Consider the following 55,315-nt stretch of genomic DNA (forward strand, 5'->3'; position numbering starts at 1 on the left):
GGCCAGTGCCGGTGTGCCGCGCCTTCGCCGGTGCGACCGATTTACTTCGGCAGGTTCGCCTCGATCGCGGCGATGACCTCGGGAGCGTCCGGCTCGGTCTTCGGGCCGAACCGGGCTGCCACGTCGCCGTTCGGGCCGATCACGAACTTCTCGAAGTTCCACCTGACATCGCCGGTGTGCCCCTCGGCGTCCGCCGTGCCCACGAGGTTCCCGTACAGCGCGTGCCGGCCGGCGCCGTTCACGTCGACCTTCTCGGTCATCGGGAACGTCACGCCGTACGTCGCCGAGCAGAACTCCGCGATCTCCTCGGACGTACCCGGCTCCTGGCCCATGAACTGGTTGCAGGGCACCCCGAGGACGCTGAAGCCCCGGTCCGCGTACTGCTCGTGCAGGCGCTCGAGACCCGCGTACTGCGGGGTGAGACCGCACTTGGAGGCGACGTTGACGATGAGGACGGCCTTGCCGAGGTACTGGTCCAGGTTCGCCGAGCCGCCCTGGAGGCTGTCGATTTCTACTGCGTCGTAAACAGACATGATCCGGAGCCTACGCGCCGGTACCGCGCGCTGCGCCACGCCCGTGGCCGGCCCTCTGTCGCACACGAGCGGCACCCTTTGCGCGGGCCCGTACGCCGCCTGCGTCGCCTACGCCGACAGTTCGGCTCGCCACTGGCGCGGCCATCCTCCCGAGGGCGGGGGAGAGCCGCCGATCCCGAGATCGGCTCGCGCGCTCTCGTAGAACCGGTCGCGTGCGGCGCTGGCTATCTGGTGCGCTCTGGTCCAGTCACCCGGCGCGCTGACGCCTTCCCGTACGAGAAGCTCTATGGTCCACACCGCTTCGTGCCACTTCCGGGCCGCCGCGATCGTGGGAGAGTCCCCGACCAGCAGCATCGATTCCCACTCGGCCGCGCGATGGGACTCGGCCTCGGCCAGTTCGTCGAACCCGCGGTCGGGTTCCAGCGGGTCGGTCACGTCCGAGTAGCCCAGGGCCGCGCCGATGCGCTGGGCGATCCGCAGCTGCACCTTGAGGACGTTTCCGTAGCGGCTGTACGTCTCGAACCGCTTCTCGTCCCATCGCTCCAGCTTCTGTATCTTCCACTTCCGCCGTTCGGTCAGGCTCTGGGCCGCGTAGGACCCCACGGAACCCACCACGACACCGATCAGCGCGGGCAATTGGTCTGCAAGCGACATGGTCCCCCCTCGTCACGCCAAGATAGTTGCCGTCCGGTTCAGGCGCCCGCAGGCCACCAGCTCGACGGTCGCGGCCACCGCGATCGTCTGGACCGCCATGAGGGCGATCAGCACGAACAGCTGGACCGCGCCCGCCAGGACGGGCGACGCCCCGCCCAGGAGCATGCCGACGAAGGCTCCGGGCAGCGTGACCAGGCCCACCGTGCGGGTCTGGTCGAGTCCGGGCAGCAGGGCGTCCGAAGCGGCGGGGCGGATCACCTCCAGGCGGGCGTCCCTCGCGAGCAGGCCGAGGGCCAGGCCCGCCTCGAACTCGCCCTTGCGGGAGTCGAGTTCGTCCAGCGCCCGGCGCCCGCCGAGGACCGTCGCCGTCAGCGCGCCGCCGATCAGGATGCCGGTCACGGGAATCATCGCGATGCCGCGCACCGGAAGCAGCCCGGCCAGGGTCAGGCCGGCGACCACCGGGACGACGGGGCCCGCGACCGGCACCGCCGCCCACCACCAGCTGCCGTTGGAGGTGATGCGGCGGCCCGCGGTGCGCGCGGCGACGGCGATCATGAGGAGCAGGAAGGCGAAGAGCGCCGCGATGTGGTGGATCACCCAGCCGATCGCCAGGGACACCACGCCCAGCTGGGCGGCCGCCCGCACCCCGGCCACCAGGATCTCCCGCGCCCTGCCGTACGAGCCGTCGGGGGAGAGGCGGAACACGGCGGCCGTCGTGGCCGCGGCGAGCAGCAGGACGAGCAGCGCCGCACCGAGCGTCGCGTTGACCGGCAGCAGGGCCTGAGCAGCGAGATCGCGCACGGGCCCACCCTAGGCGCCGCCGCGCCCCGCAGATCGGGATCGGCACGAACCGATGATCGGAACTCGTGCGTCCGGGGTCGTCGCGAGCGGGCCCGGTCTGTGAGGATGCGGGAGGAACCATGTGATGCCGGACGAGCATTTAACGCCGGAAGAAAGAAGGACTGACCTCATGGCGCAGCAGGTACAGGGCGTGATCGCGCGCGCGAAGGGCGAGCCGGTACGGATCGAGACGATCGTCGTGCCGGACCCGGGGCCCGGCGAAGCCGTGGTGAAGGTGCAGGCCTGCGGGGTCTGTCATACCGACCTGCACTACCGCGAGGGCGGCATCAACGACGACTTCCCCTTCCTCCTCGGCCATGAGGCGGCGGGCGTGGTGGAGTCGGTCGGCGAGGGTGTCACGGAGGTCGCGCCCGGCGACTTCGTGGTCCTCAACTGGCGTGCGGTGTGCGGCCAGTGCCGCGCCTGCCTGCGCGGGCGGCCCCAGTACTGCTTCGACACGCACAACGCCAAGCAGAAGATGACCCTCGCGGACGGCACCGAGCTCTCGCCCGCGCTCGGCATCGGTGCCTTCGCGGAGAAGACCCTGGTCGCCGCCGGGCAGTGCACCAAGGTCGACCCGGCCGCGTCGCCCGCCGCCGCGGGACTCCTCGGCTGCGGGGTCATGGCCGGGATCGGCGCCGCCATCAACACCGGCAACGTGGGCCGCGGTGACTCGGTCGCCGTCATCGGCTGCGGCGGCGTCGGCAACGCGGCGGTCGTGGGCGCGCGGCTCGCCGGAGCCGCGAAGATCATCGCCGTGGACATCGACGACAAGAAGCTCGAGACGGCCAAGAGCCTCGGCGCCACGCACACCGTCAACTCCCGCTCGGCCGACCCGGTCGAGGCGGTCCGCGAGCTGACCGACGGCAACGGCGCCGACGTCGTCATCGAGGCCGTCGGCCGCCCGGAGACGTACGAGCAGGCCTTCTACGCCCGCGACTTGGCGGGCACGGTCGTCCTGGTCGGCGTGCCGACACCGGACATGCGCATCGACCTGCCGCTCCTGGACGTCTTCGGGCGCGGCGGCGCGCTGAAGTCGAGTTGGTACGGGGACTGCCTGCCCTCGCGCGACTTCCCGATGCTCATCGACCTCTACCAGCAGGGGCGCCTGGACCTGGACGCGTTCGTCACGGAGACGATCGCGCTTGCCGACGTGGAGAAGGCCTTCGAGCGGATGCATCACGGGGATGTCCTGCGTTCGGTGGTGGTCTTCTGATGGCCGCGCGCATCGACCACCTGGTCACCTCGGGCACGTTCTCCCTCGACGGAGGCACCTGGGACGTCGACAACAACGTATGGATCGTGGGCGACGACAGCGAGGTCGTCGTCATCGACGCCGCGCACGACGCGGACACCATCGCGGCCGCGGTGGGGGAGCGGCGGGTCGTCGCCATCGTGTGCACGCACGCCCACGACGACCACATCGACGCGGCCCCGGCGCTCGCCGATCGCACGGGCGCGCCGATCCTGCTGCACCCCGCCGACGCGGAGCTGTGGAAGCAGACCCACCCCGACCGTGCCCCCGACGGTGAGCTGTCCGACGGGCAGGAAATCGGCGTGGCGGGCATCGAGTTGAAGGTGCTGCACACCCCGGGCCACTGCCCGGGGGCCGTCAGTCTCCACGCGCCTGCCCTGTCCACGGTCTTCACCGGCGACACGCTCTTCGCGGGCGGTCCCGGCGCGACGGGCCGGTCGTTCAGCGACTTCCCGACGATCGTCGACTCGATCAGGGACCGGCTCCTGACGCTGCCCCCCGAGACGGTGGTGCGGACCGGGCACGGCGACAGCACGACCGTGGGCGCGGAGGCGCCTCACCTGGAGGAGTGGATCGCACGCGGCCACTGACCGCCTCGCCTGACATGAGCGACATCAAGTGACGTACGCGACCGGGCCGCTGCCCGGTCCGCCCGAAGGCCCCGCGCGATTCGCCGCGCGGGGTCTTATCCGTACTGGCCCTGCTCCGCGATCTCCGATAAGTTAGGCAAGGCTTACCTAATGGAGGTTCAAGGATGGGTGTCCGTCACGCCAGCATGTCCGTGCCCACCGCCGCGGCACGCGCTCGCTCACTGCTCACCACCGCGTGGTCCTGCGCGGTGACCACGGAGATCGGCCGGGATGAGCTCGTCGGCGCGCACAGCGTCACGCCGGAGGGTATCCTCCTGCTGTCCCCGCCCCCCGACAGCGCCCTTGCCACCGCGATGATCTGCGCACCGCGCGGCGAACCCTCCACCCTGGTGGAGTTCGCCGACGTCGCCCCCGTGCCGGTCAGGGACCGCATCCGGGCCCGGCTGTGGCTCTCGGGATCGCTGGTACCCGACGGGGAGGGATTCATCTTCGCGCCGACCTGCGCCGTGCTGCACGACTCGGCGGGCGGCCGGATCGGCATCGACCTCGACGAACTCGCCCTGGCCGCCCCCGATCCGCTGGCCGAGGCCGAGGCGCGGCTGCTCACCCATCTCGCCGACGCGCACGAGGACGCCGTCGAGCAGCTGACCCGGCTCGTGTGCGCGGACAGCCTGCACGGTGTGGTGCGCGTACGCCCGCTCGCCATCGACCGCTACGCGCTCACGCTGCGCCTGGAGAAGGCCCGCAGCCAGGCGGACGTGCGCCTCGCCTTCGACGAGCCCGTCGAGGACATCGCCCAGGTCACCGAGCGCATGCACCTCCTGCTCACCAAAGCCCGGCACCTGCGCCGCCCCCTACTGCGCCCCACGCCCCCCGACGCCTGAATTGGCCGACTTCATGGACCGCAGCGCGAGCACGAGCACCCCGATGTCGTCGAGGAACACCGGATCGGGCAGCAGATCGGCCGGCAGGACGAGATAGGCGACCGCGGCCCAGAACACCCACTGGCGCTCGACCGGCAGCCCCGCCCTGCGCAGATCGCGGCGCGCACGGACGAGACGTACGAGCAGCGCGACGGCGACCGCGAGTGTCGCGACCGCGAGGATCGCGCCGGCCACAAGGAGGACCGTGACTTCCGTGCTCATCAGACCCTGACCTCCGTCCTGCGACGTCCTGTGCGGGCACTCGGCCCCAGGCTATGGGTACCCGCGGGACGCCGCGCGAACATCCCGTCCCGCCCTTCGGCGCGGGACGTTCTCCCCTCACATGACGGACTTTCTGCCCTCCCATGACGGACGATGGAGGCCGGCATCACCGCCAGCTCCTCCAACTCCTTCCCGGAAAGGCAGAGATGAGCCAGACGCTGATCACGGCAGGGCGGGTTCTGACCGGGCCAGGTGGCCGGCACGTCATGGACGGCGCCGTCCTGACCGAGGGCACGGACATCGTCGCCGTGGGCGTCAGGGCCGAGATCGAGCCCCTGGCACGCGGCGTGTCGCAGCGGTACGCACTGCCCGACGCCACGGTGCTTCCCGGCCTCATCGACGCCCACGTCCACCTGGTCTTCGACGCGAGCAAGGACCCCGTCGCGGTGCTGGACGCGCACAGCGACACCACCCTGATGGCGGCGATGCAGGAGCGCGCGCTGCAGTTCGTGCGCAGCGGCGTCACCACGGTGCGCGATCTGGGCGACCGGGGCCGCGTCACCCTGCGCCTGCGCGAGGAGATCGCCGCGTCCCGGGTGCCGGGCCCGCGGATCGTCGCCGCCACCACACCGCTGACCGTGAAAGGCGGCCACTGCTGGTTCCTGGGCGGTGAGGTCGAGGGCGAGGGCGAGATCCGGGCCCTGGTGCGGCGCAACGCCGAACTCGGCGCGGACGTCATCAAGGTCATGGCCACCGGCGGCGGCCTCACCCGGGGCGGCCCCGCCACCTGGCAGGCCCAGTTCGACGCCCCCGATCTCCGCGTGATCGTGCGTGAGGCGCACCGGGCGGGGCTGCCGGTCGCCGCCCACGGACACGGGACGGCGGGGATCGTGGCCGCCGTGATGGCGGGCGTCGACACCATCGAGCACTGCACCTGGATGACGCGCAAGGGGTTCGACCTGCGCGAGGACGTGTTGGACACCATCGTCGCCAAGGGCATCCGGATCTGCCCGACCATCAGCCCGAACTGGCGGATGCTGCCGATGTTCTTCGGCGAAGAACGGGCCAGGGCGATGTTCGACCAGGTCCGCACGATGGCGGAGCACGGCGCGCGGCTGATCGCCGGGACGGACGCGGGCGTCCAGCGCGCGGGCTGCGACGGGCTCGCCCAGAGCCTCGGTTTCTATCAGCACCTGGGCATCGAACCGCACCGCATTGTCGACATGGCGACCACGGAGGCCGCCGCTGCCCTGGGCATCGCCGACCACGTCGGACGTCTGGCCGACGGATACCGCGCCGACCTGATCGCGGTCCACGGCGATCCGCTCGCGGACGTCGCGGCCCTGGGGGATGTACGGCTGATCATGGCGAACGGCAAGATGGTGGACCATGAGTGAGAGAGCGTCACACACCACGCCCCCCGTCCAGGCGCTGATAGTGGTCGACATGCAGAGCGCCTTCGTCACGGGCGACGCCGCCGTCCCCGACGCGGCCCGCGTCCTCGACCGGACGACCGACCTGATGACCCGCGCCCGCGCCGCCGGTGCGCTGGTCGTCCAGCTCCAGAACGACGGTGGGCCGGGAGCCGACGACGAACCGGGCACGCCCGGCTGGGAGATCCACCTGCCGGTGGACGCCGACCGGGGCGAGGTCCTCATCCGCAAGACCGTCGACGACGGCTTCGAGGGGACCCCGCTGCGCGAACTCCTCGCCGAGTCGGGCGTGAGCGACCTCGCCATCTGCGGGGTGATGTCCGAGATGTGCGTGTCGGCGACCGCGCGTACGGCCCTCGACCTGGACTTCCGTGTGGTCCTGCCGCACGACGCGCACGCGACGCAGGACATCCCCGCCGCCGAGGGCATCAGCGACATGGTCCCGGCGGCGACGGTGTCCCGGGTGGCCGAATGGGCCCTCGGCGACGAGGTCGAGATCGTCGCGAGGGCCCGGGACGTGCACTTCACCAAGCCGTAGGCCCGGTGGCGGCCAGGGGTCAGCGGGCGGTGTACGCGCCGTCCACCAGGTGGTAGCTGCCGTGGATGAACGAGGCCCGCTCCGAGAGCAGGAAGACGATCAGCTCGGCGACCTCCTCGGAGTGACCCAGGCGGCCCGCCGGGTGCAGCGAGACGAGCGCGTCGTAGTCGTCCTTGTTCATCTTCTGCAGCAGCGGGGTGTCTATGAAGCCGGGGCCGACCGCGTTCACGCGGATGCCCTTCGCGGCGTACTCGGCGGCCGCGGTCTTGGTGAGGCCGACGACACCGTGCTTGGCGGCGACGTAGGCGGGGGAGCCGGCGAAGCCGACGGAGCCGAGGATCGAGGCGACGTTCACGATGGCGCCCGCGCCCGCGGCCTCAAGGACCGGGAGTTCGTAGCGCATCGAGTAGAAGACGCCGTCCAAGTTCGTGCGCACGACACGGTTGTAGACGTCGATGTCGTACTCGCCCGTCGGCTTGCTCTCCCCGCCGATGCCCGCGTTGTTGACCGCGAGGTGAAGCCCGCCGAACGTGTCGACGGCGAACCGCACGGCGGCCTCGACGGAGGCGGGCTCGGTGACGTCGACGGCGACCGCGGCGGCCTTGATGCCCTCCGCGAGGAGCTCGGCGGCGGCCTTCTCGGCGCCCTCGGCGTTGTAGTCGGCGATGACGACGTTCGCGCCGCCGGCGCCCAGGCGGCGGGCGGTGGCGAGGCCGATGCCGGAGGCGGCGCCCGTGACCAGGGCGGTCTTGCCCGCGAACTCGGTGGCGTAGTCGGGGACGGTGGTGGCGGGGGTGGTGCTCATGGTGCTTTTCACTTTCCTCATCCGATGTGCGGGGCGGCCAGTGCTGCCTCCCCGGTCAGGACGGCGTAGGCCTGCTCCACATGTGCGGCGAGGTCTGCGTCGTTCTCGTGCCCGCCGCGCGCCCAGCTGCGCAGGGCGGCGGTCAGGACCCCGGCGGCGGCGCCGACCACGACGGCCGGGCGCTGGTCCCTGCCGGGGTCGGTGCCGAGCCGGTCGGCGATGATGCGCACGGACTCGTCCTGGGCGTCGACCCGGACGCGCTCGTACGCGGCGAACAGCGCGGGCTCCGTGTCGACGAGGGCGAGCAGCTCCCGCCGCCGGCCCCGGCGGTGCAGGGCCGGAGCCTCCTCGGCGGTGAGCCAGTCCCGCACGGCCGCGTGATAGGCGGCCAGCGGGGGCTCATCGGCGGGACGGGCGCGCAGGGCGGCGTTGATGCGGTCGCCGTCGGCGCGGGTGAAGTCGAGCGCTGCGGCCTCCTTGCCGCCGAAGTGGCGGCTGAAGGTGCGGCGCGTGACATCGGCGCGCTCGGCGATGGCCTCCACGGTGACGGCCGCCAGGCCGTGCTCCAGGATCAGCTCGATGGCCGCGTCGGCGAGCGCTTCCCGGGTCTGCCGGGCCTTGCGCTGCCTGCGGTCCTCGCCGCCGCGCTCCGTGGCCGGGGCCCCGGGGGCCGCCGGGGCTCCTGAGCCGGATTCCGTCGCCTTGTTCATGTCTTCGACTGTACACCTCTGGTGTCCCAATGGGACATCTGTCCCGCCGGGACTCAAGCAGAGACCGGTGCGGGCCCCAGATCAAAGACGCCGTACCCGAATCCCTGCGCCGTGACGACGCCGCTCCCGGTCGTCACGCCCTCGGCCTCCAGGGCCTGCGGACCCGCCCCCTCCGCGAGGGCGGTGGGGAACGCCGCCGGGGTGCTGCGGGGATTGACCACCACGAGGAAGCGCCCGCCCCGCACGTACACGAACGGATAGCCCTCGTGCAGCACCTCCACCGAGCCGTCGGGGCCCAGTTCCGGGGTGGCCCTGCGCAGGGCGATCAGGCGGCGCACGAGGTGCAGCAGGGAGCCGGCGTCGGCCCGCTGGGCGGCGACGGCGGGGCGCCGCGGGTCGGGGTCCACCGGGAGGTAGAGACGGTCGGCCGGTGCGGTGGAGAAACCGGCGTTGGCGCTGTCGTCCCACTGCATGGGAGTGCGCGAGCCCGCCCGGTTGTAGCGGGGGCCGAGCACGCTGCCCTCGGTGTCCGGGAGCCCGGGGAGGTAGCGCATGCCGATCTCGTCGCCGTAGTAGATCGCCGGGAGCGTGGGCCAGGTGAGCTGGAAGGCGAAGGCCGCCGGGAGCTGCCCGGCGGTGCGCGGGCCGCAGTTGAGGCGGGAGAAGTCGTGGTTGGCGGTGGGCAGCGAGATGTGCCCGGCATCGCCGACGGCCTCGCGGGCCGCCCGCCACGCCTCGACGAACGGACGGGCCGAGCCCTTGCCGCCGGGGTCGAAGAAGCAGTCGAGCGGATCCCACCCCTCGTCGGCCGTGCCCTCGCCGTTGTTCCACAGGGAGCGCAGCGGGCCGCCGTTGGTGGGGCCGCCGAACTGCAGGAAGAAGTCGGCGTGGAACCCGGCGGGGACGGACACGGCCGGATCGCCCCACTCCGAGAGCAGCACCGCATCCGGATGGGCGGCGTCCAGCCAGCCGCGCAGCTCCGTCCACACGGCGGCGGTGGCGCCGCGGTCCGGGTCGTCCTTGACCAGGGAGTGCGCCATGTCGACGCGGAAACCGGCGAGGCCCAGACTCAGCCAGTGGTCCATGACCTCGCGCAGTGCGGCACGGTTGGCCCGCGGTCCCTCGGCGTCGACGGGCAGGCGCCACGGCTCGGCCGGATCCATCCGGGCGTAACCGAAGTTGAGGGCGGGCTGGAAGTCGAAGAAGTTCGGCAGATAGGCGCCGGGGCGGCTGCCCGGCGACCGCACGAATCCCTCGGGACGGCCCTGCGGCGCCCAGATGTAGCGGTGGTCGTCCGGGTCGTCGGCCGCGGCGGCGAACCACGGGTGCCGGTCGGAGGTGTGCCCGGCCACCAGGTCGAGCAGGACGCGGATGCCGCGCCTGCGCGCCTGTGCCACCAGCTCGGCCAGGTCGTCGTTCGTGCCGTAGCGGGGCGCGACGGAGAGGTAGTCGCTGACGTCGTATCCCGCGTCGCGGAACGGCGAGGCGAAGCACGGGTTGATCCAGACGGTGTTGACCCCCAGCCAGGCCAGGTGGTCCAGATGGGCGGTGATGCCGTTGAAGTCGCCGATGCCGTCGCCGTTCGAGTCGGCGAAGGACTGCGGGTAGATCTGGTAGAAGACGGCGTCGGAGAGCCAGGAGGGGGCGGGGGCGAAGGAAGTCATGGAAGGGGTGCGGCCTTTCCCTCGTGCGGATGCGGTGCCCGGGCAGTCAGGTCGTGCGCGTCCTAGAGCGGCAGCGCGCACACGGCCACGGGGGCGGCGAACGGCTCGCCCGTCAGGCTCAGCCGGCCATCGCCCGCCACCTTCAAGACGCTCACCGAGTTCGACTTCTGGTTCGCGGCGAACAGCAGAGACTCGGACGGCGAGAAGGCGATGTGCCGGGGGAAGTCCCCGCCGACGGGGACCGTGTCGAGCAGCCGCAGCCGGGCGCCGTCCGCCTCGACGGCGTACCGCGTGATGCTGTTGTGCCCGCGGTTGGCGAGGAAGGCGAAGCCGCCCTCGCGCGTGACGAGCAACTGCGCCGGATAGCTGGTGCCTTCACCGGTGCCGGTGGACTGCGGAGCACCGGGAGTCAGCCGCCCGCTCGCCGGATCGTACGCGCAGACCACCACCGTGTTGTCGAGCTCGTTGGCCAGATACGCGAAGCGGCCGGACGGGTGGAAGGTGAGATGGCGCGGCCCGGCGCCCGCTCGCAGGGCGGCGTACGAGACCTGGCTGAGCTTTCCCTTCTTCGTGTCCAGGCGGTAGCTGTAGACGGCGTCGGTGCCCAGGTCGACGGCGAGGACATGCCCGCCGTCGGGACTGGTGACGATCTGGTGGGCGTGCGGACCGTCCTGCCCGGGGCCGGGAGGCGGGCTGGAATGGGTGGCCAGGTCGCTCAACTCGCCCAGTGCGCCCGAGGTTTCGATGGGATGGACGGCCACGCTTCCGGAGCCGTAGTTGGCGCTGAGCAGCCAGCGTCCGCCCGGGTGCACGGACAGATGACAGGGCCCGGCGCCACCGGTGCCGCGCGCCCCCAGGACCTCGGGGCCGCCGGACGCGAGCGCGATCGCGGTCACGCCGCCCTGCTCCCGTTCGTTGACGGCGTAGAGGGTGTTGCCCGAGGGGTGGAGGCAGAGGTAGGAGGGGTCGGGTACGCCGGTCAGTGTGCCGGTGCCGGTGATGCGCCCGGTCGTCTCGTCGTACGAGGCCAGGCCCAGGCCCGTGCCGCCGCCGGGTTGCGTGGTGTACGTACCGAGGAACAACTGCCCTGTGCGGCGCGGCGGCCGGGCGGCGCTAGGGGCGGACAGGGTGGCGGCGGAGGCGGGGGCCGGTGCGGCGACGGCGGCGGCAGCGGTGGCGGCGACGGCTCCGATGAACCGTCTCCGGCCCCATGTGCCCGCCGCGGGCGACCCGTCTGACCCGCTGTTCATCCCTGCCGCCATGTCCGCTCCTCGGGTGTCGGTAGTGACGCGTGTGGACGTACGGCAGACAGCGTGGTCCCTGCCATCCGCCCGATCAAGGGGACCGTCGGCAGGTGGCAGGGCGTGCGGCCGGGTGTCACGGCCCCGGGGACGTGACGCCGGGTCGGTGTCACATACAGCGTATGAAATACGGAGAGTAACTATGGCCAACAAGTGGCGAATATGCGCCGCACAGTGACCAGTGCTGCCCCCCGGAGGTATGAACTGGCTCTGAGCGGGCAAGATGTAGGTGCCATTCGCGGTGCCGCCCCAGACCCCGGCGGCGTCGGGCGCCGGCCCACGGGCCGCGCCGCTCGCGTTGTCGTAACTCTTCGTATGCGGGGTGTAGTGAGTTTAGGGGGTGGATCATGGGCACGCCCGACCCGGGCTTTGGGCTGCATCACCGTGTGGTGGACGGATCGATCATTCTGACGTTCAGGGGCGAACTCGACGCCTGGGCGGACCAGGAACTCTCGCCGCGCATAGCGGAGTTAATGGCCCGGCCGGACGAGGACGTCGTGGTGGACCTGCGGCAGGTGACGTTTCTGGACGCCGGCGGACTGCGGCTGCTCGTGCGCATCAAGGGGCAGGCCGCGGCCAGACGGCGCCCTCTTCGCCTGGTGCGCAGCAGTCCGCGCGTATGGCGGGTGCTGCGCATCACTCGGCTCGACCGCAGCTTCACCGTCCTGGACGTCTTGCCCGCCGACCTGGAGGCGCCGGACGAGACCGACGACCACGAGGGAAACTATGAGGGAAACCTGAACAGACCAGCCTAGAAAGGGAGCAAGTGGCAAATCTGATTACATGATTCGCCGAAGCTGCACCCTCTCCGTCTCCCTCTCCGTGTCTCTTGCCGCGACCGTCCTGTTCCTCGCCCTGCCCGCCGCCCCCGCAGCCGCGGCGACCGCCCGCCCGGAACCGCCGTGCACCGCCGGTACGGCCCCCTACCAGCGCGAGCTGGAGCAGGAGCTGGGCAGACCGGTCGACGGGGTCCAGTCGCCGGAGGACTGCGCGGCGATCCGGCGGTTGCAGCGCAAGCTCGGGGTCTCACCCGCCGACGGGCTCGCCTCGCTGCGCACCTACCGGACGATGGTCGCCGACCAGGTGCGGCGCGACCCCGCCGCCCGCAAGGGCTGTCCGTCCCGGGCGTACCGAGTGGTCTGTGTGGATCTGACCCGGCAGATCCTCTGGGTCCAGGTGAACCGGCGCCTGGTCTTCGCGCCGGTGCCGGTGCGCACCGGGCGCGACGGCCTGGAGACGCGGCTCGGCTGGCACCGCATCTACTGGAAGCACCGGGACCACTTCTCGACGATCTACAACGTGCCGATGCCCTACGCCCAGTTCTTCAACGGCGGCCAGGCCCTGCACGGCACTCGGCACGACCTCTTCTCCTCCGGGTCCGGCGGCTGCGTGAACCTGACGGTGCCGGACGCGAAGCGGCTCTACGCGCTGCTGCAGAAGGACGACCGGGTCTACGTGTGGGGCACGAAACCCGGCACCGGCGGCTGATCGGCCGTCATCCGCCGGTGCGCGGGCATCACTTACGGCTCAGCCCTTGCCGCCCTTGCCCGCGTCACCCCGCTTGTTGCTGATCCGGACGGTGACGCCCTTGGCGGCGTTGTCCTCGGTCAGCCGGTAGGGGCCGGTGACCGCGGGGGAGGGCAGGCGATAGCCGTCCGGCACCGCGGTCTCCTTGAGGTAGTAGGAGCCCGGGGGCTGGTCGGGGAAGTCGCAGCGGCCCCGGCGGTCCGTGGCGCACCCCTGGCCCCTGCGGGTGTCCGGGTCGGCTCCCGCGGTCTGCAGGCCCGTCCTGCCGTTGGTTTCGCGCCACAGTTCGAACACGGCCCCCGCCAGCGGGCGGCCGCTGGTGCGGTCCGTCTTGATGACGTGCAGGGCGCCCACCGGGTCGACGACGGGCGTCTTCTCGTTCTCCGCGGTCACCTCGACGCCCTCGCGGGCGTTGGCCTCGGTCACCACGAGCGGACCGAAGGAGGCCGGTGAGGGCAGGTCGTACCCGTCCGGGGCCTTGGTCTCCACCCAGTAGTACGTGCCGAGCGGCACCGACCTGCGGCACTCGCCCCGGGCGTCCGTGGTGCACGGGGAGCCGATCCGGTCATCGGGGTCGTCGCCGGAGGTCTGCACCCCGGAGACCCCGTTGGTCTCGTGCCAGAGCTCGAAGACGGCGCCCGGAAGGACCTTGCCGTCCGCCGCGTCCTTCTTGGTGACCTCGACCGAGCCGGTCTCCGTCGGCGCGGCCCCGCACTCGGGCAGGTCGCCCACGAAGGGATAGTTGTGGAACTCCTGGCCGCCTCCGCCGCTCTCCGAGCTGGTGTGGGTGATCGAACCGGCGGAGAAGAAGCGGCCGTTGATGCCGGGCAGGCTGACCGTCGTGTCCGAGGAGTTCTGGCCGATCAGCATGCTGCCCTGGAACTGCCCGGTGCCCTTGAGCTCCAGGTCCGTCACGTCGGGAAAGTTCCACAGCAGGCGCTCGCGCAGTGCGTTGAGCGGATCCGTCGCGTCGTCGATGCCGCCGCTGTAGGTGTTGATGACCCGCCGCGTGCCGAGGACGTTGACCAGGACCGTCGCCCCGTCCGGGATGTTCGCGAACCGCACGCCCTCCTGTCCGCCGCTCGCGCCGGCCAGGTCGAAGTCGACGTTGAACACCTGGCGCGCCGATGTGCCGTCCCCGGTGAACAGGGTCTCGCCGCCCGCGTGCACGGCCGTGCCGGTCGGCGTCCGGGTGCCGTTCTCCCCGTGCGCGTAACACTGGCTCGCCGCGCTCAGCTGACCGCGCAGCGCGGTGTAGGGCGCCGCCGCGTCCGGGTCCCGGGGCGTGTCCCGGGCCAGGATCGTGCCGCTCGCCGCGCCCGCGTGGCGTACGACCCCCTGCTCCGCGAGGAGCCGCTGGCCGTCGGCGACCGTGACGTCGCCCCCGGTGGTGAGCCAGTCGGAACCGACCGGGGGCGCGACCCGGGAGCCGACGCCAGCCTCGCCGATGTTGTATACGGCGCTGACTCCGGCCCTCTCGTTCTGGTCGAAGTCGCCCAGGACGACGACACGTCCCTCGGCCTCCGCCGCGCTCCCGCGCACCAGGAAGTCACCGCCCGCGAAGATGTTGATCGCGTTGTCCCGGTAGCGGATCGTGCCGTTGGTGACGGGCGGGTACGGGCCCGAAGGGCAGGTACCCGGTACACAGGGGCCGAGCCCGCCGGGCAGGGGAGCAGCGGCCGCTGCCCGGCCGGCCGGTGGGTCCCCGGCCGACGCGAAGGCGTTCCCCGCGGGGAACACCGGGACGGACGCGGCGGCGAACGCGCAGGCCAAGGTGGTCAGCAGGCGTCCGGTGCGCTGCGGGCGGAACAGTGCGGGCATGTCGATTACCAGCTCCTCAGCCGATAGGAAAGGCTCCTCTTCGGCAGCTTGCGACACCCGCCCGCCGGGCCCGGCGCGGCAGGCCGCGCCCTCCCGGGAACCCGCCGAACTTCCACTCTCCCGGCGGGCCCGATTCGGCCATCGCGACGGAATCCGGTAACACAAAGCCACTGGATGGATACGGTGTGCGAGATGTTCTTCGTTTCCCGTGGACAGGCGAGGAGTTTGCGAGTGGACCGCAGTTCTGTGATCCGGATCCGTACCGTTCTGGCGGCGCTGGGTGTGGCAACCGCGATGGCGGCCGCTCCTACCGCGACGGCGGCGGGGCAGGCGGATCAGAAGTCGGCGGCGGCGCCGGCGGGGTCGTCATCACCCTCGGTGCGGCACGAGCCCTGCACCGGCGAGTTCCACAAGGACGCACGCCTCGGTCCGAAGTGGCTCCCCAAGAAGTGGCAGGAACCGGTCGGACCGCTGCTCAAGGGGTGGAAGCGCACGGGCGGCCTCTCGCCGTCGGCCTTCCTGAAGAAGTACTGGGAGGGCCCCGCCGAAACGGGCAGTTGGAAGTACCCGCCGAACGACGGCTTCGAGACGGTCAACGGCCGGGTCGACAAGCATCCCGAGGAACTGGAGAAGGGCGAGCTCCTCGACCGCTTCGGATCCGAGTACGGCTCGTTCCTGGCCCCGGCGGGCGACTCGTACGCCGAGCGGGCGCTGCCCCCGCAGAATCTCAACACCCGTGACGCCGCCGTCGCCTGCGACTACCGCGTCTACAAGGTGAGCAAGCCGTTCCACGTCTGGCAGGGCGGCATCGCCCCCTGGTTCGCGCAGCCCGGCGGCGGGCAGCAGGTCAAGCTCGACCCGGTCTTCCTGGATCCGGGCGAGGGGCAGCGCCTGAACGTGAAGTGGCTGCTGGAGCACGGCTACCTCGAGCCGGCGAACGGCTAGCGCCCCCGTGGACATCCGTGGACTGCCCGCCGCGCTGCGCGAAGCCGGTGTCGCCGACGGCTACTTCTGGATCGAGGGAGTCCACGAACCGGCCCCCACGCCCCCCGACTTCGTCTACCTGCGCAGGACCGGGGACGGCGCGGCGTGGGAGACCGGGACGTACGAACGCGGAGAGCATCACCCTCTCGCCCGGCACGCGGACGAGGCGGAGGCCTGCGCCCACCTGCTGCGCTTGGTGCGATGAGACGGTGCCGGGCCCGGCGGCCGTCCGTGCCCGGCCCGTCAGTCCCCGGCCCGTCAGTCGCCGGGCCGCAGCAGGCCGCGCTCGTAGGCCTTGGCCAGTCGCCGGGGCACCAGGTAGGCGGAGCCGTCGACGGTGACCGGCACGAGCTGCGGGGTGACGGCCTTCCACTGGGCCCGGCGGTGACGGGTGTTGCTGCGGGACATCTTCCGCTTGGGTACGGCCATGGGGATTCGGGTCCTTTCTCGGCGGTGCGACGCCGAGGCTATATGAAAATGGTTCCCATTTCGAATCGGACGGGTGCGGCTCCCCGGATCCGTGGTTGACAGCCCGAACGCGCCCGCGACAGCATCCCGTTGATGGAGATCACCGACGCGACACCGGCGGAGGTCCGCGTCTGGGAGGCTTTCGCGCTCGGCGAGGGCGTCGACTTCCGCGACACCCGCGACGACGACCCGCGGGACGGCGCGTCCTGGGGGCCCGAGCGGACGGTGCGGGCCGAGGTGCTGCGGGCCCTGCTGATCGACGGCCCCACACGGGACGGCGAGATCGCGGGCCTGAAGCTGTGGGGCGCACGGATCACCGGGCAGCTCAACCTCATGTACGGGACGGTCGAGCACCCCGTACGGCTGCGCTCCTGCTACTTCGAGGAGACGCCCAATCTGTACGGCGCCCAGGTCCGCGCCCTGGTCCTGAGCGACTCGGTCCTGCCGGGCCTCACGGCGGGCACCCTGCGCGTCGAGCTGGTCCTGCGCATCACCTGCAGCCGGATCACGGGCCCCGTACGGCTCGCGGGCGCGCAGATCACCGGCGCCTTCTTCGCCAACGGGGCGGAGCTCGGCGTCCCGCCCGCACCCGACGCGGAGCCCGCGCCGGACCCCGCACCGGCCGCCGAAGCGGTGCTCCAGCTGAACCACGCCGTCATCGGCACCGACGTATGGGCCGTCGGCCTGGTCGCCCACGGCCAGATCCGGCTGAACGGCGCCACCGTCGGGGGCCAGGTCAACCTCGACGACGCCGTGCTGGACGCCCCCGGCGAAGTCGCCCTGCACGCCGAGACGCTGTCGGTCGGCACCGACCTGCGGGCCATGCGGCTGCGCGCCCGCGGCACCCTCAACCTCAGCGGCGCCAGAATCCCGCGGCACGTCAATCTCGCCTACGCCCGGCTCTCCCACCCCGGCGGATCGGCCCTGCGCGCCAGCAGTTGCGTCATCGGCGAGCTGTGGCTGCGCGAAGCCGCTCCGATCGAGGGAGCGGTGAATCTGCGCCGCTCCCAGCTGGACCTGCTGCACGTCCCGCCGGATGTGTGGCCGGGCCAGGTCAAGCTCGACGGCCTCGCCTACCAGCGGCTCGCCCCGCACCTGCCCGCCGAGCAGCGCCTCCCGCTGCTGGAGCGCGAGACGGCCGGCTATCTCCCGCAGAGCTACGAGCAGTTGGCCGCGGCCTACCGCACGGTGGGCGACGAGGCCGCCGCCCGCACCGTGCAGCTGGCCAGGCTCCGCCGCCACCGGCGCACCCTGCCCGCGTACGCCAGGATGTGGGGCCACCTCCAGGACGTGACGGTCGGCTACGGATTCCGGCCGATGCGCGCGGCCGGATGGCTCCTGGTCCTGCTGCTCGCCGGCGCGCTGGCCTTCGCCCTGCACCATCCGCCCGCGCTGAAGTCCGACGAGGCCCCCGACTTCAACCCGGTCTTCTACACCCTCGACCTGCTCCTGCCGATCATCGGCTTCGGGCAGGAGGCGGCCTTCGCGCCGCAGGGCTGGTACCAGTGGCTCTCGTATCTCCTCGTCGCCACGGGCTGGGTCCTCGTCACCACGGTGGCTGCCGGCATCACGCGATCCCTCAGCAGGCAGTGACGAACATCGCCGACCTGGACACAGGCGGGGCGCTGATCGATATCCTCCAGCGGAAACGTTCAAACGAACAACCGGCGGGTACGTCGCGAGGGGGTCGGCAGCATGCGGGAGCCGAGGGACGTCAGGCGGCAGCGGATACTCGCGGTCGTGGAATCGCGCGGCGAGGCACGGCTGAGTGATCTCGCCGACGATCTCGAGGTCTCGGTGATCACCGTGCGGCGGGACGTCGAAGAGCTGGCCCAGGAGGGCAAGTTGCGGCGCGGGCACGGCATCGCGCGATCGGTCGGACCGGTGGAGCGCGGCGCCCCGCGGGCCGAGCCGGTGGCGCAGGGCGGTGCCGTGGCGCTGATGGTGCCCGAGCGGCACACCTACCTGTACGAGACGATGCACGGCGCACGCAGCGTCCTGTACGAGGCCGGGATGCGGGTCGCCCTGCATATCGCGCCGCAGGTGGAGGGCGCCGAACGGCCGCTGGTCGAGCGGGTGCTCGCCGAAAAGGTGCAGGGGCTTCTCATCGCCCCGCGCTGGCGCACCGCGGCCGAGGAGGAGGCGGACTACGCCTGGCTCGCCGCATCGGGCGTGCCCACGGTCCTGATGGAGCGCCGGCCGCGTCCGGGCAGCGCGCTGCACGCCATGGACTCGGTCTGCACCGACCACTGGTACGGCATCCACCTCGCCGTCGACCACCTCATCCGGCTCGGCCACCGGCGGATCGTCCTGGCCGCCCGTGACGACAGCCCGACGGCCCGTGCGCTGCGGGCCGCCTTCGCCGACATCGCCGCGTCCCGGCCCGAGATCGAGGACTGGACCGTGATGCTCAGCGCCGCGAACGCGGGAGTGGGCCGGGTGCGCGAGCCGCTCGACCTCGCGGCGCGGTTGCGCGAGCACGGGGCGACGGGGGCCGTGCTGCACGGCGACGTCGACGCGCTGATGCTGGTGCAGCAGCTGATGGATCACGGGATGCGGGTGCCGCAGGACTGCTCGGTGGTCGCGTACGACGACGTGGTGGCCGCCCTCGGCAGCACTCCGCTGACCGCCGTCTCGCCGCCGAAGTACGAGGTGGGACGGACGGCGGCCGGGCTTCTGCTGCGCAGGCTGGAGGAGTTGGGCCAGACCGGCGCCGTGACGACCCAGCGGGCGGAGCTCCTGCCGGAGCTCAAGGTCCGGGGATCCACCACCCATGTCGGGATCGTTTGACCGCTTTAGTTTCTTTTGATCGATCTATTGACCGTCATCGTTCATGCGATCAGGATTCCCGTGTCCCGAACAAGAGCCGCGGGAGGCGCCCACCCATGCCTGGTCGACCTAGCCGCCGGTCCCTGCTCGCCGTGACAGCCGCAACTCCCATGACAGGTGCGCTCAGCGCCTGTTCGGGCAGCACGGGCGGCACGTCACGCGGCAAGGGCGGCACCACACGCGTCACCTTCTGGTCCGCACTGCGCGGCAGCCAGGAAGTCGTCGACGCGTTCAACAAGACCCACGACCGCATCCAGGTCGAGTTCCAGCAGATTCCGTCGGGCGCCATGGGCGGATACGCCAAGCTCAGCAACGCCGCCCGGGCCGGCAACGCCCCGGACGTCGCCACCATCGAATACCCCCAGATCCCCGGCTTCGCCATCGACGGAGTCGCACGCGACATCACCTCGCTGATGAGCGAGCGGCTGCGCGCCAAGCTGCTGCCGCAGGCCCTTGGCCTGACGACCTTCGAGAAGCGGGTCTTCTCCGTCCCGCTCGACGTGGAACCGATGGTCCTGCACTACCGCACCGACCTGTTCGACCGGTACGGGATCGAAGTCCCGCGCACCTGGGACGAGTTCGCCGATGCCGCCCGCACCGTGCGGGACAAGGCACGCGAGCGGCGCATCGCCGTCTTCCCCACCGACGGCGGCACCCAGTTCGCCGCGTGGGCCTGGCAGGCGGGCGCCCAGTGGTTCGACACCCGCGACGGCGCCTGGAACGTCTCGCTCACCGACCGTCCGACCCGCGAGGTCGCCGCGTACTGGCAGCGGCTCGTCGACGAGGACCTCCTCTTCGTCAACGCCACCGAGAGCAGGCACTACGACTCCCAGCTCGGCGAGGGCCTCATCCTGGCCCGGCTCAGCGGCGCCTGGGACGCCGGCTCGCAGATGAACGCCAGACCGGGCCAGAAGGGCCAGTGGGCCATCGCGCCGCTCCCGCAGTGGGACCCCGGCACACCGGTCGTCGGCACCCACGGCGGCTCCACCTTCGCCGTCACCAAGGACAGCAAACACCCGGAAGCCGCCATGGAATTCATCGAGTGGCAGGTCTCGCACCCCGACGCCCTGCGCGCCCGGCTCTCCAGCGGCGCCAGCAGCCAGTACCCGGCCGTCCCCGACCTGGTCCCCGTGGGCCGCAAAGCCTTCGACCGCGCCTACTACTCCGGCCAGGACATCTACCGCCTCTTCGAGGAACAGGCCGAGACGATCCGCGACGGCTGGGTCTGGGGACCGCGGATGACCGCGACCCAGCGGGTGATGCAGGACGGCTTCGCCCGCGCGGGCGGCGGCAAGGGCTCGCTCCTCGACGCCGTGCGCGCGGCACACGACGGAACCATGCCGGACCTCAAGGCCCTCGGCCTGTCCACCACCGAGCACAGCACATGACCGGCCCGAGCGCCCCGGCGCGACCCAAGCCGCCGGGCGCCCCGGCGAGCCCCGAGCCCCCGAACGCGACGAGCACCAGCAGAGAGGCAGGTGACCCCCGATGACCACGACCGCGCCCCCGGCCCCCGCCACCCGCACCCCCGACGCCCCCGCCTCCGCCCGCCGCGCCCGTACGCGTGCGCGGCGCCGTGAACACACGGCGTGCGGCGTCCTGATGACCCCCTTCCTGATCCTGCTGGTGGCGGTCTTCCTGATACCCGTCGGCACCGCGGTCTGGCTGAGCTTCTTCAGCGACGACCAGCCGGGCCTGGGCTTCGGCCCCGAACGCACGGTCTTCGTGGGCCTGCGCAGCTACACGGCCGTCCTCACCGACCCGACCTTCCTCGGCAGCCTCGGCACGGTCGTCCTCTACTGCCTCATCTACATCCCGCTCATGGTCATCGGCGCCCTCGCCCTGGCCCTCCTGCTCGACTCCGGCGTCGTACGGCTACGCTCCTGGGCCCAGTTGGCGCTCTTCCTGCCGCACGCGGTGCCGGGCATCATCGCGGCCCTCATCTGGCTGTACCTCTACACACCAGGGCTCAGCCCGGTCGTCGACCTGCTCTCCAAGGGCGACATCACCATCGACTTCCTCGGCGTGAACACCGTCCTGCCCTCGATCGTGAACATCGCCCTGTGGAGCAACCTCGGTTACAACATGGTGATCTTCTACGCCGCCCTGCAGGCCGTGCCCCGGGAAGTGATCGAGGCCGCCGTGGTCGACGGCGCGGGACCGGTGCGCACCGCACTCCGGGTCAAAGCGCCCCTGGTGCGCTCCTCGATCGTCATGGTCGCCATGTTCACCCTGATCTGGGCGATGCAGCTGTTCACCGAACCCATGCTGCTCAGCCAGTCGTCCCCGATGATCAACTCGCGCTTCTCGCCCAGCATGTACATCTACGACGCGGCCTTCACCCGCAACAACTACGGCCTCGCCGCCGCCGCTTCGGTGATCCTGCTCCTGTGCACGGTCGCCCTGTCCTACGGCGTCACCCGCTGGACCAACCGCTCCCAGAAGGAGGCCGCGCGATGAGCGCCGACACCCTCACCGCGGGCCGCCCCCGTCTCCTGGGCCGCACCGTCGTGAACACCGTGGTCGGCATCGCGGTGCTCTACACCCTGCTGCCCGTCCTGTGGCTGGTCCTGGCCGCGTCCAAGAACCGGGACGCGCTGTTCAGCAGCAACTTCTTCTCGCTGACCGACTTCTCCTTCCTGCAGAACCTGCGCGACCTGTTCGCGATGGACGGCGGGCTCTACGGCCGCTGGTACACCAACAGCCTCCTGTACGCCGTCCTCGGCGCCGCGATCAGCGCCTTGGTGAGCGTCGCCTGCGGCTACGCCTTCGACAAATACCGCTTCGCGCACAAGGAGAAGGTCTTCGGCCTGGTGCTCGCCGCGGTGATGGTGCCGCAGACCGTGCTCGCCCTCCCGCTGTATCTGATGGCCTCGGCCACAGGCATCGTCGACACCTTCTGGGCGGTGTTCATCCCGGTCCTCTTCAACCCGTTCGGGGTCTATCTGGGGCGGATCTTCAGCCAGGGCTATGTGCCCGACGAAGTACTCGAAGCGGCCCGGATGGACGGCGCGGGGGAGCTGACCACCTATCTGCGCGTCAGCTTGCGGATGCTGGGCCCCGGCCTGGTGACGGTGTTCCTCTTCCAGCTCACCGCCATCTGGAACAACTTCTTCCTGCCCATGGTGATGCTCTCGGACGAGAAGCTGTATCCGGTCAGTCTGGGTCTTTATACCTGGAACAGCTCTGCCACCGTCTCGCCCGAGTACTACCCCGTGGTGATCATGGGTTCGCTCCTCGCGGTGCTTCCGCTGATCCTCGCCTTCATGCTGCTGCAACGCTTCTGGAAGTCGGGCCTCACCGCGGGCTCGGTCAAGTGAGCCATGTGAAAGGAAAACTGTTGAAGAACGGCAGCCACCGTCCGCGCACCGCGCTCGCCATGGCCCGGGACGCGGCGACGGCCGTGCTCGGCCCCGACGCCCTGGCCGCACTCGGCCGGGTCAGCGATCTGGTGCCGGACACCGTCCTGGACGACTTCACCACGGACGAGGCCCGCGCCGTACTCCGTGACGCGGAGGTCCTGGTCACCGGCTGGGGCTGCCCGCCCCTGGACGCCGCCGCGCTCGCGGCAGCGCCACGGCTGCGGGCCGTCGTCCACACCGCCGGCTCGGTACGCGGCCACATCACCCCGGAGTGCTGGGAGCGCGGTATCGAGGTGTCGTCGGCGGCGGCGGCCAACGCCCTGCCCGTCGCGGAGTACACCGTGGCCATGATCCTGCTCACCGGCAAACAAGTCATGGAGCGGGCGCGGGAGTTCAAGGAAGTCCGGCGCCGCGACGACTGGCTCGGCCTCTCGCACGGCGTGGGCAACTACGGCCGTACGGTCGGCATCCTCTCCGCCTCGATGATCGGCCGCCGCGTCATCGAACTCCTGCGCCCCTACGACCTCCAGGTCCTCCTTCACGACCCGTACGTCTCCGACGAGGAAGCCCTCGCGCTCGGAGTGCGTCCGGTCGGCATCGCCGAGCTGTTCGAAAGCAGCGACGTCGTCAGCGTCCACACCCCGCTGCTGCCCGCCACCCGCGGCCTGGTCGACCGTGAGCTGATCGCCGCGATGCGCCACCAGGCGGTGCTCGTCAACACGGCCCGGGGCGCGGTGCTCGACCAGGACGCCCTCACCGAAGCCGCCCTCGCCGGCCGCATCCGTGCCGTCCTGGACGTCACCGTCCCCGAAGTCCTGCCCCCCGACCACCCGTTGTGGGAGTGCGACCACGTCATGATCACCCCCCATCTGGCCGGTTCGCAGGGCAACGAGTGGGGGCGCCTCGCCGACCTCGCCGTCGCCGAACTCGGCCGCTGGGCCGCGGGCGACGGCTTCGCCCATGCCGTACGACGCGAAAGGCTGGCCTACCTCGCATGAGCATCCCCGCACTGCCCGGACTCCCCGAGGAAAACCGGGAGGTGAGCCCGCACACCGGCTACACGCGCGAGCACTGGGAAGCCGCCGCCGACGGGCTCCTGGGCGCCGCCTGGAAGTGGGCAACCCCGCAAGGCGCCCTGCTCGACCTGCCGGGGCGGCCCTCCGCTTCGGGCGTACGGTCCGACGGGCTTGAGGGATACGCCCGTACGCTGCTTGCCGCCGCGTTCCGGGTCGCGGGCGCCGAGGGCAAGGATCCGCACGGCTGGCTGGACCGGTACGCGCAGGGTCTCGCGGCGGGCACCCGCACACCCGGCCGTGGCGACGCCGAGTCCTGGCCGGTGATACTCGACCACCACGTCCAGGGCCAGCCGATGGTGGAGTCCGCGTCCGTCGCACTGGGCCTGCGGCTGACCCGCCCCTGGCTGTGGGACCGGCTCGACACCGACGTACAGGACCGGGCGGAACAGTGGCTGCGCGGCGCGATCCGCCACGTCCCCGCGCCCAACAACTGGTATCTCTTCCCCTACACCGTGGCCGGGTTCCTGGAGTCGGTGGGCCGCGGCGACGCCGAGACTGCACGGGCGCGCGAGCGGGCCCTGGAACTCCTGGAGACCTGGAACCGCGGCCAGGGGTGGTACGCCGACGGGGACGGCCGCGCCTTCGACCACTACAACGGCTGGGCCCTGCACCTGTACCCGACGCTCGACGCCCACCTGGCGGGCGACCGGGACCAGCTGGCCCGGCACGGCGCCCGCCTGCACGAACACCTGGAGAGCTTCGGGCTGCTCTTCGGGGGTGACGGCGCCCCGATCCACTTCGGCCGCTCCCTGACCTACCGCTTTGCGGCGGGAGCGTCCGTGGCCCTCGGCGCGCTCACCGGCCACACGCCCCTGACCCCCGGCACCTCGCGCCGCCTCCTCAGCGGATCCCTTCGCTACTTCCTCGACCGCGGCTCCGTCGGCGCCGACGGACTGCTGAGCCTCGGCTGGCACGGCCCGCACGACGCGAGCCTGCAGCCCTACTCCGGGCCCGCGTCGCCCTACTGGGCGTCCAAGGCGTTCGTCGGGCTCCTGGCACCGGCCGGTCACCCCCTGTGGACCGCCACGGAGGAGCCCACCCCCAGCGAGCGCGGCGACCGGATCCTCGCGCTGCCCGCGCCCGGCCTCCTGATCCAGAGCACCCGGGCCGACGGGATCGTACGGCTGCACAACCACGGCAGCGACCACGCGCGCCCGCACGAGGCCGAGACGGCGGCGCACGAGGACCCGCTCTACGCCCGCCAGGCCTACTCCACCCGGACCGGCCCCACGGCACGCGGCAACACCGCGGACAACCACATCGCGGTCGAGGTGGCGGGGATACGCAGCGCCCGCACCCGCACCCATCCCCTCGGCGCCGGTCAGGGCGACGGCTGGGGCTGGGCCGCGTCCCGGCACATACCGGCCTTCGTGAGCGGCCCGCCCATGGTGCCGGGACTGCGCGTGGAGAGCGTCACCGTCGCCAGGGGCCCGCACGAACTGCGCGTGCATCGCGTCGTCGGCGCACCGCACGGCGCCCGCGTCACCCACACGGGCTGGGCGACAGGGCCGGAGGAGTCCTTGTCCTCCGCGCTGTACCCCTTGCACGGCTGGACCGGCCAGGACGAACAGCGCGCACCCCAGGGCACGGCCTTCACCCGGTGGGCCCGCCTGCCCCGCCTCACGGCCGAGGCGCAGGGCACCGCCGTGTACGCGGCGCTTGCCACGCTCACCGCGGAGCCCGAACCCGCGTCCGCGGCCGACGCGGCGAGCGTGGTGAGCGCGACGGCGGACACCGTCGAGGTGCGGTGGGCGGACGACGGCTCCCTGACCCGGATCGCCTTCGCACCGCTGAGGGTGGAATACGGGTGAGGTGAGTGCCGCCCCCGGAGGAGTTGACCCTGACGTCGCGTGAGGCTGCACGCTGTACGCGACGAAAGGCGAGGTCCATGAGTTGCACCGTGGGGCAGGTTTCCGGGTTCGCGGGGGTCACCGTGCGCACCCTGCATCACTACGACCGGTCCGGGCTGCTCGTGCCCAGCGAGCGCAGCCCGGGCGGGTACCGCCTGTACGGCAAGGCCGATCTGGCCCGCCTGCAGCAGATCCTCTTCTACCGCGAACTCGGATTCGCCCTGGAGGAGATCGCGGAGATCCTTGCCGACCCGCAGTCCAGCGCGCTCGACCAGCTGCGGGCCCGGCACAAGGCGCTCCTCGAGCAGATCGGCAAACTGGGCCGCCTGGTGGAGGTCGCCGAGCGGGCCATGGACGTGCAGCAGACGGGGGTACGGCTCAGCCCGCAGGAACGCTTCGAGGTGTTCGGCGAGATCACCTTCGACCTCAGCTACGCCACCGAGGCCGATCTCAAGTGGGGCAGCAGCGCGGGGCACCGGGAGGCGATGAGCCGCGCGGCCGCCCACTCCAAGGAGGACTGGGCCAAGATCATGGGTGAGGCGACGGCCTGGCGGGCGGAGCTCGTCGAGGCCTTCGACGAGGGTGAACCTCCGCAGGGCAAGCGTGCGATGGACCTTGCCGAGGAGCACCGCAAGCACATCACCCGCTGGTTCACGCCCTGCCCGCAGGCCATGCACCTGCGCATCGCCGACGACTTCGCCGACGATCCCCGTGCCTTCGCCCTGGTCGTACCGCCCTCGGAGCAGCGGCCCGGCCTCGCCGCGTTCCTGCACGCGGCGGTGTGCGCCAACGCAGCACAGGCTGACGGGAGCGAGGTGGACGGCCGATGAGGATTCTGCTGGCCGCCGCCGGATCGTACGGCGATGTCGCCCCCTATACCGGCCTCGGTGCCCGGCTGCACGAGGCCGGGCACGACGTCGCCCTTGCCACGCAGGAGTCCTTCGCGCCGCTGGTGCGTGGCGCCGGACTCACGTTCCGGCCGCTGCCCGCCGACACGAGCGCGGGCGGCGGGGGAAAGCGGCAGTTGATGCGGACGGCCGCGGCGTTCGTACGGGAGCTGGGGTCCGGGCTGGTCGACGCCGCTGAACCCGGCGCCGACGTACTGCTGCTCTCGACGACCACGGCGCCCCTTGGCTGGCAGCTGGCCGAGGCCATGGACGTACCGTCCCTGGGCGTCTACCTGCAACCCACGCACCCCACGCGGGAGTTCGCCCCGGTGATGAGCGGCGGCAGGTCGCTCGGCGGGCCCGGCAACCGCGCCCTTGGCCGCTTCTCCCTGCGGATGGCCGACCGCGTCTACGCCGAAGCGGTCGCGGACCTGCGGGCGCGCCTCTCCCTGCCGCCAACCGGCCGGGGCGCCGTCCGGCGCCGCCGGGACGAGGCCGGGTGGCCGGTCCTGCACGGCTTCAGCACCGCCGTGGTGCCCCGGCCAGGTGACTGGCGCGACGGTCTCGACGTCGTCGGAAACTGGTGGCCGCACCACGACCCCGAAATCCCGCTGCCCGCCCACATCGAGGACTTCCTGCGGGCCGGACCGCCGCCCGTCTTCATCGGATTCGGCAGCATGGCCGCGGGCGACGGCGCGAGACTCGGTGAACTGGCCGTCTCCGCTCTGCGCGCGGCCGGGCTGCGGGGGGTCCTGCAGGAGGGACGGGCGGGGCTCATGGGACACGGCGACGACATCCTCACCGTCGCCGAGGTGCCCCACGCGCTCCTGTTCCCGCGGATGGCCGCCGTGGTCCATCACGCGGGCGCCGGGACCACGGCGGCCGCGCTGCGGGCCGGGGTGCCCGCGATCCCCGTCCCCGTCATGGCGGACCAGCCCTTCTGGGCCTCGCGGCTCGACGCGCTCGGTGCGGGTACCGTGCCCGTCCCGGTCAGGGAGCTCACGGCGCAGCGCCTCGCCGAACAGCTCGGGCATGCGGTGCGCGAGCCCTCGTACAGGGAAGCCGCGGGCGCCGTCTCCCGCCGGATGGCCGCGGAGGACGGCGCCGGGCAGGTCCTCAAGGCGATCGAGCGGCTCGGCTGAGCGGTCGCAGTGCTACGGCCGCTCCACGGTCACCTCTCCGCCCACCACCACGACCTCGGCCGTCGTCCCCGGGATGTCCTCGGGGCATGCGCGCAGGATGTCCCGCGACAGCACGACGAAGTCGGCCAGCTTGCCCACCGTCAGCGAACCCCGCTCGTCCTCAAGGAAGTTGGCGTGCGCGGAGCCCATCGTGTAGCCGTAAACGGCCGTCTCCACGTCGAGCGTCTCGGCGGGCTGCCAGGGTTCGCCGCCGCCGAGGGGGCGGCGGGTGAGGGCGGTGTAGATGCCGGCCATCGGGTCCATCTCGGCGACGTTCCAGTCGCTGGAGAGCGCGAGCACCGCCCCCGCCTCGTGCAGGCTCCGCATCGGCCAGGCCTTGTGCCACCGGTCGGCGCCGATGTTCTCGGCCCAGTCCTGGCCGGGGCCCGCGATCTCGGGGGCGCAGTGGCGCGGCTGCATGCAGGCCACGACGCCGAGTTCGGCGAAGCGGGGAGTGTCGGCGGGGTCCAGGCACTCGACGTGGACGATCTGGTGGCGGGCGTCGCGCGGTCCGTTGAGGGCGCGCGCGTGCTCGACGGCGTCGAGGACCGTGCGGATGCCCCGGTCGCCTGTGGCGTGCACGAAGCACTGGAAGCCGCGGGCGTCCAGCTTCGCGAGCAGCTCGGCGAACTCGTGGGCGGGGTAGAAGGTGTCGCCGCGGTGCCGTCCGCACCCGGAGTAGGGCTCGAGGAGGGCGGCCGTGCGCGGCTCGACGACATCGTCGATGTACAGCTTCAGCGGCCCGACCCGCAGCCGGTCATCGGCGAACTGCCGCGCTGCGGCGGCGAAGTCGTCCAGGTCGGCGTCGGAGGTGCCGCGCGGATGGAAGAGCGCGGCGACGATGCGTGAGCGCAGCCGTCCCTCGGCGCGGGCGCGGGTGAACAGCTCCAGGTCGTCCAGGGAGTTCTGCGGTTCGACGACGGTGGTGATGCCGTAGCCGATGGCGTCGTCCAGGCTCTTGGCCAGGCGTCCGTACTGCCGGTCGGGCGACGCCCAGGGCAGCCCGAGCTCGCGCAGCGCCCGGTGGCCGTCCCGCGAGAGTCCCTTGACCGCGAAGTCCTTGATGAATCCCGTGGGTTCGCCCGTCTCCGGGTCGGTCTCGGCGCGGCCGAACGGCAGCTCCGTACGGTCGCGGTCGACGCCCAGACGGTGCAGCGCGGCCGTGTTGAGCCACGCGGTGTGGACGTCGTAGCTGAGGACGAAGGCCGGGATGTCGCCGGTGACGGGGTCGAGGTCGGCGGCGTTCGGCATCCGGCCACCGGGGATCGCGGAGTAGTCGAACGCCTCCGCCTCGATCCACTCGGCGCCCGGATTGTCGGCGCGCCAGGCGCGGATGCGGGCGTGGATCTCGCCGAGGGTGCGGGCGCCTGCGAGCTGCACGCAGGCGTCGTCGGAGCCGAGGCGCACGTGGTTGTGCGCGTCGATGAAGCCGGGCAGGACCAGGCGTCCGCCGCCGTCGACGATCCGGGTCGCCTCGCCGGTCCAGGCGTCCGCTTCCGCGTCGGGCCCCAGCCATGCGATGCGCCCGTCCAGGACGGCGAGCGCCTCGGCCGAGGGGAGGTCCGGGTCGACGGTGTGGATGCGGGCGTTGCGCAGGACGAGGTCGGCGGGTTCGGGGATGGTGCCGGTCATGAGAGGTGAACTCCTGGGGTGGTACGGGTGTTTCACGGGGTTATGCGTGGTGGTGAGGGAGGTGTCAGGCGGCGGAAGACAGGGAAGCGGGAACGCTGCGGCGGGCGAGCGCCCAGTACGTGAGCCCGGCGACGACCGAGCCGAGGAGGGTGAGGTCACCGCCGCCGAGCGGTGCGACCAGCGGCCCTGTCCACAGTTCGGAGTCGCAGGTCAGCGCGGCGAAGGCCATTCCGGCGACGAGGGCGGCCATTCCGGCGGGGTGGAACCCTGCCCGGTACCAGTAGGCCCCCTCGCGCCCGGTCGTGTGCAGCGCCCCGGTGTCGTACCGGCAGCGGCGCAGCAGCATGTCGGTGAGGAACACCCCGCCCCACGGCGCGAACACGATGATCAGGAGCGAGAGGAAGCTGAGCAGGGACTCGGTGAAGTCGGTCAGGAACAGGGCGCCGAGCGAGCCCAGTGCCGTCACGACGACGCTGATGACGATGGCCTTCGCGCGGCTCCAGGGGATGCCGAGCACCTGGAGGTTGAGGCTGGAGGAGTAGAGCGTGAGGATCGAGTTGGTGACCGAGCCGCCGAGCACGAGCAGCAGGAACACCGGCTTGAACCAGCCGGGCAGCAGTCCCTCCACCCCCGCGACCGCATCCGTCATGTCGGCCTGCGTGGCGGCCGCGACGCCCGCGACACCGAGCGCCACCGAGGAGAGGAGACCGCCGAGCGCGCCGGTGACGGTGATCGAGCGCAGCGAGGTGTCCCGCGGCAGGTAGCGGGTGTAGTCGGCGGGCATCGGCAGATACGAGAAGGGCCCGGCCAGCATCACCACGAAGGCGAGGGTCCAGGCGGAGAAGCCGGGGCCGCCCGCGCCGCCGCCCGCGCCCGCACCGAAGTCGGCGTCGGGCAGCACGAAGACGAGCAGTACCCCGAAGCCGGCGGCGAGCACGTACGCCATCCAGCGCTCGGCCAGCTGCACGGTGGCGTGGCCCCACATGGCCACCGCGAAGGTCATGGCGAGGGTCACCGCGAGCGCGAGGGCGCGCGCCGCGTCCCCGCCGCTCGTCCAGCCGAGGTCGGTGAAGAGGGCTTCGAGGGCGAGCGTGCCGACCACGGTGTTGACGATGGTGTAGCCGATGGAGACCACCCAGTTGAGCAGCCCGGCGGGGAAGTTCCCGAGCATGCCGAAGGCGGCGCGGGAGATGACGAGGGTCGCGGTGCCGGTGCGGATGCCGCTCAGACCGGCCGCGCTGATGACGAAGAAGGCGAGCCCGCCGATCACGACCACGGCGGTGGCCTGCCAGAAGCTGAGGCCGAAGCCGACGGCCAGGGCGCCGTTGATGACGTAGGTGAAGGTCAGGTTGGAGCCGAACCACAGCCAGAACAGGTCCTTGGCGCTGCCGTGCCGGTCCTCCTCCGGGATCGGGTCGATGCCGTGGGTTTCGACCCGGAACACCTCGTCGCTGGTGACGCCGGTGCCGATCCCGGCGGTATTCCCGGCGGCTCTCCCGGCTGTCGTCCCTGCTGCCGTCCCGGTGGGGACCGGGGCCTGTTGCGCCATGCGGACACCTCGCTCTCCGGCACCCAGACTTTGAATGCCGTTCTATGAGTTAGAACGGCATTCAAAATGCGTCACGGGTCGGGGAGCCGTCAAGACCCTGCGGGAAATCGGCCTCGTCGGGCCGGGGATAGGGTCGGCGGGTGGAGCGGGACGCGGGGACCGGAACGGGAGCAGGCGTGGCACGACGGCGGGACGGGCAGGTCGCGCGGGACCGGATGCTGGAGGAGGCGATGACGGCGATCGCCGAGAACGGCCTCGCCGCGCTCACCATGTCCGCGCTCGCCGAACGCCTCGGCACCAGCGGCGGCCACATCCTGTACTACTTCGGCAGCAAGGACCGGCTGCTCCTGGAGGCGCTGAGCTGGAGCGAGGCCGCGCTCACCGAGGAGCGGCGCGCGCTGCTCGCGGGCCGGACGGCACCCGCACGCAAGCTCGACCGGTTCCTGCGGATGTACCTGCCCAAGGGGCCGCGCGACCCCCGCTGGATGCTGTGGATCGAGCTGTGGGCCCGCGCCGGGGCGAACGAACCGCTGCGCGCGGCCCAGGACGAGCTCGACCGCGGCTGGCAGACGGATCTGGAGGCCCTGCTCGGCCAGGGCGCGGCTCAGGAGGCCTTCGTGGTGGACGACGCCGCGGGCCGCGCCGGTGAACTCCTCGCCCTTCTCGACGGCCTGAGCACCCGTGTGGTCCTCGGACAGCGCGGAGCGGACCGCAAGGGGTCCCTTGCCGCGGCGCGCTCGGCGGCCGAACGCCTCGTCGGACGCCCCGAGGCGACCGGTACGTAGCCCGAGCGGCCGAACGGGCAGGTCATGATGGTCATGACGGAGCCGTGGCGTGGAAGCCTGCAGACATGACCGAAAGCGCGCATCTCTATATCGCGAACCCCCGGATCACGGTCCTCGGGGTCAACCCCGGCCGACCGCCCTTCCGCATCGTGGAGCTCGACGGCGAGGTGGTCGGCGAGGCGAGGGAACTCGTCGACGTCCTGGAGGTGGCCGCCCAGGTGGGCCATGTCGTGGACGACGTGGACGACCCGGACCAGGTGCGCTGGGTGGGCGGCGACAAGTTCACCTGGAAGCCGAAGGGATCGACGGAGCCGACGGAGCCGACGCGGTCGGGCGGACCGACGGAGCCCGGGACCCGCGGCGAGGCCGCGGACGTCAGGGAACCGAGGGGATCGACGAGGGCGAACTAGCGGGGGCGGGGCACGGCAGGGGATCGGGGCGGTCGGGTTCGAGGTCGTAGATCCTGTTCAGGAGCTCGGCCTCGTTGCCCGTCAGGCCCGCCCTGCGCAGTGCTTCGTCCGCCTCCGCGATGGGTCCTGCGAGCAGCGACGCCGCCGCGGCCGGCGAGGGGCCGGACAGCGCGGCGCGTGCGGTGTGCAGCAGCCGCAAGCAGGCCTGGGCGGCGGCCAGTTCGGCGGTCGGCGTGCTGGTCATGTCGAGAACTCCTCTGCGCGGGGTCACCAGGGCCGGTGGCTCGCACCGGTGGACCCTCCACTCTTGCGCACGGGTCTGACAATCGGGTCCCTACGCGCCCGTGGTGCGCCGGGTGAGCCGCAGCGTGAGCCCTTCGGGCATGAGGGTCAGACGCTCGGCCACCCGCAGCTCGTAGCCGGGATCGGCGTGCAGGTCGTAGCGGCGCAGGAGCAGTCCGAGGACCAACGTCGCCTCGTGCAGCGCGAACTGACGGCCGATGCAGGCCCGGGCGCCCGTACCGAACGGCTTGAAGACATGGGCGGGCCGCGCACGTACGGCCGAAGGGGCGAACCGGTCGGGGTCGAACTCCTCGGGCCGGTCGCCCCATGCCGCCGGATCGCGGTGCAGGAGCGTGGCGAGGACGAGCGCCCAGGCACCCTCGCGCACGGGGTGCTCGCCGCCGATGGTCGTGTCGTGCAGGGCCTGGCGGGAGAAACCGGGCGCGGTCGGCCACAGCCGCAGCGACTCGTCGAGGACGCGGCGCAGATAGCGGAGCTTGGCGACCTGTTCGTACGCGGGTTCCTGCGCGTCGCCCCAGACCTGGTCGACCTCCGCCTGCGCGCGGGCCAGGACTTCGGGGGAGCGTGCGAGGTAGTGCAGCGCGAACGACAGGGCGCCCGAGGTCGTCTCGTGCCCGGCGACCAGGAAGGTGATGACCTGGCGCCGGATGTTCCCGTCGGACAGCCGTTCGCCGGTTTCGGGGTGGGCGACCTCCAGCATCCGGTCGAGCAGATCGCCGTCGCCGGGACCTGAGGCGGCGCGGCGGGCCGCGACCACGTCGTCGACGGTGCGGTTGAGATAGGCCATGTCGGCGGCGTTGCGCCGGGTGGCGCCGCGCAGCACCAGCGGGGCGAGCGCGGGCGGTACGACATTGCGGCGCTGGGCGTAGGAGAGCGTGCCGACCATGGCCGACACGAAGGGGTGGGGCCTGGACCGCTCGAAGGAGCCGAAGTCGTGCCCGAAGCCGGTGCGGGCGATGGTCTCCAGGGTCAGTTTCGTCATGTCGCCGGGCACATCCACGGACCGCCCGGCCTGCTCGCTCGCGTCCCAGCGGTCGGTCAGCTGCCGGGCGACGTCCAGCATCAGCGGGTGGTAGCCGGCCATCGCGTCACGGCTGAAGCCCGGCGCGAGGATGTCGTGCGCCAGCTGCCAGTTGGGCTCGTGGTTGTACGCGGTGAACAGGCCGTCACCGGCGACCGGCCGCAGATTGGCGACTCCCAGGCCCACATGCTTGGCGAACCGCGATTCGTCGGCCAGTTCGGCCGCGAGTTCGGCGCCCCAGACGAAGACGATCTCCTTGCCGAAGGCCTTGCGGCGGAATATCGGCCCCAGACTGCTGCCGATCCGCATCGAATCCTGCACGGGCGTACGCACGTTCGCGCCCAGGATGTCGCCGATCAGCGGCAGTCGGCGCGGCGGATGCGGGATGAGGTCCAGGCGCGGCCACCCGAGTTCGGCGCTGCGGAACCCCTTGGGAGGACGGGCGGGCCCGGACGGCTCGGCCGCCCCGGAACCCGCTGCCACCTGCGATGTCTGCGACACCTGCGCCATGTGTGCCATCTCCCTTGTGCCGGGGACCCGTTGAGCCTGTTGTACGCGGATTCAATAAGAGCTCCCAGTCTGGTCCCGCTGTTGAATCCACGTCAAGTAAGGTTTTGCCATGGCCGCGAAACCGCAGGAGCGCACGCGCCGCAGACTCAGCACCGAGGAGCGCAGGGAGCAGCTCCTCTCGGCGGGGGCGCGGCTCTTCGCCCAGAATCCGTACGACGACGTCTGGGTCGAGCGGGTGGCGGAGATCGCCGGTGTCTCGCGCGGCCTGCTGTACCACTATTTCCCGACGAAGAGCGACTTCTTCGCCGCCGTGGTGCAGCGCGAGAGCGAGCGCATGCTGCGCCTGACGGCGGCCGTGCCCGGCGTGCCGGTCCGCGACCAGATCGGCACGGGCCTCGACACGTTCCTCGCCTACGTCGAATCGCACGCGGAGGGCTTCCGCGCCTTCCACCGCGCGGAGGAGACCGGTGACACCACGGTCCGCAGGATCTACCGCGAAGGCCTGGCCGCCCACGAGGACCAGATCCTGGCCGCCCTGGCCGCGGACCCCGGGACGGCGTCATCGCCCCACGAACTGCCCGTCCTGCGCCTGGCCGTGCGCGGCTGGCTCGCGTTCATGGTGACCGTCTGCCTGGAGTGGCTCGACGAGCCGGAGCTGCTGCCGCGCGCACAGGTGCGGGATCTGTGCGCGCGGGCGCTGCTGGGCGCGATCGCGCCGTGAGAATCGCCCCTTCGGGGGCGTGAGGCGACCCCTCGGCGGTCAGGCGGCCGTGAGCCGGCGGATCTGGCGGGGGCGTGACTCGCGCTCGTCGTATGCGAGATCGAGACCGGCGGCCTTGACCGCGGCGAACGACGCCGCGAAGGCGGCCTCGGACTCCCACTGAACGATCGAGACCACCGCCTCGTCCGAGACCCAGCAGTCGGCCGAGAGGCACCCCGGGGTCCGCCGGAACTCCTCGGCGACCCGGTGAACGCGCGCGATGAATTCCTCGCGGTGCGCGGCGTGCGGATAGTGGTCCGCGACCATGCCCACCTTCATGAAGCTCTCCTTCGTGGGATCGGCTGCGCATTGCGGCACTGCCTGCCCTCAAAGTAACCTACATACATGTCTGTATGTGAAGTGCGGCGACGGTGACGGCCCGACCCGAAGGTGTGCGCGAGAAGCAGGCGGACCGGCGCGCCCGGACCCGCAGTGCGCTGCTGGAGTCGGCGGCGCGCGGCTTTTCGACGTACGGGTACGGCAACCTCGCGCTCGAACGGGTGGCGGCCGAAGCGGGCTATACCCGCGGCGCCCTCTATCACCTGTTCGCCAACAAGGAAGACCTCGCGCTGGCCGTGGTGCAGTGGGTCGAGGAGACCTGGAACGCCGAGGTCGGCGCACCCGCCGCCGAGGAGGCCGACCCCGTCGACGCGCTGCTCGTGATGGCGCGGGGCCACGCCGTCTACTGCCGCCGTGACGTGGCGCGCGTGATGAGGGCCCTGTCGGTCGAGTTCTCCGGCCAGGACCACGCGGTCGGCCGCGCGCTCACCGGGGTCCTCGAACGGCTCGCCGCCGAGTGCACCGACCGCGTCGCCGCCGCGCGGGAGAGCGGCGCGATCCCTCCGGGGCCGCCGCCCCGGGAAGTCGCGCTCGCCTACCTCGGCACCCTCGAAGGCCTGATGAGCAGCCTCGCCGGGCACGTCCCCCACGACGTCGATCTGATCGAAAGGGCGGTCCGCGGTCTGCTGGGGCTGCCGCCGCTGGCCTGTGCGGACCAGCCGCAGGACCAGCCGCAGGAACAGCCGTAGCGCACCGGCGCCACCGCGCCGGCAGCGCACACCGATACGGAGGTGCAGCAATGAAGCTGCCGAAGACCGCGCACACGTCACGGCCCTGGCGCATCCATGAGCTCACCCGCGACTTCCGGGTGGAGGACGTATGGGCGCTTCCCACGCCGGGCGGCGCCGACGATTTCCCGCGCCTGGTGTCGCAGACCGTCTCCGGAAACAACTTCCCGGAGGGCGCCCCGCTCGTCGTCCGCGCGCTGTGGGCGGCCCGCTGGAAGATCGGGGCGGTGCTCGGGTGGGACCGCCCGAAGAGCGGCCTCGGCTCAAGGGTGGCCTCGCTGCGGGACAGGCTGCCGGACGATCTGCGCGAGGCACCGAGGGGCCCGGAGTCCGCCGCGTTCCCGCTCACCCCGGTCTACCTGCTCAAGGACGAGTGGGCGGCGGAGCTGGCCAACGGCACCGTGCACACGGTCATGCACATGGGCTGGGTGCCGGACGGGTCCGGCGGCCACCACGGCCAGATGACGGTCCTGGTGAAGCCGAACGGCCGGTTCGGCGCGGCCTACATGGCGGCGATCAAGCCGTTCCGGCTCTGGATCGTGTACCCGGCGCTGATGCGGCAGATCGGACGCTCGTGGCGAGCGGGGGCGGGTGCGGAGGGCAGGCCCTCCGCACGTACGTGAGCGGCCGGGCGCGTCGAGAGGTGACCGCTCACGGTCAGGCTGCCATCGCCAGGGCCAGCGGCCTGGTCGCCGCCACTACGCGTCCGTCCGGGAGCAGTTCGCCGGTGTCGTCGAAGACGATCGTTCCGTTGCACAGCAGGCTCCAGCCCTGTTCGGGGTGGGCGGAGACGATCCTGGCCGCGAGGTGGTCGGGGCTGTCGGCCGAGGGGCAAGAGGGCTGGTGAGCGCACATGGTGTACCTCCGGATGGGGGTCGCGAACCTTGCGCGCGGCCCGGTCTTGTTCGGTTTCTCTTTGTATGAGTCAAGACTCCGGGAGGGGCAGCAACTCATCGCCCGGAGAGGCTACTTGTGCCCTCACGCGGGAAGGAAACCGGCGCGGAAGTGCGTCAGGAGTGTGGTACGCGACGTGGCGTCCGCGTCCGTCAGGCGACCCGCCGCCCAGAGGAAGAAGTCGTCCGATTCCGCGTCGATCCAGTCGTGGGCCGGGTCGAAGGGGCCGGGATCCGGCGCAGGGTAGCTGAGTTCGAGAACGGTTCCCCGCGTGTCCCGGACGGTGAAGCGCCGGGTGCTGTCCGGCCCCTGGAACTGGCGGACCGTCACCGAGTTGCAATCCCAGCGGCCTTGCCCGAACTGCAGCCACAGAACCGGCACCGCGTCGGACGGATCGGCGTACAGCGATGCTGCCGCGTCGTCGGCCACGTGGACGAAGCCGTGGCAGCGGCCGGACGCGGGGGAGAGGAGACCCGTCACGGGGTCCAGGGCCCACGTCCGTCCGTGGCGGTCGTAATCCTGCAGCAGCATGGAGGTCAGCCGCGCGGCGGAATGCCGAGTTCCTTGTCGACGGCGGCGCTGGTGCGGGTCGACGCCTTGATGACCTCGGCCCAGCTGCCGTACTTCATGAACTGCTGGTCCGCGGTCGGGCCCAGCGGGTTGCCGTACTTCTTCATGTTCCGCTGCTCCAGGGCCTCTACCGCCTCGGGGGTCATCCCGGCGCGGGTGATGTCCTTGGCCTCGTTGCGCATGGCGACGAGGACGCGGGCGATCTCCTCGTCGGAGCGGCCCTCCTCGTGCATACGGTCCGCCACGCGCTCCATGGTGTCCAGGAGCTGGTGATAGCGCAGCCGCACCTCGCGCGCCCGCTCCCGCTCCTCCGGCGTCATCTGCCGGATCAGGCAGACCGCGGGGTCCTTGCTGGTGCACGGATCGTCGGGCGCGACCGGCGGGGACAGCAGGCTGACGGCGGCCGGGGCGTGCTGCGTCGGCGCGCCCGCGTGGGCGTGTGCCGGGGCGAGCAGGGTGCCGCTGAGCGTGGTGAGCAAGGGGAGCAGGAAGAGGACCACGAGGCGGGGGAGGATCCGGGAGGGGATCGCCGGGGTCCGCTTCATGGTCGGGGCGGTCGCGGATGCGGGTGCGGTGACAGCGGCCTTGAGACGGGCACGCACGTAGAAACTCTCCTTCGCCGGGGGGTGGGGCGAAGGGGACATTACGGCTCGATAACGGCCACGGACGGCCGCCCTCGCGGCGCGTCCGGGTGACGTACAGCGAGGACTACGAGGCGGCGGCGTCCCGGGTCTCAGGGGCGCGTCGGCTCACCGCGCCCCGATCGCCTCCCCCGTATCCGGCCGCAGGCTCAGCGCATGCAGGGCCAGTTGCATCTCGAACTGGGCCACCGGATCGTGCAGCCGGTCGCCGAAGACCTCGTCCAGTTGCCGCAGGCGGTAGCGGACCGTCTGCGGATGGACCGCGAGGCGTGTGGCCACCTCGCTCGCGTTGTGTCCGCACCTCAGCCAGCACAGCAGCGTCTCCGCGAGGCGTTCGCGCTGCGGTGAGCGCACCTCCTCCAGGGGCAGCAGATGCCGTTGCGCGAGTGCGTCGATCAGCGCCTCGTCCTGGAAGAGCAGCAGCGTCGCCAGATGGTCCGCGCAGTGCAGCAGACCCGCGCGGGGCAGGATGCCGCGCCGGGACAGCTCCAGGGCGTCAAGGGCCCAGCGCCGCGAGCGCGCACCCTCGTGCAGCGCGACCGTGGGGCCGACCACCGCACGCAACCCCTGGAGTGCGGCGGCGATCGAGCGGGCCCGCCCCGGCCCCTCCGGATCGGGCACCACGATGCAGCCCGGCTGCTCGCTGAAGCGCGCGAGGAACTCAGGCGGCACGATGGGGCTGATGGACTCCGGGGTCAGGGCGTGTTCGATGACGACGACGGCCACCTCGCGCGGGATCGGCCACTGCGCGGCCTGCGCGAGATCGGCGATGGCCTCGGCCGACGCGGGCGGATCGGCGGTGAGGAGGTCGATGAGGCGGGCCCGGCGCTGCTGCAGTTCGCCCGCCGCGTGCAGCCTGGCCTCGGTGTAGCCCGCGGTCGTCGCCGCGGCCATCTCGTCCAGGTGCAGGAACAGCGCCTCGCCGAAGGCGGCGAGGACATGCCGCGGCAACAGGTCGGCGTCGACCATGGCGTTGACGCGGCGCCAGGTGACGCGCGCGCCCAGGCGCAGCGCCGACTGGAAGGAGTCGAGGCTGCGGCCCTCGTCCGCCTCGCCCCTGCCGATGTTCTGGTACGTGGCCTTCACCGATTCCCAGTCGGTGTCCGGGTGGGCCATCCGGGCCAGAAACCCTTCGAGGGCCTGCTCCACGCCCCGGTTGACCACATGCATGTAGGTGTCGTCGGTCGGGCGTGCGTACTCCGGTATCTCCGTGCGGATCGCCCGCACCACCTCCGAGGTGATCTCGTCGAGGAACGGTCTGACGTGATCGTGGAGGCCCGAGGGGAAGGCTCTGAACGCCGCGGACGACTCCTCCGAGAAGGTGCCTGCGGATGCGGGTGCGCCTGCCGGGGGTATGCCGGCGGGCAGCGTCGAACCGTTCACCATGCGGTGCTCCCTCTGCGCGCGGGGGACAAAGGTTTGGTGAAGATACCGCCGCGGGTGCGTGGCGGCCCATCAGGGACGGACAGACATGATGCTGCCTCTTGTCACCCGTGTGACAAGAGGCAGCGCCTGCGAAGCGACTTGCTCACTGCGGGGCGAAGCTGCCGGAGGACCTGCTCACGACAGCAGGCAGTTGCCGAACTCCGGCTTGCCCTCGAAGCGGTCGCCGAGCCACTTGACCGTGTCGTCCTTCGCCAGCTGGTCGGTCGTCAGGTGCTCACCGGGATAGACCTTCCACTGGGTGGTGACGTTCGCCTTGCAGTACGCCTTGCGGGTGGCGTCCTCGGTCTCGATCGGGATGACTTCCTCCAGCGCGCCGCGGTACTGCAGGACGGGGAAGCCGATCTCGTACGTGGCGCCGGAGCCCGCCCGGCCGATGCCGGTGCCGAGCTTCTGCTCGTCGACGACCTGGCCCCATGTTTTGCCGTCAGGCCCCTGGAGCGCGTAGAGCTGTTCGAGGCTCAGGCGTTCCTTGGTGTTGTCCTCGATCTTCTGGCCCGCGAGTGTCGAGATCGTCCCGAGCAGACAGTTCGACCTGGCCTTCTTGATGGTCTCCTTGCCCTGGTCGTTCATGAGCTCGTCGAAGGGCATCCGCGGGTGCGACGAGGACAGGCCGAGCACGGCGTCGACCAGGAAGCCCGCGAACGGGCTGCCGTTGAGCGACTTGGCGACCACCTTCAGGTCGCCCGGCACACCGCCGGACGCGTCGCCGACGACGTTGAGTTCAGGGGCGTACGAGGCCGCGAGCTGCGCCGCCCACAGGCTGGCCGCACCGCCTTCGGAGTAGCCCCACAGGCCGACCTTCGTCTTCGGGTCGAGGCCGCTGCCGGGGATCGCGGACGCGGTGCGCAAGATGTCCAGGAGCGCATGACCGGCGTCGGCGCCGGAGACGTATGGATGGGTCTGGCCGTCCAGGTAGCCCGCGCCGTCCGTCGCGGCGACGGCGTACCCGGCCTTCAGGAGCGCCGCGATGTTCTCGCCCTCGTACTCGTCCTGGAACGCGCCCGAGAGCTGCTTGGAGAACGCACACTGCGAACCGAGCCCCAGCGTGCCGGGGTTGAAGCCGACGACAGGACGACTGCCGCGTCCCTTCCACTGCGCGTCCGGCACGGCGACGGTGCCGGACACCGCGACCGGCTTGCCCGCGTTGTCCTTCGAGCTGTACTGCACCTTCCACGCGTGCATCGGGACATTGCCCGGCACGTGGGGCAGCCCGGTCGTCCGGCACGCGATGACGCTGCCGGGATCACCCGGCACGGAACCGGGCACCTGGTAGATCCGCTCGTCCGGCGCGTCGCACGCCGCCGACGCGTCCGGGGCCGCGGCGGCGCCCGCCGTCAGGGCCGGCACGCCGAGACCCGGGCCCGCCAGGGCGACGGCCGCGGTCAGCGCGAGCAGCCTCTTCTTCCTTTTCGCTCTTGGCCTGCGCACGGGCGGTGCTCCTTCGTGTCGGGGGGATTGCAAGGGCACGCCGAGAAGTTACGGAGCGGTAACCGGGCGTCGATAGTCAGTGGAGCCACAGCCCGCAGGGCCGGAACTGTGCGCGGGGCACAAGTGGCCACCCGGCCTCCTGCGCCACGATCAGGTCATGACCGAGTCACAGGTGACGTCCCCGGACCCACGACCCTGGCTCCGCTTCTACGCCGCCGGGGTGCCGCACCGCCCGCAGGTCCCCGACGTCACGATCCCCGGTCTGCTCGACGCGGCGGCCCGGCGCCACGGCGGCCGGACCGGCTTCCGGGGGCTGCACCGTGCGGTGGGCGCATGCGCCGACACGTTGCGGACGCGGGGGGTCCGGCACGGCGACCGGGTGGCGTTGGTGCTGCCCAACTGCCCGTGGTTCGCAGTGGCGTGGCATGCGGTGCTGCGGCTCGGGGCGGTCGCGGTGGCGATCGATCCAGGGGCATCGACGCAGGAACTGAGACATCAACTGGCCGACTCCGGTGCGGTGTTGGTGGTCGCGGGCGGCGCGGCGGGGGAGCGGCTCGATGCCGTACGCGGTGACACGTACGTACGGGACGTCGTCACCGTCCCGGTCGACGGGGAGTGGCCGGGGGGCGGCTGGACACGGAAGCCGGGTCGGCCGAAGCCCGGCGCCGGCGGTCCGAAGCCCGGTGATCTTGCCGTTCTCGCCTACGTCGCCGCCGACGGACCGGCGGCGATGCTCACGCACGCGAACCTGGTCGCGGCGGCCCATCAACTGACCGCGTGGCACCCGCAATTGCGCGCCGGGCAGGAGACGGCCCTGGCCGTCACGCCCCTGTGGCAACCGCATGGGCTGCTGTTCGGCCTGACCGCCCCCCTGCTCACCGGGGCGCGCACGATCCTCCTCCCGGACCCCGGACCCCGGGCCGCAGGTGCTCCTGCGTACGGCACGCCGCCGGAAGGCGACCCTCCTGTCGGCCGGGCCCGCCGACTGCCGGCGCCTTCTCCAGCGCCCCGCCCATGAGCTGGAGGCCCTCGCCACGGTGCGCACCTGGCTGACCGCGACCCTGGACGCCGACACCGCCGACCGCATCCGGAGCTCGGTGGACGCGGCGCTCGTCGAGGGCTACGGCATCCCGGAGGCTGCGGGCGCCGTCCTCGCCAACCCGCGCGGCGCCAATGCCCGGCCCGGCACGTCGGGCCTGCCCCTGCCCGGCAGCGAGGTCCGCATCGGCCAGGAGGGCGCTCCGGAGACCGAGTTGCCGCCGGGGCACGCCGGTGAACTCCTGGTGCGGGGGCCGCAGGTGAGCGCGGGCTACTGGGGCGACCCGGCACGGACGGCGCGGCGCCTGTTGTCGGGCGGGTGGCTGCGTACGGGCGATGTCGCGGTGATCGGCCCGGACGGCTATGTGACCGTCATCGGCGGCATCGACGTCACGTCACAGTGAAGCCCCGGTTCACGCCCGAGGTCACGCCCGAGGTCCCGTCCGAGGTCACGAACGCACCGGGCGGTGGCTCCGGCCGACCCCGGAAGGTGCCCCCGGACGCCGGTGCCGTGCGGGCCGCCGCAGCGTGACGGCGGTGACGACGGCCCCCAACAGGACGCAGACGGCGGCAAGTTGCAGCCCCGTGTCATAGCCGTCCAGGAAGGCGCTGCGCGGATCGGCGCCCTCCCGCAGCGCCGAGCGCTCCGTGCGGGTGAGCACCACGCCGACCAGGACCACGCCGAACACCCCGGAGATCTCGCGGGCCGCGCTGACCAGGCCCGAAGCCATGCCGGTGCGCGTCGCGGGGACATCGGCGACGGAACGTACCGTCAGCGGAGTCGTCAGGGCCGAGCCCGCGCCGATCAGGAGCAGCCCCGGCTGCAGATCCCAGTACTGTGCGTGCAACCCCGTCCCCGACACCCACACGAGCCCGCCCGCGACCAGGACGAGCCCCCCGGCGATCGACCAGTGCGCCCCCACCGCCTTGGCCGCACGCTCGGCGAACGGCGTCGTCACGAGCAGCGCACCGGCCAGCGGCAGAAAAGCCAGACCCGCCTTGGTGGGAGAGAAGCCGAGCACACGCTGGAGGTAGAGCGCGGTGAAGAAGAACACGCCGTTGACGCCGATGCCCCACAGCACCTGAGCCGCCGCGCCCCCGCTCAGCGAACGGTTGCGCAGCAGCCGCAGGTCCACCAGCGGCAGGAAGGTGCGCGACTCGACGACCAGGAACGCGATCCCGGTGGCCGCCGAAAGCCAGAGGCAGAGCGGCACGGGCGGCGTGCTGAAGCTGTGCTCGCCGCCCCTGACCAGGCCGTAGGTGAGCAGGAAGAGCGAGGTCGTGGAGAGCGCGACGCCCGGCAGATCCAGGAGCGGCAGCAGGCCGTGCCGCACGCGGGTGACGGCGCGGGGCACGGCGGGCACCAGGAGCAGGGCGAGGATGCCGAAGGGGACGTTGAGCAGGAACACCCAGCTCCAGTCCCACCGTTCGGTGACGAAGCCGCCCACCACGGGGCCGAGCGCGAGGGCGACCGCGAGCGCCGCCGTCCACAGCCCGACCGCCATGGCGCGCCTGCGGGCGGGCAGATCGGCGGCGACCACCGCGAGCGAGGCCGGGATGACCAGCGCCGCGCCCACGCCCTGCACCGTGCGCGCCGCGATGAGTGTCCCGCCGCTGTCCGCGAGGGCGGCCGCGAGCGAGGCCGCGGTGAAGACGACGATGCCCGCCGCGAGGACCACCCGGCGGCCGAGCAGATCCGTCAGCCTGCCCCCGGCAGGAAGGAGCGAGCCGAAGCTCAGCACATAACTGGTCGCCACCCACTCCAAGTCGGTGACCGTCAGGCCGAGGTCGCGCTGCACGGTCGGCAGGGCGACGTTGATGACGGTGTTGTCGAGCGTCGTGATGAAGCCTGCCAGGGCCAGCATCGCCAGAAGAGCGGTCAGCCTGCCCCGGCCCACGTGCGGCTCCCCTCGATCGCGATGCGGTCCCGCTGTCGGTGGTGATGCGGTTCCGCTGCCGGATTCTCCGGGGGGCGCGGCGGCGCCGGCTGCTGCCCGCGACGCCGAATCGGGCGCGGGGACTTGTCAGTGAAGTGACAGAGGGTGTCAGACGATCTGTCAGCAAGCCGTCTTACTCAGTGGTCACATCCGGGCGGAACCTGGTGCACCGCTCGTCCCGGTCCCCGCACCGCTCAACCCGGTCCCCGCAACGCCCGTCCCGGTCGTCCCCGCGCTGTCCCGTTGGAGCCGCCATGTCCAGCCCCCAGAACCCGCAGCAGCCCGAAGGCCCGCTGCTGACCGACCACTTGGCGCACTGGGCCGCCGACCGTCCGCACCAGCGCGCCTTCACCTACGTCGAGTTCCCCGAACCGTCGTCGCCCGGCCTGCACCACAGCCTCGGCTGGCAGGGCCTGGACGTACGCGCCCGCGCGCTCGCCGGACGGATCGCGGCGAGCGCGGGGCCCGGCGAGCGGGCGGCCCTGCTGCTCCCGCAGGGCCTGGACTACACGGCGGCATTCCTGGGCTGCCTCTACGCGGGCGTGATCGCGGTACCGCTGTTCAGCCCCGAACTGCCCGGACACGAGGGCAGGCTGGCCGCCGTGCTCGCCGACTGCGAGCCCGCGTGCGTGCTTGCCGACGAGCGCACCGCCGCCGCGGTCGCACGGTTCATGGCCGGGCAAGGGCTGCCACCGGTCCCGGTGGTCCTGGTGGACCGGCCGGACCAGAGGCCCGGCACCGCCTTCGGCGAGCAGTCCGAGGCCGTACTCCCGGAGCGGATCGAACCCGACGACATCGCCTACCTGCAGTACACCTCCGGCTCCACGCGCAGCCCGGCGGGCGTCGTGATCAGCCACGCCAACGTGGTGGCCAACGCCCGCCAGGCCATCGACGCCTTCGCGGCCGACGCGAAGAGCAACACCACGGTCGGCTGGCTGCCGCTCTTCCACGACATGGGCCTCGTCCTGAGCGTGGCCGCGCCGGTCGTGGGCGGCTTCCCCTCGGTCCTGATGGACCCGGTCGCCTTCCTGGAGCAGCCGGTGCGCTGGCTGCGGCTGCTCGCCTCGTACCCCGGAACGATCAGCGCCGCCCCCAACTTCGCGTACGACTACTGCGCGAGCAGGATCGACGGGGACGAGGCGGCCGAGTTGCGCCTCGACCGCGTCAAGGTCCTCATCAACGGCAGCGAACCCGTGCGCCCCGGCACGGTCGACCGCTTCCGCGACGCGTTCGCCGACGCGGGACTCGCCCCCGAGGCGCACTGCCCGGCGTACGGCCTCGCCGAGGCCACCGTGTTCGTGACCACCGACACCTTCACCGCACCGCCGTCGGTGCTGGCCTGCGATCCGCTCGCGCTGAGCGAAGGGCGGCTCGACGTCCGGGAGCCGACGGACCTTGACGCCACCCAATTGGTTGCCTGCGGCACCCCTGCGGGGCAGGAGCTGCGCATCGCCGACCCGGCGACCGGCACCGCACGCCCTCCGGGCGAGGTCGGCGAGATCCTGCTGCGCGGGCCCAACATCGGCCTCTGCTACTGGAAGCGCAGCGGGCTCTCCGAGGAGGTGTTCGGCATCCGCCCGCCCGACACCGCGGGGGACGACGGCGAGGCCGGATGGCTGCGCACCGGGGACCTCGGAGCACTCCACGACGGCCGGCTCTACGTCACCGGGCGGCTCAAGGACCTGATCATCGTGGACGGCCGCAACCACTACCCCCAGGACATCGAGGAGACCGTGCAATCGGCCGCCGACCTCGTCCGCAGGGACCGGCTCGCCGCGTTCTGCGTCCCCTGGACGGGTACGGAGACCGACGTCCTGGTCGTGGTCGCCGAGCACCGGCGCGGCGCGGAGCCCACCGAAAAGGACCTGCTCGCCGCGCAGCGCACCGCCACGGCCGCCGTCTCGGCCCGGCACGGACTGCGGCTTGCCGAACTCCTGCTCATCCCGCCGGGCTCGCTGCCCCGGACGAGCAGCGGCAAGGTCGCCAGGGCCGCGGGCCGTGCGCGCTACCTGCTCGGCGCCTTCGGCGAGGGGGGCCCTGCCGGCGCGGAGGACGCACGATGAGCGAAGTGACGCAGGCGGAGATACGGGCCGCGGTCGTCGGGAGCCTGAGAGCCTGGTACGGCCTGCCGGCCGAGGAGATCGGCGACGACCGACCGCTGGCGGAGCTGGGCCTCACCTCGCGTGACGCGGTCGTGCTCACGGCGCGACTCAGCGACCTCGCGGGCACCCGGCTGCCCGCCACGCTGCTCTGGGAGGCGCCGACGATCGGTGCGCTCATGGAGCGGGTGGAGCGCGGCGAACCGGAGCACGGCGGGGCGCCGCCGGATGCGGTGAGTGCCGGTGCGCTATCCGCGGAAGGCGCCGTGCCGGCCGCGGGAGAGGGCGCGTCGCCCGTCGCGGTCATCGGCGTCGGCTGCCGGCTGCCCGGCCACGTCACCTCGCCCGCAGCCTTCTGGCAGCTCCTGAGCGAGGGCCGCGACGCCGTGGGCACCGTCGGCGACGACCGCTGGGCGCCGTTCGTGCGGGCGGGCAAGAGCCTGCCGGACGACGTCAGCAGGCACGGCGGCTTCCTCGGGAACGGGAGCACCGACGGCGTGGCGGGCTTCGACGCCGAGTTCTTCGGCATCGGCGCGGACGAGGCCACCGCCATGGACCCGCAGCAGCGCATGCTCCTGGAGGTCGTACGGGAGGCCGTCGACCACGCGGCACTGCCCGCGCCCTCCCTCGCGGGCACCCGTACCGGCGTCTTCGTGGGCATCAGCGGCAACGAATACGCCCATCTGACCACCGCCGACCCGGAGTCGGTCGGCGCCTGGACCCCGCCGGGCGCGGCCCTGAGCATCGCCGCGAACCGCCTCTCCTACCTCCTGGACCTGCGCGGCCCGAGCATGGCCGTGGACACGGCGTGCTCGTCCTCGCTCGTCGCCGTGCACCACGCGGTGCGCAGCCTCGGCGCGGGGGAGAGCGACACGGCGCTCGCCGCAGGAGTGAACCTGCTCCTGGCCCCCGCGGTGACCCTCGGCTTCCAGCGGGCGGGGGCGCTTGCCGCCGACGGCCGGTGCAAGGCCTTCGACGCGTCGGCCGACGGCATGGTGCGCGGGGAGGGCTGCGGCGTCGTCGTGCTCAAGCGCCTCGCGGACGCCGAGCGCGACGGCGACCGTGTCCTGGCGGTCATCGAGTCCACCGCCGCCAATTCGGACGGCCGCTCCAACGGGCTCACGGCCCCCAGCGCGCAGGCCCAGCGCACGCTCCTGGAGCAGAGCCACGGCTCCGGGTCCGCGACCGTGGACTACGTCGAGGCACACGGCACCGGCACGGCCCTCGGCGACCCGATCGAGGCATCCGCCCTTTCGGCCGCGCTCGCGGCGGGGTGCGGGCGGCCCGCCGACCAGCCGCTCCTGATCGGCTCGGTGAAGACGAACATCGGCCACCTGGAAGCGGCGGCGGGCATCGCCGGGCTCATCAAGACGGTCCTCGCCCTGCACCACGACGAGATACCGCCCCAGCTGCACTTCACCGCTCCGGGCCCGCACGCCGACCTCGACGCCCTGGGTCTGCGCGTCGTCACGGGGCCCGAGCCCTGGCCCCGCTACTCGGGCACCGCACGGGCAGGGGTCTCGGCGTTCGGCTTCGGAGGCACCAACGCGCATGTGGTCCTCGCCGAACACCGCGTGCCGCCCGGCGCACACCGCGCCCCCGCCGCCCCCGCCATAGCCCTGCTCGACGGCGTCACCGAGGACCGCGTACGCGCGTACGCGGGCGAGTTGGCCGCATGGCTGCGCGACCCGGCGAGCCGCTCCGTCCGCCCGGCCGACCTCGGCCGCACACTGGCGGGCCGCGCGGGGCGGGGCCGGCACCGGGCGGCAGTGGTCGCCCGCGGCCGGGAGGAGCTGACCACGGCCCTCGCCCGCCTGGCCGGGCGTGAACCCGACGGACGGGTGGTGGTGGGGGCGCCCGCGGCAGGGGCGGGACCCGGCGCGGTGTGGGTGTTCTCCGGGTACGGCTCGCAGTGGGCGGGGATGGGCAGCGAACTGCTCGCATCGGAACCGGAGTTCGTCGCCGCGGTCGACCGCCTCGAGCCCTTGCTGCGCGATGAGGCCGGTATCTCCCTGCGGGACTGCATGAGTGCCGGCGCCGACCTGACCTCGCCCGCCGTGGTCATGCCCGCCCTCTACGGGATGCAGGTCGCCCTCGCCGAGCTGTGGAAGTCCTACGGCTTCGAGCCCGCCGCCGTGATCGGCCACTCCCTGGGGGAGATCGCCGCGGCCGTCGCCTGCGGGGCCCTCGACGCGGCCACCGGCGCGCGCGTCGTCGCGATCCGCTCGCGGCTCCTCGCCGGGCTCACGGGCGGCGCCATGGCCGTGGTGGACCGCCCCGGCGAGCACATCGAGGCCCTGGCCGCCGAATTCCGCACCCTGCAGGTCGCCGTGCACGCGTCACCGGCGCAGAGCGTGGTCACCGGATCGGCCGACGACGTGCGCGCACTCATCGATCACGTCACGAGCCAGGGCGGTTTCGCCCGTTCCCTGCGGGTCACCGGCGCCGGGCACTCGCCCCATGTCGACCCGCTGCTCGCGGACTTCGCCACTGAGCTCGGCACCGTGCGGCACGCGCGCCCCGGCTGCCGCCGCTACTCCACCGTCCTGGCCGACCCGCGCGACCCGGCGCCCTGCGACGCCGACTACTGGGTGGCCAACCTGCGGCGCCCCGTCCGCTTCAGCCAGGCGGTGCGCGCCGCAGCCGAGGACGGCCACCGGGTGTTCGTCGAAGTGGCCCCGCACCCCACGCAGCTGCATCCGCTCACCGAGACGCTGCGGGACGCGGGCGCCGACGGCCCGCTGATCGTCCCGACCCTGCGGCGCGACACGGACGACGCGCTCACCTTCCGTACGTCCCTGGCCTCTCTGCTCGTAGGGGGCGTGGGTTCTCCCGTACCTTCCGCGGCCCGTCAGCGCCTGCATCCGGGCGCACGCATCGCCGACGTCCCGCCGCCGCGCTGGCGGCACCGCCGCTTCTGGGCGGGGGAGGCGCCGGGACCGCGCGAGACGCCACGTCACGAAGCGGGCCCCGCCGCCCGCGTCACGGGCACCCTGGACCGCCTCCGCGGCTGCGTGGCCGACGTCATGGGCTACACCCCCGACCGCATCGACGCCGACACCCCCCTGACCGACCTGGGCCTCGACTCGCTCACCGCGGCACGCATCCGGACCGCGGTGGAGCGGGAGTTCGGGGTGGAGGTGGAACCGGGGGTGCTGCTGCGGCAGGCGACGCTGCGGGGGGTGGCGGAGCTGCTTCCGGACTCCGGGGGCGCTCGGAGTCCGCGAGAGGCTTCCCCCGCTGCCCCCGCTGCCCCCGCTTCCCCCGCTGCCCCCGCGGCCTCCAATGCCCCCGCTGCCCCCGATTCCCGTGCGGCAGCGGCGCAGGGGCCGCTGCGCGTCCTCGCCGACACAGCAGACGGCACCCCCCTCTTCCTGGCCCACGCCGCGGGCGGCACCTCCGAGGTGTACGCGCGTCTCGCCGAACGCCTTGCCGGGGCCCGTCCCGTCTACGGCTTCGACCGGCTGACCACCCCGGAGGACCTCAAGCCCCGCGCTGAGCACTTCGCACGGCGCATCCGCGCGGTGTCGCCCGACGGCCCCTGGATCGTCGGCGGCTGGTCCTACGGCGGTCTGCTGGCCCAGGAAGCAGCGAGGCTCCTCACCCGGCACGGCGACGTCCGGGCCCTGGTCCTCCTCGACTCCGTCCTGCCGCTGCCCGCGCCCCCGGGCCTGACCCCCGTGGAGGAAGCGCGCCGCCGCTACGCCGATTTCGCCACGTACATAGCCCGCACCTACCGCACTCAACTCAAGCTGCCCTTCGAGGACCTGGCACGCCTGGACGATGCCGAGCAGATCGCGCTCGTCATGAAACTCCTGGAGCAGGCCGTGGACCTGCCGCAAGGAGTGCTCGACCACCAGCGCACCTCCGCCCTCGACCTGCGCAGCGGCGAGCGCCACAGGCCGGGGCCGTACGCGGGGCGGACCCTCCTCTACCGGGCCACCGAACCGGCCCCGCACACCGTGCGCGACATCCGTTACGAGCGGGACGACGAAAGCCTTGGCTGGGACGCGCACTGCACCGACCTCACGGTCGCCCCGCTGCCCGGTCACCACCTCTCCCTGCTCGACCCCCCGGTCGTGGACACCCTCGCCGAACTCCTCGCCCGCGACCTGTCCGACGCCTGATCCGCGCGCCGGTCCGCCGGCCCGCCCGAGAAGAGGACCGCCCCCATGCCGCAGAAGCACCGCAGACCCCGCAAGAAGCTCGCCGCCCTCGCCGCGGTCACCGCCCTGCTCGCCACCGGCGGAGCCCTGGGCACCTCCACCGCCCTGGGAGCACCCGCCGCGTCCCGGGCAGCGGCCGCAGCCGCCGAAGGCCCGCGCGTCGTCGGCGAGAAATGGCTGGATGCCCGCACCGTCGACCTCACCGTCGACTCACCCGCCGTGGGCAAACAGCTGCCCGTACGCGTCATCCTGCCGGCCCGCTTCAAGGAGCAGCCCGACCGCACCTGGCCGGTGCTCTACCTCCTCCAGGGCGCCCACGACGACTACACCTCATGGACCCGCGAGACGGACGTCGAGGAGTTCCTGGCCGACAAGGACGTCATCACGGTGATGCCGGCCTCGGGCCCCACCGGCATCCCCACCGACTGGTGGAACCACGGCAGCCCCGCCGCCCCCGACTACGAGACCTTCCAGGTCGAGGAGTTGGCGGGCCTCCTGCGCGACTCCTATCGCGCGAACGACAGCCGCTCCGTCGCCGGGGTCTCGACCGGCGGCTACGGCGCCATGGCGTTCGCCGCCCGGCATCCCGGCACCTTCGGGGCGGCGGCCTCGTACAGCGGCGTCGTGGACACGACGGCCCTGGGCATGCCCACGGTGATGAACGCCATCGTCGCCAGGGAACTGCTGCTGCCCTCGGCCCTCTGGGGCAGCCCCCTGCTGCACCGCGAGAAGTGGAACAGCCACAACCCCGCCGCCCTGGCCGAGCGCCTCTCCGGAACGCGGCTCTACGTCTCGCAGGGCAGCGGCATCCCCAGCAGCGACTTCGGCAACCTCGAAGGGGCCGTCCTGGAGGGCACGCTGTGGAACCAGGCGCACGCCTTCGACCGGAAGCTGGACCGTGCCGGCATCCCGGCGACGGTCCACTTCTACAGCGGGGGCTCGCACGCCTGGTCCTCCTGGCAGAAGGAGTTCAAGGCTTCCTGGCCGACGCTCGCGGCGGGTCTTGGGCTTCCTCCGGAGGTGTCCTGACGTCGGCGACGGAGAGGCGGGCCAGCCTTCGCTCGTCCGGCCACCGCACCGCACTTGCCCACGAGGCCAGCTCGAAGAGGCGTATCAGCCGGGCGCTGGAGTCGAGCTGGCCGCGCAGGACGCCGTGCCGGGCGGACGTCGGATCGGCGTGGTGGAGGTTGTGCCAGGACTCACCGCCCGAGAGCGGGGCGAGCCACCACACATTTCCCGAGCGGTCCCGGGACCGGAAGGGCCGGTCCCCGCTGATGTGGCAGATCGAGTTGATCGACCAGGTGACGTGATGGAGCAGACCGATGCGCACAAGGCCGGCCCAGAAGAAGGCCGACCAGGCGGCGCCGGAGTCCCAACTGCCCTCGCCCCAGAGCCCTCCCACCACAGCCGGCGCACCGAAGGAGAACAGCACGATCAGCGGCTGCAACCGCGCCACCAGGGCCAGATCACGGTCGGCGAGGAGGTCGGGGACGTACTTCTGCTGATTGGTCTTGTCGTTGTTGAACGTCCAGCCGACGTGCGCCCACGCCATGCCCTTGAGCAGCGCGCGCACGGAAGTGCCGAACCGCCAGGGGGAGTGCGGGTCGCCCGGCTGGTCCGCGAACTGGTGGTGGCGGCGGTGGTCGGCGCACCAGGTGATCGCGTCGCCCTCGACGGCCATCGTTCCGGCGACGGCGAGGGCGATTTTCAGGGGGCGGGCCGCCTTGAACGCCTTGTGCGTGAACAGGCGGTGGTAGCCGATGGTGATGCCGTGCACGGCGATGGCGTACATCACCGCGCCGATCACCAGGTCGTGCCAGGTGACGCCCCATCCCCACAGCACGACGACGGACGCGATCACCGCGACGAAGGGAATGCCGACGAACACCCCCACCACGACCCGGTCTCCTGTGCCCATGCGTTCGCCCCAAGCGGCGTTCGCGCTCTCTTCAGCCATGGAATTCCTCACCTTTCCGTGCGGATGGGCCGGACATTAGCGACTGAAATGAGGAGGCCTCTACTCGGAAAGTGATGACCGCGCGAGGGATCGACTAGCGATCCCGATGAATTGAAGCCGATCTGCTTGTGAGATGCGGGCTGCGCCCGCACCGTATACGCACCACAGGACAGCTGTGCCGAAGGAGGAACGTCATGGATGTGCTCGCAGAGGCAGTCGTAGCGGGAGCCGGCGCGGACGAACTGCGCCGACTTCCCTTACCCGCCGAATACACCGCCGCGCATCTGCGGAGGGAGGACGTGGAGAGTTTTACGGGAGTGGCGGACAAAGACGTCCGGAAAACACTCCATGTAGGAGCAGTTCCGATGCCGGAACTCGCCCCGGACGAAGTCCTGGTGGCCGTCATGGCCAGCGGGATAAATTACAACACCGTGTGGTCCGCGATGTTCGAGCCGATATCGACCTTCGCCTTTCTGCGGCACTTCGGTGCGAAAGGCGGCTGGGCCGCACGGCACGATCAGCCGTATCACGTGGTCGGATCGGACGCGGCAGGCGTCGTGGTCCGGACGGGGGCCGGGGTACGCCGCTGGACCATCGGTGACGAGGTCGTGGTCTCTCCCGTCTACGTCGACGACGAGGAACCTGCGACCCACGCCGACGGCATGCTCGGCGACTCCCAGCTGGCCTGGGGCTTCGAGACCAACTTCGGCGGGCTCGCGCACTACTGCGTGGTCCGCGCCAGTCAACTCCTCCCCAAGTCGGGGCAGCTGTCCTGGGAGGAAGCAGCCGCCAACCCGCTCTGCGCAGGCACCGCCTACCGCATGCTGGTCAGCGACCGCGGCGCGCGCATGACGCAGGGCGACATCGTGCTGATCTGGGGCGCGGCGGGCGGACTCGGTGCCTACGCCGCGCAGCTCGTGCGCAACGGCGGCGGCATCGCGGTGGGCGTGGTCGGCAGCGAGGAGAAGGCGGAGCGGGCCCGTGCCTTCGGCTGCCACGCGGTGATCAACCGCGCCGAGATCGGCCTGACCGGCACCGCTCCGGCCGATCCGACAGCGGTCGGCAAGAAGCTCGGCAAGCGGATCCGCGCCGCGGTGGGGGAGGACCCGCACATCGTGTTCGAGCACGTCGGCCGGGCGACCTTCGGGCTGTCCGTCTTCGTGGTGCGCCGCGGCGGCACCGTCGTCACCTGCGGATCGAGCACCGGCTATCTCCACGAGTTCGACAACCGCTACCTCTGGATGCGGCTCAAGCGCGTCATCGGCAGCCACGGGGCCAACCTCCACGAGCAGGCCGCGGTGGCCCGCCTGTTGGACCTCGGACATATCCGGCCCGCCCTGTCGGTGACGTACGACCTCCAGGACACGGCCGAAGCCGCCCGCCTCGTCCAGGCCAACCGCCACACCGGCAAGGTGGGCGTCCTGGCGCTCGCGCCCGAGGCGGGTCTCGGGCGGCGGGGCGTCGCATGAGATCGCTGAACGCCGCCCGGTCATGAGCGCGTCGGCTCATGACCGGGGTGACACGGGTGACCGGGACAATCGGTTACGGGCCTACCGGCTCAGCGGACCGTGACCTTGAGGACCGGCGAGACGGCGCCGCCGCCGACGATGCGCAGGGAGTTGCGGCCCTTCCAGCCCAGCTTGACCCGCATGTTGTACGCCCCGGAGCGCGCGGTGTACACCGACGCGGGCAGCGCCACCCACCGCTTGCCCTGCAGCTGCTGCAGCGTGACGCGGGTGCCGGCCCGCATGTGACGGGCGACTCCGTAGATGTGGAAGTCCTGCCACGCGCGCACGCTGCTCGCGGTGGACTTCGCCGTCAGAGTGGGACGCGGGGCCGCGGTCGTGGGGGCTCCCGGCACGGGGGTTCCGGTCGCTGCGGTTCCGGTTGTCCCGGGTGCGGGCGCTTCGGCTCCGGGTGCCTCGGCTCCGGAAGCGGGCGCGGGAGGCGGGGTCGCGGCGCCGGCACCGGCCGCCGCGGGGCCGGTCAGCACGGCGAGGGCCGCGATTCCCGCCACCGACACGTACTTCACCGAAACGTGGTTCAGCTTCAACCGGTTCACGCTCAACTTCTTGTCTCCATCTCTCTGTTGATTTCTCGCTTGGTCGACTTGCCGAGAAAGCTGTGCCAACCGCCGTCGGGGCGCTGTCCCACTTCGAGTCGGCGCAGCTTGGCGAGGACGGCCGGGTCCTGGACGTCGAGCCAGTCGACGAACTGCCTGAAGGAGACGAGGCGCACGTCCTCTTTCCCGGCCATCCGCTTGAGGGCTTGTTCGACGGCGTCCATATAGATGCCGCCGTTCCAGTCCTCGAAGTGGTTGCCGATGAAGTAGGGAGCGCGGTTCGTCTCGTACGCGCGCCGGAAACCGGCGAGATACGACCCGATGGCCTGGGTGCGCCAGCCGGGATAGTTGTACGAGGGTGCTCGCGTCGAATTCTTCGACTGGTTGGCCAGGACGTTGTAATCCATGGAAAGGACCTCGAACCGGTGCCCGGGGAAAGGGATCTGCTGAAGCGGCAGATCCCACACCCCGAGGCGTTTTTCCGGCCACCGCTGCAATCCACCGGGCGACGACGAGTCATAACGCCAGCCCCGTTCGCGGGCCACCGGCAGCAGATTGCTCTGCCCGAGTAGGCAGGGGGTGCGGCCGCCGACGAGTTCCTTGTCGTAGTCGAAAGGCAGCGACGGCAGGTCGGTCCAGCCGGTATTCGTGCGCCATTCCTTCACGAAGGATGCGGCCTGGTCGATCTCGCTCTGCCACTGCGCGGGTGTCCAGTTGGCGACGCTTCCGGTGCCGGTGCAGAAGTGCCCGTTGAAGTGCGTGCCGATCTCATGGCCTTCGAGCCAGGCCTGCCGGACGTACCCCAGCGTCTCCTTGATGTGGCCGTCGGTGAGATAGCCGATGTCGGAGGCGCCGACCGCGTTGTTCGGCGGCTTGTACAGCCGTTTCTTGGCTTCGGGGAGGAGGTAGAGACCGGAGAGGAAGAACGTCATGCGCGCGTCGTGTTCCTCGGCCAGCTTCAAAAAGCGCGGGAAGAGGCCGTTGCCGACCTCGCCCGCGCCGTCCCAGGAGAAGACCACGAACTGCGGGGGTGTCTCACCCGGCTCCAGGGGGACGGGCGTGTCGGGCTGGTTCGGCTGCTGCCCCGAATACGCCGTGGAGCCGTCGCCGATCGGCTTCTCCGGAGGCTGCTTCTGCTGAGCGCCGTGCTGGCCGCCGTCTTCGTCGTGCCCCTCTCCTCGCCCCTTCCCGGACGGCGAGGGGGAAGCCGAGTCCTTGGACCCCCCGTCCTTGGCGCCGCACCCGGCGAGACCCGCGCCTGCTGCCACCGCAAGTCCGAGGCCCAGTGCGTGCCTTCGGCCGACCGAGCGCATACCCACTCCGTTCACTCGCTTCCTGGTCGAAACCATGTGTAGACCGCAGGAAGATGAACGAAGCAGATGCTTATATGTTTTTTGGGGTTTTTGACCCGAGCTGCGTAAGAAGTGATGACCCATCAGTGGATGCCGCGCGCATGGAGGCGGTGAAGCGACGAGGGCGAGTCAGGCGGAGCAGCCCTCACCGAGTCAGGCAGATCAGCCCTCGCCGGCGTCCTGCCTGACGTGACCAAGAACGCGCCGGAGCAGCCGGCCCCCGAGCGTCTTGCCG

Annotated in this window: 51 protein-coding genes and 2 pseudogenes (1 of these 53 cut by a window edge); 29 read left to right on the forward strand and 24 right to left on the reverse strand. The window is 71.9% G+C overall.

The window, feature by feature from the left end; all coding sequences use genetic code 11:
- Positions 1-41 precede the first annotated feature (41 nt).
- The 3 genes from ACWFR3_RS14535 to ACWFR3_RS14545 form a co-directional block, all read right to left on the reverse strand.
- Positions 42-533 carry a glutathione peroxidase gene (locus tag ACWFR3_RS14535; RefSeq protein WP_453734893.1) on the reverse strand — a complete coding sequence of 164 codons (492 nt, stop codon included), beginning with the start codon at positions 531-533 and terminating at the stop codon, positions 42-44.
- A gap of 108 nt (positions 534-641) precedes the next feature.
- Positions 642-1,187 carry a hypothetical protein gene (locus ACWFR3_RS14540; protein ID WP_453734894.1) on the reverse strand — a complete coding sequence of 182 codons (546 nt, stop codon included), beginning with the start codon at positions 1,185-1,187 and terminating at the stop codon, positions 642-644.
- A 12-nt stretch (positions 1,188-1,199) separates the two neighbouring features.
- Positions 1,200-1,988, reverse strand: a complete 789-nt coding sequence (locus tag ACWFR3_RS14545; RefSeq protein WP_453734895.1) for an ABC transporter permease — start codon at positions 1,986-1,988, stop codon at positions 1,200-1,202.
- Between the two features lie 169 nt (positions 1,989-2,157).
- Between ACWFR3_RS14545 and ACWFR3_RS14550 the strand changes: the two genes are divergently transcribed.
- The 3 genes from ACWFR3_RS14550 (at position 2,158) to ACWFR3_RS14560 (ending at position 4,756) form a co-directional block, all read left to right on the forward strand.
- The gene (locus tag ACWFR3_RS14550) at positions 2,158-3,243 is read left to right on the forward strand and encodes an S-(hydroxymethyl)mycothiol dehydrogenase (protein ID WP_453734896.1); all 1,086 of its coding nucleotides are present in this window, start codon (positions 2,158-2,160) and stop codon (positions 3,241-3,243) included.
- Positions 3,243-3,872: an MBL fold metallo-hydrolase gene (locus ACWFR3_RS14555; protein WP_453734897.1), complete on the forward strand. Its 630-nt coding sequence runs from the start codon at positions 3,243-3,245 to the stop codon at positions 3,870-3,872. The genes ACWFR3_RS14550 and ACWFR3_RS14555 overlap by 1 nt, the downstream gene beginning before the upstream one ends.
- Before the next feature lie 164 nt (positions 3,873-4,036).
- Complete coding sequence (locus ACWFR3_RS14560) at positions 4,037-4,756, forward strand: DUF2470 domain-containing protein (protein ID WP_453734898.1); 720 nt, start codon at positions 4,037-4,039, stop codon at positions 4,754-4,756.
- Here the strand turns inward: ACWFR3_RS14560 and ACWFR3_RS14565 are convergent.
- Positions 4,727-5,017, reverse strand: coding sequence for a hypothetical protein (locus tag ACWFR3_RS14565; protein ID WP_453734899.1), 291 nt, complete (start codon positions 5,015-5,017; stop codon positions 4,727-4,729). The genes ACWFR3_RS14560 and ACWFR3_RS14565 overlap by 30 nt on opposite strands.
- Before the next feature lie 143 nt (positions 5,018-5,160).
- Here ACWFR3_RS14565 and ACWFR3_RS14570 point away from each other — a divergent pair, with 143 nt between their 5' ends.
- Together ACWFR3_RS14570 and ACWFR3_RS14575 are read left to right on the forward strand one after the other, a co-directional pair.
- Complete coding sequence (locus ACWFR3_RS14570; protein ID WP_453734900.1) at positions 5,161-6,414, forward strand: amidohydrolase family protein; 1,254 nt, start codon at positions 5,161-5,163, stop codon at positions 6,412-6,414.
- Positions 6,407-6,988 carry an isochorismatase family protein gene (locus tag ACWFR3_RS14575; protein WP_453734901.1) on the forward strand — a complete coding sequence of 194 codons (582 nt, stop codon included), beginning with the start codon at positions 6,407-6,409 and terminating at the stop codon, positions 6,986-6,988. The genes ACWFR3_RS14570 and ACWFR3_RS14575 overlap by 8 nt, the downstream gene beginning before the upstream one ends.
- A gap of 19 nt (positions 6,989-7,007) precedes the next feature.
- Here ACWFR3_RS14575 and ACWFR3_RS14580 read toward each other — a convergent pair whose 3' ends face one another.
- From ACWFR3_RS14580 to ACWFR3_RS14595, 4 genes are all read right to left on the reverse strand, one after another.
- Entirely contained in the window at positions 7,008-7,793 is a 786-nt protein-coding gene (locus ACWFR3_RS14580; RefSeq protein WP_453734902.1) for an SDR family NAD(P)-dependent oxidoreductase, read from the reverse strand.
- Positions 7,794-7,810: 17 nt separating this feature from the next.
- Positions 7,811-8,503 (reverse strand): TetR/AcrR family transcriptional regulator, encoded by a 693-nt coding sequence (locus ACWFR3_RS14585; protein ID WP_453734903.1) that lies wholly within the window; start codon positions 8,501-8,503, stop codon positions 7,811-7,813.
- 53 nt (positions 8,504-8,556) lie between these two features.
- Positions 8,557-10,167 carry an alpha-amylase family glycosyl hydrolase gene (locus ACWFR3_RS14590; protein ID WP_453734904.1) on the reverse strand — a complete coding sequence of 537 codons (1,611 nt, stop codon included), beginning with the start codon at positions 10,165-10,167 and terminating at the stop codon, positions 8,557-8,559.
- Between the two features lie 62 nt (positions 10,168-10,229).
- Positions 10,230-11,417, reverse strand: coding sequence for a lactonase family protein (locus tag ACWFR3_RS14595; RefSeq protein ID WP_453735026.1), 1,188 nt, complete (start codon positions 11,415-11,417; stop codon positions 10,230-10,232).
- A gap of 398 nt (positions 11,418-11,815) precedes the next feature.
- On the opposite strand from ACWFR3_RS14595, the gene ACWFR3_RS14600 reads away from it, so the two are divergent.
- Positions 11,816-12,223, forward strand: coding sequence for an STAS domain-containing protein (locus ACWFR3_RS14600; RefSeq protein ID WP_453734905.1), 408 nt, complete (start codon positions 11,816-11,818; stop codon positions 12,221-12,223).
- Between the two features lie 28 nt (positions 12,224-12,251).
- Positions 12,252-12,956, forward strand: a complete 705-nt coding sequence (locus ACWFR3_RS14605) for a L,D-transpeptidase (protein WP_453734906.1) — start codon at positions 12,252-12,254, stop codon at positions 12,954-12,956.
- A gap of 39 nt (positions 12,957-12,995) precedes the next feature.
- Here the strand turns inward: ACWFR3_RS14605 and ACWFR3_RS14610 are convergent, their stop codons facing one another.
- Positions 12,996-14,816, reverse strand: a complete 1,821-nt coding sequence (locus tag ACWFR3_RS14610) for a choice-of-anchor A family protein (protein ID WP_453734907.1) — start codon at positions 14,814-14,816, stop codon at positions 12,996-12,998.
- A 246-nt stretch (positions 14,817-15,062) separates the two neighbouring features.
- On the opposite strand from ACWFR3_RS14610, the gene ACWFR3_RS14615 reads away from it, so the two are divergent.
- Together ACWFR3_RS14615 and ACWFR3_RS14620 are read left to right on the forward strand one after the other, a co-directional pair.
- A complete protein-coding gene (locus ACWFR3_RS14615; protein WP_453735027.1) occupies positions 15,063-15,761 on the forward strand; it encodes a TNT domain-containing protein in 699 nt (232 codons plus the stop codon).
- A gap of 7 nt (positions 15,762-15,768) precedes the next feature.
- Positions 15,769-16,005, forward strand: a complete 237-nt coding sequence (locus ACWFR3_RS14620; protein WP_453734908.1) for a hypothetical protein — start codon at positions 15,769-15,771, stop codon at positions 16,003-16,005.
- A gap of 53 nt (positions 16,006-16,058) precedes the next feature.
- On the opposite strand, the gene rpmF is transcribed toward ACWFR3_RS14620, so the two are convergent.
- Complete coding sequence (gene rpmF, locus ACWFR3_RS14625; RefSeq protein WP_453734909.1) at positions 16,059-16,229, reverse strand: 50S ribosomal protein L32; 171 nt, start codon at positions 16,227-16,229, stop codon at positions 16,059-16,061.
- 132 nt (positions 16,230-16,361) lie between these two features.
- On the opposite strand from rpmF, the gene ACWFR3_RS14630 reads away from it, so the two are divergent.
- From ACWFR3_RS14630 to ACWFR3_RS14670, 9 genes are all read left to right on the forward strand, one after another.
- A complete protein-coding gene (locus ACWFR3_RS14630) occupies positions 16,362-17,861 on the forward strand; it encodes a membrane-associated oxidoreductase (protein WP_453734910.1) in 1,500 nt (499 codons plus the stop codon).
- A 102-nt stretch (positions 17,862-17,963) separates the two neighbouring features.
- Complete coding sequence (locus ACWFR3_RS14635) at positions 17,964-19,058, forward strand: substrate-binding domain-containing protein (protein WP_453734911.1); 1,095 nt, start codon at positions 17,964-17,966, stop codon at positions 19,056-19,058.
- Between the two features lie 95 nt (positions 19,059-19,153).
- Positions 19,154-20,485: an ABC transporter substrate-binding protein gene (locus tag ACWFR3_RS14640; protein ID WP_453734912.1), complete on the forward strand. Its 1,332-nt coding sequence runs from the start codon at positions 19,154-19,156 to the stop codon at positions 20,483-20,485.
- Positions 20,486-20,585: 100 nt separating this feature from the next.
- Complete coding sequence (locus ACWFR3_RS14645) at positions 20,586-21,557, forward strand: carbohydrate ABC transporter permease (protein ID WP_453734913.1); 972 nt, start codon at positions 20,586-20,588, stop codon at positions 21,555-21,557.
- Entirely contained in the window at positions 21,554-22,417 is an 864-nt protein-coding gene (locus ACWFR3_RS14650) for a carbohydrate ABC transporter permease (RefSeq protein ID WP_453734914.1), read from the forward strand. Before ACWFR3_RS14645 ends, ACWFR3_RS14650 begins: the two co-directional genes overlap by 4 nt.
- 59 nt (positions 22,418-22,476) lie before the next feature.
- On the forward strand, positions 22,477-23,457 hold the full coding sequence (locus tag ACWFR3_RS14655; protein WP_453735028.1) for a hydroxyacid dehydrogenase: 981 nt from the start codon (positions 22,477-22,479) through the stop codon (positions 23,455-23,457).
- Complete coding sequence (locus tag ACWFR3_RS14660; protein ID WP_453734915.1) at positions 23,454-25,346, forward strand: DUF2264 domain-containing protein; 1,893 nt, start codon at positions 23,454-23,456, stop codon at positions 25,344-25,346. The genes ACWFR3_RS14655 and ACWFR3_RS14660 overlap by 4 nt, the downstream gene beginning before the upstream one ends.
- Positions 25,347-25,423: 77 nt before the next feature.
- On the forward strand, positions 25,424-26,215 hold the full coding sequence (locus ACWFR3_RS14665; protein ID WP_453734916.1) for a MerR family transcriptional regulator: 792 nt from the start codon (positions 25,424-25,426) through the stop codon (positions 26,213-26,215).
- On the forward strand, positions 26,212-27,414 hold the full coding sequence (locus ACWFR3_RS14670; protein ID WP_453734917.1) for a glycosyltransferase: 1,203 nt from the start codon (positions 26,212-26,214) through the stop codon (positions 27,412-27,414). The genes ACWFR3_RS14665 and ACWFR3_RS14670 overlap by 4 nt, the downstream gene beginning before the upstream one ends.
- A gap of 12 nt (positions 27,415-27,426) precedes the next feature.
- Here the strand turns inward: ACWFR3_RS14670 and ACWFR3_RS14675 are convergent, their stop codons facing one another.
- Both ACWFR3_RS14675 and ACWFR3_RS14680 read right to left on the reverse strand, forming a co-directional pair.
- Positions 27,427-29,085, reverse strand: a complete 1,659-nt coding sequence (locus ACWFR3_RS14675; RefSeq protein WP_453734918.1) for an amidohydrolase — start codon at positions 29,083-29,085, stop codon at positions 27,427-27,429.
- 64 nt (positions 29,086-29,149) lie between these two features.
- Positions 29,150-30,634, reverse strand: coding sequence for a purine-cytosine permease family protein (locus ACWFR3_RS14680; RefSeq protein WP_453734919.1), 1,485 nt, complete (start codon positions 30,632-30,634; stop codon positions 29,150-29,152).
- Between the two features lie 215 nt (positions 30,635-30,849).
- Here ACWFR3_RS14680 and ACWFR3_RS14685 point away from each other — a divergent pair, with 215 nt between their 5' ends.
- Together ACWFR3_RS14685 and ACWFR3_RS14690 are read left to right on the forward strand one after the other, a co-directional pair.
- The gene (locus tag ACWFR3_RS14685; RefSeq protein WP_453735029.1) at positions 30,850-31,419 is read left to right on the forward strand and encodes a TetR/AcrR family transcriptional regulator; all 570 of its coding nucleotides are present in this window, start codon (positions 30,850-30,852) and stop codon (positions 31,417-31,419) included.
- Positions 31,420-31,484: 65 nt separating this feature from the next.
- Positions 31,485-31,709: pseudogene (locus ACWFR3_RS14690) on the forward strand (hypothetical protein); the annotation flags it as partial.
- 85 nt (positions 31,710-31,794) lie between these two features.
- Here the strand turns inward: ACWFR3_RS14690 and ACWFR3_RS14695 are convergent.
- Together ACWFR3_RS14695 and ACWFR3_RS14700 are read right to left on the reverse strand one after the other, a co-directional pair.
- On the reverse strand, positions 31,795-32,073 hold the full coding sequence (locus ACWFR3_RS14695; RefSeq protein WP_453734920.1) for a hypothetical protein: 279 nt from the start codon (positions 32,071-32,073) through the stop codon (positions 31,795-31,797).
- Between the two features lie 90 nt (positions 32,074-32,163).
- The gene (locus tag ACWFR3_RS14700) at positions 32,164-33,663 is read right to left on the reverse strand and encodes a cytochrome P450 (protein WP_453734921.1); all 1,500 of its coding nucleotides are present in this window, start codon (positions 33,661-33,663) and stop codon (positions 32,164-32,166) included.
- Positions 33,664-33,772: 109 nt separating this feature from the next.
- Between ACWFR3_RS14700 and ACWFR3_RS14705 the strand changes: the two genes are divergently transcribed.
- Positions 33,773-34,384, forward strand: a complete 612-nt coding sequence (locus tag ACWFR3_RS14705; RefSeq protein WP_453734922.1) for a TetR/AcrR family transcriptional regulator — start codon at positions 33,773-33,775, stop codon at positions 34,382-34,384.
- A gap of 39 nt (positions 34,385-34,423) precedes the next feature.
- Here the strand turns inward: ACWFR3_RS14705 and ACWFR3_RS14710 are convergent, their stop codons facing one another.
- A complete protein-coding gene (locus ACWFR3_RS14710) occupies positions 34,424-34,702 on the reverse strand; it encodes an antibiotic biosynthesis monooxygenase (protein WP_453734923.1) in 279 nt (92 codons plus the stop codon).
- A 92-nt stretch (positions 34,703-34,794) separates the two neighbouring features.
- On the opposite strand from ACWFR3_RS14710, the gene ACWFR3_RS14715 reads away from it, so the two are divergent.
- Together ACWFR3_RS14715 and ACWFR3_RS14720 are read left to right on the forward strand one after the other, a co-directional pair.
- Positions 34,795-35,451 (forward strand): TetR family transcriptional regulator, encoded by a 657-nt coding sequence (locus tag ACWFR3_RS14715; RefSeq protein WP_453734924.1) that lies wholly within the window; start codon positions 34,795-34,797, stop codon positions 35,449-35,451.
- A gap of 50 nt (positions 35,452-35,501) precedes the next feature.
- On the forward strand, positions 35,502-36,113 hold the full coding sequence (locus tag ACWFR3_RS14720) for a DUF2867 domain-containing protein (protein WP_453734925.1): 612 nt from the start codon (positions 35,502-35,504) through the stop codon (positions 36,111-36,113).
- A 34-nt stretch (positions 36,114-36,147) separates the two neighbouring features.
- Here the strand turns inward: ACWFR3_RS14720 and ACWFR3_RS14725 are convergent, their stop codons facing one another.
- The 5 genes from ACWFR3_RS14725 to ACWFR3_RS14745 form a co-directional block, all read right to left on the reverse strand.
- Positions 36,148-36,345, reverse strand: a complete 198-nt coding sequence (locus ACWFR3_RS14725; RefSeq protein ID WP_453734926.1) for a DUF5999 family protein — start codon at positions 36,343-36,345, stop codon at positions 36,148-36,150.
- Positions 36,346-36,468: 123 nt separating this feature from the next.
- A complete protein-coding gene (locus tag ACWFR3_RS14730) occupies positions 36,469-36,915 on the reverse strand; it encodes a hypothetical protein (protein ID WP_453734927.1) in 447 nt (148 codons plus the stop codon).
- Positions 36,916-36,920: 5 nt separating this feature from the next.
- A complete protein-coding gene (locus ACWFR3_RS14735; RefSeq protein WP_453734928.1) occupies positions 36,921-37,556 on the reverse strand; it encodes a hypothetical protein in 636 nt (211 codons plus the stop codon).
- 147 nt (positions 37,557-37,703) lie between these two features.
- Positions 37,704-38,981 (reverse strand): helix-turn-helix domain-containing protein, encoded by a 1,278-nt coding sequence (locus tag ACWFR3_RS14740; RefSeq protein WP_453734929.1) that lies wholly within the window; start codon positions 38,979-38,981, stop codon positions 37,704-37,706.
- A gap of 174 nt (positions 38,982-39,155) precedes the next feature.
- Complete coding sequence (locus tag ACWFR3_RS14745) at positions 39,156-40,469, reverse strand: lipase family protein (protein WP_453734930.1); 1,314 nt, start codon at positions 40,467-40,469, stop codon at positions 39,156-39,158.
- Between the two features lie 157 nt (positions 40,470-40,626).
- Between ACWFR3_RS14745 and ACWFR3_RS14750 the strand changes: the two are divergent.
- A pseudogene (locus tag ACWFR3_RS14750) lies at positions 40,627-41,911 on the forward strand (AMP-binding protein).
- A 45-nt stretch (positions 41,912-41,956) separates the two neighbouring features.
- Here the strand turns inward: ACWFR3_RS14750 and ACWFR3_RS14755 are convergent.
- Positions 41,957-43,405 carry an MFS transporter gene (locus ACWFR3_RS14755; RefSeq protein ID WP_453734931.1) on the reverse strand — a complete coding sequence of 483 codons (1,449 nt, stop codon included), beginning with the start codon at positions 43,403-43,405 and terminating at the stop codon, positions 41,957-41,959.
- Positions 43,406-43,698: 293 nt separating this feature from the next.
- On the opposite strand from ACWFR3_RS14755, the gene ACWFR3_RS14760 reads away from it, so the two are divergent.
- The 3 genes from ACWFR3_RS14760 to ACWFR3_RS14770 are packed head-to-tail and all read left to right on the forward strand — an operon-like array spanning position 43,699 to position 50,738.
- A complete protein-coding gene (locus ACWFR3_RS14760; protein ID WP_453734932.1) occupies positions 43,699-45,507 on the forward strand; it encodes a fatty acyl-AMP ligase in 1,809 nt (602 codons plus the stop codon).
- Entirely contained in the window at positions 45,504-49,670 is a 4,167-nt protein-coding gene (locus ACWFR3_RS14765) for an acyltransferase domain-containing protein (protein ID WP_453734933.1), read from the forward strand. The genes ACWFR3_RS14760 and ACWFR3_RS14765 overlap by 4 nt, the downstream gene beginning before the upstream one ends.
- Before the next feature lie 45 nt (positions 49,671-49,715).
- A complete protein-coding gene (locus ACWFR3_RS14770) occupies positions 49,716-50,738 on the forward strand; it encodes an alpha/beta hydrolase (protein ID WP_453734934.1) in 1,023 nt (340 codons plus the stop codon).
- Here the strand turns inward: ACWFR3_RS14770 and ACWFR3_RS14775 are convergent.
- Complete coding sequence (locus ACWFR3_RS14775; protein WP_453734935.1) at positions 50,680-51,666, reverse strand: acyl-CoA desaturase; 987 nt, start codon at positions 51,664-51,666, stop codon at positions 50,680-50,682. The two genes, ACWFR3_RS14770 and ACWFR3_RS14775, sit on opposite strands and share 59 nt — an antisense overlap.
- A gap of 194 nt (positions 51,667-51,860) precedes the next feature.
- Here ACWFR3_RS14775 and ccrA point away from each other — a divergent pair, with 194 nt between their 5' ends.
- Positions 51,861-53,135, forward strand: a complete 1,275-nt coding sequence (ccrA, locus tag ACWFR3_RS14780; RefSeq protein ID WP_453734936.1) for a crotonyl-CoA carboxylase/reductase — start codon at positions 51,861-51,863, stop codon at positions 53,133-53,135.
- 89 nt (positions 53,136-53,224) lie between these two features.
- On the opposite strand, the gene ACWFR3_RS14785 is transcribed toward ccrA, so the two are convergent.
- A complete protein-coding gene (locus tag ACWFR3_RS14785) occupies positions 53,225-53,728 on the reverse strand; it encodes a hypothetical protein (RefSeq protein WP_453734937.1) in 504 nt (167 codons plus the stop codon).
- A 2-nt stretch (positions 53,729-53,730) separates the two neighbouring features.
- On the reverse strand, positions 53,731-55,041 hold the full coding sequence (locus tag ACWFR3_RS14790; protein ID WP_453734938.1) for a hypothetical protein: 1,311 nt from the start codon (positions 55,039-55,041) through the stop codon (positions 53,731-53,733).
- Between the two features lie 228 nt (positions 55,042-55,269).
- Between ACWFR3_RS14790 and ACWFR3_RS14795 the strand changes: the two genes are divergently transcribed.
- Positions 55,270-55,315 carry the 5' end (the start) of an ABC transporter ATP-binding protein gene (locus ACWFR3_RS14795; RefSeq protein WP_453734939.1) on the forward strand. The gene runs 1,778 nt beyond the window's last position, so 46 of the gene's 1,824 nt are visible here — the first part of the coding sequence; the start codon lies at positions 55,270-55,272; the stop codon falls past the right edge of the window.

This window comes from Streptomyces sp. NPDC055189, assembly GCF_053606765.1.

What these genes read in the sequence shown, in the direction of transcription:
- ACWFR3_RS14710 (WP_453734923.1), bottom strand. Translation starts at nt 34,702, where the DNA reads ATGAAGGTGGGCATGGTCGCGGACCACTATCCGCACGCCGCGCACCGC.
- ACWFR3_RS14685 (WP_453735029.1), top strand. Translation starts at nt 30,850, where the DNA reads ATGCTGGAGGAGGCGATGACGGCGATCGCCGAGAACGGCCTCGCCGCG.
- ACWFR3_RS14660 (WP_453734915.1), top strand. Translation starts at nt 23,454, where the DNA reads ATGAGCATCCCCGCACTGCCCGGACTCCCCGAGGAAAACCGGGAGGTG.
- ACWFR3_RS14705 (WP_453734922.1), top strand. Translation starts at nt 33,773, where the DNA reads ATGGCCGCGAAACCGCAGGAGCGCACGCGCCGCAGACTCAGCACCGAG.
- ACWFR3_RS14655 (WP_453735028.1), top strand. Translation starts at nt 22,477, where the DNA reads ATGGCCCGGGACGCGGCGACGGCCGTGCTCGGCCCCGACGCCCTGGCC.
- ACWFR3_RS14540 (WP_453734894.1), bottom strand. Translation starts at nt 1,187, where the DNA reads ATGTCGCTTGCAGACCAATTGCCCGCGCTGATCGGTGTCGTGGTGGGT.
- ACWFR3_RS14560 (WP_453734898.1), top strand. Translation starts at nt 4,037, where the DNA reads ATGGGTGTCCGTCACGCCAGCATGTCCGTGCCCACCGCCGCGGCACGC.
- ACWFR3_RS14590 (WP_453734904.1), bottom strand. Translation starts at nt 10,167, where the DNA reads ATGACTTCCTTCGCCCCCGCCCCCTCCTGGCTCTCCGACGCCGTCTTC.
- ACWFR3_RS14645 (WP_453734913.1), top strand. Translation starts at nt 20,586, where the DNA reads ATGACCACGACCGCGCCCCCGGCCCCCGCCACCCGCACCCCCGACGCC.
- ACWFR3_RS14675 (WP_453734918.1), bottom strand. Translation starts at nt 29,085, where the DNA reads ATGACCGGCACCATCCCCGAACCCGCCGACCTCGTCCTGCGCAACGCC.
- ACWFR3_RS14640 (WP_453734912.1), top strand. Translation starts at nt 19,154, where the DNA reads ATGCCTGGTCGACCTAGCCGCCGGTCCCTGCTCGCCGTGACAGCCGCA.
- ACWFR3_RS14790 (WP_453734938.1), bottom strand. Translation starts at nt 55,041, where the DNA reads ATGCGCTCGGTCGGCCGAAGGCACGCACTGGGCCTCGGACTTGCGGTG.
- rpmF (WP_453734909.1), bottom strand. Translation starts at nt 16,229, where the DNA reads ATGGCCGTACCCAAGCGGAAGATGTCCCGCAGCAACACCCGTCACCGC.
- ACWFR3_RS14695 (WP_453734920.1), bottom strand. Translation starts at nt 32,073, where the DNA reads ATGACCAGCACGCCGACCGCCGAACTGGCCGCCGCCCAGGCCTGCTTG.
- ACWFR3_RS14670 (WP_453734917.1), top strand. Translation starts at nt 26,212, where the DNA reads ATGAGGATTCTGCTGGCCGCCGCCGGATCGTACGGCGATGTCGCCCCC.
- ACWFR3_RS14665 (WP_453734916.1), top strand. Translation starts at nt 25,424, where the DNA reads ATGAGTTGCACCGTGGGGCAGGTTTCCGGGTTCGCGGGGGTCACCGTG.
- ACWFR3_RS14630 (WP_453734910.1), top strand. Translation starts at nt 16,362, where the DNA reads ATGGAGATCACCGACGCGACACCGGCGGAGGTCCGCGTCTGGGAGGCT.
- ACWFR3_RS14550 (WP_453734896.1), top strand. Translation starts at nt 2,158, where the DNA reads ATGGCGCAGCAGGTACAGGGCGTGATCGCGCGCGCGAAGGGCGAGCCG.
- ACWFR3_RS14775 (WP_453734935.1), bottom strand. Translation starts at nt 51,666, where the DNA reads ATGGCTGAAGAGAGCGCGAACGCCGCTTGGGGCGAACGCATGGGCACA.
- ACWFR3_RS14730 (WP_453734927.1), bottom strand. Translation starts at nt 36,915, where the DNA reads ATGCTGCTGCAGGATTACGACCGCCACGGACGGACGTGGGCCCTGGAC.
- ACWFR3_RS14585 (WP_453734903.1), bottom strand. Translation starts at nt 8,503, where the DNA reads ATGAACAAGGCGACGGAATCCGGCTCAGGAGCCCCGGCGGCCCCCGGG.
- ACWFR3_RS14570 (WP_453734900.1), top strand. Translation starts at nt 5,161, where the DNA reads ATGACGGACGATGGAGGCCGGCATCACCGCCAGCTCCTCCAACTCCTT.
- ACWFR3_RS14600 (WP_453734905.1), top strand. Translation starts at nt 11,816, where the DNA reads ATGGGCACGCCCGACCCGGGCTTTGGGCTGCATCACCGTGTGGTGGAC.
- ccrA (WP_453734936.1), top strand. Translation starts at nt 51,861, where the DNA reads ATGGATGTGCTCGCAGAGGCAGTCGTAGCGGGAGCCGGCGCGGACGAA.
- ACWFR3_RS14680 (WP_453734919.1), bottom strand. Translation starts at nt 30,634, where the DNA reads ATGGCGCAACAGGCCCCGGTCCCCACCGGGACGGCAGCAGGGACGACA.
- ACWFR3_RS14700 (WP_453734921.1), bottom strand. Translation starts at nt 33,663, where the DNA reads ATGGCGCAGGTGTCGCAGACATCGCAGGTGGCAGCGGGTTCCGGGGCG.
- ACWFR3_RS14595 (WP_453735026.1), bottom strand. Translation starts at nt 11,417, where the DNA reads ATGAACAGCGGGTCAGACGGGTCGCCCGCGGCGGGCACATGGGGCCGG.
- ACWFR3_RS14555 (WP_453734897.1), top strand. Translation starts at nt 3,243, where the DNA reads ATGGCCGCGCGCATCGACCACCTGGTCACCTCGGGCACGTTCTCCCTC.
- ACWFR3_RS14565 (WP_453734899.1), bottom strand. Translation starts at nt 5,017, where the DNA reads ATGAGCACGGAAGTCACGGTCCTCCTTGTGGCCGGCGCGATCCTCGCG.
- ACWFR3_RS14650 (WP_453734914.1), top strand. Translation starts at nt 21,554, where the DNA reads ATGAGCGCCGACACCCTCACCGCGGGCCGCCCCCGTCTCCTGGGCCGC.
- ACWFR3_RS14635 (WP_453734911.1), top strand. Translation starts at nt 17,964, where the DNA reads ATGCGGGAGCCGAGGGACGTCAGGCGGCAGCGGATACTCGCGGTCGTG.
- ACWFR3_RS14535 (WP_453734893.1), bottom strand. Translation starts at nt 533, where the DNA reads ATGTCTGTTTACGACGCAGTAGAAATCGACAGCCTCCAGGGCGGCTCG.
- ACWFR3_RS14580 (WP_453734902.1), bottom strand. Translation starts at nt 7,793, where the DNA reads ATGAGCACCACCCCCGCCACCACCGTCCCCGACTACGCCACCGAGTTC.
- ACWFR3_RS14610 (WP_453734907.1), bottom strand. Translation starts at nt 14,816, where the DNA reads ATGCCCGCACTGTTCCGCCCGCAGCGCACCGGACGCCTGCTGACCACC.
- ACWFR3_RS14740 (WP_453734929.1), bottom strand. Translation starts at nt 38,981, where the DNA reads ATGGTGAACGGTTCGACGCTGCCCGCCGGCATACCCCCGGCAGGCGCA.
- ACWFR3_RS14760 (WP_453734932.1), top strand. Translation starts at nt 43,699, where the DNA reads ATGTCCAGCCCCCAGAACCCGCAGCAGCCCGAAGGCCCGCTGCTGACC.
- ACWFR3_RS14575 (WP_453734901.1), top strand. Translation starts at nt 6,407, where the DNA reads ATGAGTGAGAGAGCGTCACACACCACGCCCCCCGTCCAGGCGCTGATA.
- ACWFR3_RS14605 (WP_453734906.1), top strand. Translation starts at nt 12,252, where the DNA reads ATGATTCGCCGAAGCTGCACCCTCTCCGTCTCCCTCTCCGTGTCTCTT.
- ACWFR3_RS14720 (WP_453734925.1), top strand. Translation starts at nt 35,502, where the DNA reads ATGAAGCTGCCGAAGACCGCGCACACGTCACGGCCCTGGCGCATCCAT.
- ACWFR3_RS14765 (WP_453734933.1), top strand. Translation starts at nt 45,504, where the DNA reads ATGAGCGAAGTGACGCAGGCGGAGATACGGGCCGCGGTCGTCGGGAGC.
- ACWFR3_RS14770 (WP_453734934.1), top strand. Translation starts at nt 49,716, where the DNA reads ATGCCGCAGAAGCACCGCAGACCCCGCAAGAAGCTCGCCGCCCTCGCC.
- ACWFR3_RS14725 (WP_453734926.1), bottom strand. Translation starts at nt 36,345, where the DNA reads ATGTGCGCTCACCAGCCCTCTTGCCCCTCGGCCGACAGCCCCGACCAC.